Origin of the sequence: Nocardioides endophyticus, assembly GCF_039543845.1 — a bacterium.
Lineage (GTDB): Bacteria > Actinomycetota > Actinomycetes > Propionibacteriales > Nocardioidaceae > Nocardioides > Nocardioides endophyticus.
This window is the reverse complement of sequence record NZ_BAABKN010000023.1, coordinates 227,649-284,354: the sequence shown is the minus strand read 5'-3', so window position 1 is coordinate 284,354 and position 56,706 is coordinate 227,649. Positions and strand designations below refer to the sequence as shown.

The 56,706-nt window shown below is 69.4% G+C and carries 57 protein-coding genes and 1 pseudogene (2 of these 58 running past the window's edge); 21 read left to right on the top strand and 37 right to left on the bottom strand.

Features of this window, described 5'->3' with window-relative positions:
• The 3 genes in view from ABEA33_RS18520 to ABEA33_RS18510 are tightly spaced (each overlapping or abutting the next) and all read left to right on the top strand, a layout consistent with a single transcriptional unit that may run on beyond the window.
• Positions 1–358, top strand: the 3' portion of a protein-coding gene (locus ABEA33_RS18520; protein ID WP_345528404.1) for an aspartate aminotransferase family protein. Its footprint begins 947 nt before the window's first position; the window shows 358 of its 1,305 coding nt (coding positions 948–1,305); its start codon lies off the left edge, out of view; it ends in the stop codon at positions 356–358.
• Complete coding sequence (locus ABEA33_RS18515) at positions 348–1,772, top strand: NAD(P)/FAD-dependent oxidoreductase (protein WP_345528403.1); 1,425 nt, start codon at positions 348–350, stop codon at positions 1,770–1,772. Before ABEA33_RS18520 ends, ABEA33_RS18515 begins: the two co-directional genes overlap by 11 nt.
• Positions 1,769–1,915: a hypothetical protein gene (locus ABEA33_RS18510; RefSeq protein ID WP_345528402.1), complete on the top strand. Its 147-nt coding sequence runs from the start codon at positions 1,769–1,771 to the stop codon at positions 1,913–1,915. Before ABEA33_RS18515 ends, ABEA33_RS18510 begins: the two co-directional genes overlap by 4 nt.
• 58 nt (positions 1,916–1,973) lie before the next feature.
• Here ABEA33_RS18510 and ABEA33_RS18505 read toward each other — a convergent pair whose 3' ends face one another.
• Complete coding sequence (locus ABEA33_RS18505; protein WP_345528401.1) at positions 1,974–2,783, bottom strand: class I SAM-dependent methyltransferase; 810 nt, start codon at positions 2,781–2,783, stop codon at positions 1,974–1,976.
• A gap of 76 nt (positions 2,784–2,859) precedes the next feature.
• Between ABEA33_RS18505 and ABEA33_RS18500 the strand changes: the two genes are divergently transcribed.
• Entirely contained in the window at positions 2,860–3,606 is a 747-nt protein-coding gene (locus ABEA33_RS18500) for a winged helix-turn-helix transcriptional regulator (protein ID WP_345528400.1), read from the top strand.
• A gap of 167 nt (positions 3,607–3,773) precedes the next feature.
• Here the strand turns inward: ABEA33_RS18500 and ABEA33_RS18495 are convergent, their stop codons facing one another.
• The gene (locus ABEA33_RS18495) at positions 3,774–4,040 is read right to left on the bottom strand and encodes a TIGR00366 family protein (protein ID WP_425577452.1); all 267 of its coding nucleotides are present in this window, start codon (positions 4,038–4,040) and stop codon (positions 3,774–3,776) included.
• Positions 4,041–4,348: 308 nt separating this feature from the next.
• Here ABEA33_RS18495 and ABEA33_RS18490 point away from each other — a divergent pair, with 308 nt between their 5' ends.
• Both ABEA33_RS18490 and ABEA33_RS18485 read left to right on the top strand, forming a co-directional pair.
• The gene (locus tag ABEA33_RS18490) at positions 4,349–4,747 is read left to right on the top strand and encodes a low affinity iron permease family protein (RefSeq protein WP_345528398.1); all 399 of its coding nucleotides are present in this window, start codon (positions 4,349–4,351) and stop codon (positions 4,745–4,747) included.
• A 4-nt stretch (positions 4,748–4,751) separates the two neighbouring features.
• Positions 4,752–5,363, top strand: a complete 612-nt coding sequence (locus ABEA33_RS18485; protein WP_345528397.1) for a GNAT family N-acetyltransferase — start codon at positions 4,752–4,754, stop codon at positions 5,361–5,363.
• 134 nt (positions 5,364–5,497) lie between these two features.
• Here ABEA33_RS18485 and ABEA33_RS18480 read toward each other — a convergent pair whose 3' ends face one another.
• From ABEA33_RS18480 to ABEA33_RS18440, 9 genes are all read right to left on the bottom strand, one after another.
• Positions 5,498–6,556, bottom strand: coding sequence for a S1C family serine protease (locus tag ABEA33_RS18480; RefSeq protein WP_345528395.1), 1,059 nt, complete (start codon positions 6,554–6,556; stop codon positions 5,498–5,500).
• Complete coding sequence (locus ABEA33_RS18475; RefSeq protein WP_345528394.1) at positions 6,549–7,199, bottom strand: GNAT family N-acetyltransferase; 651 nt, start codon at positions 7,197–7,199, stop codon at positions 6,549–6,551. Before ABEA33_RS18475 ends, ABEA33_RS18480 begins: the two co-directional genes overlap by 8 nt.
• 152 nt (positions 7,200–7,351) lie before the next feature.
• Positions 7,352–8,428 (bottom strand): hypothetical protein, encoded by a 1,077-nt coding sequence (locus ABEA33_RS18470; RefSeq protein WP_345528393.1) that lies wholly within the window; start codon positions 8,426–8,428, stop codon positions 7,352–7,354.
• Positions 8,429–8,430: 2 nt separating this feature from the next.
• Entirely contained in the window at positions 8,431–8,754 is a 324-nt protein-coding gene (locus ABEA33_RS18465; protein WP_345528391.1) for a hypothetical protein, read from the bottom strand.
• A 6-nt stretch (positions 8,755–8,760) separates the two neighbouring features.
• On the bottom strand, positions 8,761–10,866 hold the full coding sequence (locus ABEA33_RS18460; protein ID WP_345528390.1) for a GH25 family lysozyme: 2,106 nt from the start codon (positions 10,864–10,866) through the stop codon (positions 8,761–8,763).
• Positions 10,867–10,921: 55 nt separating this feature from the next.
• Positions 10,922–11,137, bottom strand: coding sequence for a hypothetical protein (locus ABEA33_RS18455; protein ID WP_345528389.1), 216 nt, complete (start codon positions 11,135–11,137; stop codon positions 10,922–10,924).
• Between the two features lie 36 nt (positions 11,138–11,173).
• A complete protein-coding gene (locus tag ABEA33_RS18450) occupies positions 11,174–13,810 on the bottom strand; it encodes a 5'-nucleotidase C-terminal domain-containing protein (protein WP_345528388.1) in 2,637 nt (878 codons plus the stop codon).
• A gap of 169 nt (positions 13,811–13,979) precedes the next feature.
• Positions 13,980–14,402 carry a YkvA family protein gene (locus ABEA33_RS18445; RefSeq protein WP_345528387.1) on the bottom strand — a complete coding sequence of 141 codons (423 nt, stop codon included), beginning with the start codon at positions 14,400–14,402 and terminating at the stop codon, positions 13,980–13,982.
• Positions 14,399–14,551 (bottom strand): hypothetical protein, encoded by a 153-nt coding sequence (locus tag ABEA33_RS18440; protein WP_345528385.1) that lies wholly within the window; start codon positions 14,549–14,551, stop codon positions 14,399–14,401. The genes ABEA33_RS18445 and ABEA33_RS18440 overlap by 4 nt, the downstream gene beginning before the upstream one ends.
• Before the next feature lie 368 nt (positions 14,552–14,919).
• On the opposite strand from ABEA33_RS18440, the gene ABEA33_RS18435 reads away from it, so the two are divergent.
• Positions 14,920–15,198: a hypothetical protein gene (locus ABEA33_RS18435; RefSeq protein WP_345528383.1), complete on the top strand. Its 279-nt coding sequence runs from the start codon at positions 14,920–14,922 to the stop codon at positions 15,196–15,198.
• A 608-nt stretch (positions 15,199–15,806) separates the two neighbouring features.
• Here the strand turns inward: ABEA33_RS18435 and ABEA33_RS18430 are convergent.
• From ABEA33_RS18430 to ABEA33_RS18410, 5 genes are all read right to left on the bottom strand, one after another.
• Complete coding sequence (locus ABEA33_RS18430) at positions 15,807–16,199, bottom strand: hypothetical protein (RefSeq protein WP_345528382.1); 393 nt, start codon at positions 16,197–16,199, stop codon at positions 15,807–15,809.
• Complete coding sequence (locus ABEA33_RS18425) at positions 16,192–16,734, bottom strand: hypothetical protein (RefSeq protein WP_345528381.1); 543 nt, start codon at positions 16,732–16,734, stop codon at positions 16,192–16,194. The genes ABEA33_RS18430 and ABEA33_RS18425 overlap by 8 nt, the downstream gene beginning before the upstream one ends.
• 350 nt (positions 16,735–17,084) lie before the next feature.
• Entirely contained in the window at positions 17,085–17,441 is a 357-nt protein-coding gene (locus tag ABEA33_RS18420; protein ID WP_345528379.1) for a hypothetical protein, read from the bottom strand.
• A 193-nt stretch (positions 17,442–17,634) separates the two neighbouring features.
• Positions 17,635–18,429, bottom strand: a complete 795-nt coding sequence (locus tag ABEA33_RS18415) for a hypothetical protein (RefSeq protein ID WP_345528377.1) — start codon at positions 18,427–18,429, stop codon at positions 17,635–17,637.
• Between the two features lie 777 nt (positions 18,430–19,206).
• On the bottom strand, positions 19,207–19,413 hold the full coding sequence (locus tag ABEA33_RS18410) for a heavy-metal-associated domain-containing protein (protein ID WP_345528376.1): 207 nt from the start codon (positions 19,411–19,413) through the stop codon (positions 19,207–19,209).
• Between the two features lie 190 nt (positions 19,414–19,603).
• Between ABEA33_RS18410 and ABEA33_RS27520 the strand changes: the two genes are divergently transcribed.
• From ABEA33_RS27520 to ABEA33_RS18395, 4 genes are all read left to right on the top strand, one after another.
• Positions 19,604–20,158, top strand: a complete 555-nt coding sequence (locus ABEA33_RS27520; RefSeq protein ID WP_425577447.1) for a DUF6153 family protein — start codon at positions 19,604–19,606, stop codon at positions 20,156–20,158.
• A gap of 122 nt (positions 20,159–20,280) precedes the next feature.
• Positions 20,281–20,946: a DUF305 domain-containing protein gene (locus ABEA33_RS18405; protein WP_345528375.1), complete on the top strand. Its 666-nt coding sequence runs from the start codon at positions 20,281–20,283 to the stop codon at positions 20,944–20,946.
• A gap of 527 nt (positions 20,947–21,473) precedes the next feature.
• Positions 21,474–23,804, top strand: a complete 2,331-nt coding sequence (locus ABEA33_RS18400; protein ID WP_425577446.1) for a heavy metal translocating P-type ATPase — start codon at positions 21,474–21,476, stop codon at positions 23,802–23,804.
• 590 nt (positions 23,805–24,394) lie between these two features.
• Positions 24,395–24,721, top strand: a complete 327-nt coding sequence (locus ABEA33_RS18395) for a hypothetical protein (RefSeq protein WP_345528373.1) — start codon at positions 24,395–24,397, stop codon at positions 24,719–24,721.
• Positions 24,722–24,913: 192 nt separating this feature from the next.
• On the opposite strand, the gene ABEA33_RS18390 is transcribed toward ABEA33_RS18395, so the two are convergent.
• The 7 genes and pseudogenes from ABEA33_RS18390 to ABEA33_RS18365 form a co-directional block, all read right to left on the bottom strand.
• A complete protein-coding gene (locus ABEA33_RS18390; RefSeq protein ID WP_345528372.1) occupies positions 24,914–25,141 on the bottom strand; it encodes a hypothetical protein in 228 nt (75 codons plus the stop codon).
• Positions 25,134–25,922: a colicin D domain-containing protein gene (locus tag ABEA33_RS18385; protein ID WP_345528371.1), complete on the bottom strand. Its 789-nt coding sequence runs from the start codon at positions 25,920–25,922 to the stop codon at positions 25,134–25,136. The genes ABEA33_RS18390 and ABEA33_RS18385 overlap by 8 nt, the downstream gene beginning before the upstream one ends.
• A 44-nt stretch (positions 25,923–25,966) precedes the next feature.
• Positions 25,967–26,512, bottom strand: a pseudogene (locus ABEA33_RS27590) (hypothetical protein); the annotation flags it as partial.
• Between the two features lie 261 nt (positions 26,513–26,773).
• Positions 26,774–28,894 (bottom strand): N,N-dimethylformamidase beta subunit family domain-containing protein, encoded by a 2,121-nt coding sequence (locus ABEA33_RS18380; RefSeq protein WP_345528370.1) that lies wholly within the window; start codon positions 28,892–28,894, stop codon positions 26,774–26,776.
• An 11-nt stretch (positions 28,895–28,905) separates the two neighbouring features.
• Positions 28,906–29,907, bottom strand: a complete 1,002-nt coding sequence (locus tag ABEA33_RS18375; protein WP_345528369.1) for an ABC transporter permease — start codon at positions 29,905–29,907, stop codon at positions 28,906–28,908.
• Positions 29,908–29,934: 27 nt separating this feature from the next.
• Entirely contained in the window at positions 29,935–31,434 is a 1,500-nt protein-coding gene (locus ABEA33_RS18370; protein ID WP_345528368.1) for a sugar ABC transporter ATP-binding protein, read from the bottom strand.
• 43 nt (positions 31,435–31,477) lie between these two features.
• The gene (locus ABEA33_RS18365) at positions 31,478–32,476 is read right to left on the bottom strand and encodes a sugar ABC transporter substrate-binding protein (protein WP_345528367.1); all 999 of its coding nucleotides are present in this window, start codon (positions 32,474–32,476) and stop codon (positions 31,478–31,480) included.
• 281 nt (positions 32,477–32,757) lie between these two features.
• On the opposite strand from ABEA33_RS18365, the gene ABEA33_RS18360 reads away from it, so the two are divergent.
• The 3 genes from ABEA33_RS18360 (at position 32,758) to ABEA33_RS18350 (ending at position 35,504) form a co-directional block, all read left to right on the top strand.
• Positions 32,758–33,726 (top strand): MarR family transcriptional regulator, encoded by a 969-nt coding sequence (locus tag ABEA33_RS18360; RefSeq protein WP_345528366.1) that lies wholly within the window; start codon positions 32,758–32,760, stop codon positions 33,724–33,726.
• A gap of 129 nt (positions 33,727–33,855) precedes the next feature.
• Entirely contained in the window at positions 33,856–34,413 is a 558-nt protein-coding gene (locus tag ABEA33_RS18355; RefSeq protein ID WP_345528365.1) for a hypothetical protein, read from the top strand.
• Complete coding sequence (locus ABEA33_RS18350) at positions 34,410–35,504, top strand: helix-turn-helix domain-containing protein (protein ID WP_345528364.1); 1,095 nt, start codon at positions 34,410–34,412, stop codon at positions 35,502–35,504. The genes ABEA33_RS18355 and ABEA33_RS18350 overlap by 4 nt, the downstream gene beginning before the upstream one ends.
• 300 nt (positions 35,505–35,804) lie before the next feature.
• Here the strand turns inward: ABEA33_RS18350 and ABEA33_RS18345 are convergent, their stop codons facing one another.
• Positions 35,805–36,008, bottom strand: coding sequence for a hypothetical protein (locus ABEA33_RS18345; RefSeq protein WP_345528363.1), 204 nt, complete (start codon positions 36,006–36,008; stop codon positions 35,805–35,807).
• A gap of 805 nt (positions 36,009–36,813) precedes the next feature.
• On the opposite strand from ABEA33_RS18345, the gene ABEA33_RS18340 reads away from it, so the two are divergent.
• Positions 36,814–37,293, top strand: coding sequence for a hypothetical protein (locus ABEA33_RS18340; protein ID WP_345528362.1), 480 nt, complete (start codon positions 36,814–36,816; stop codon positions 37,291–37,293).
• Between the two features lie 210 nt (positions 37,294–37,503).
• On the opposite strand, the gene dnaB is transcribed toward ABEA33_RS18340, so the two are convergent.
• Positions 37,504–39,930 (bottom strand): replicative DNA helicase, encoded by a 2,427-nt coding sequence (dnaB, locus tag ABEA33_RS18335; protein WP_345528640.1) that lies wholly within the window; start codon positions 39,928–39,930, stop codon positions 37,504–37,506.
• Positions 39,931–40,552: 622 nt separating this feature from the next.
• On the opposite strand from dnaB, the gene ABEA33_RS18330 reads away from it, so the two are divergent.
• Positions 40,553–41,878, top strand: a complete 1,326-nt coding sequence (locus tag ABEA33_RS18330; protein WP_345528361.1) for an MATE family efflux transporter — start codon at positions 40,553–40,555, stop codon at positions 41,876–41,878.
• A gap of 140 nt (positions 41,879–42,018) precedes the next feature.
• On the opposite strand, the gene rplI is transcribed toward ABEA33_RS18330, so the two are convergent.
• The 4 genes from rplI to rpsF all read right to left on the bottom strand — a co-directional run bounded on the left by rplI (position 42,019) and on the right by rpsF (position 43,801).
• Entirely contained in the window at positions 42,019–42,465 is a 447-nt protein-coding gene (gene rplI / locus ABEA33_RS18325; RefSeq protein ID WP_345528360.1) for a 50S ribosomal protein L9, read from the bottom strand.
• Between the two features lie 14 nt (positions 42,466–42,479).
• Positions 42,480–42,716, bottom strand: a complete 237-nt coding sequence (gene rpsR / locus ABEA33_RS18320) for a 30S ribosomal protein S18 (protein ID WP_008355445.1) — start codon at positions 42,714–42,716, stop codon at positions 42,480–42,482.
• 136 nt (positions 42,717–42,852) lie between these two features.
• Complete coding sequence (locus tag ABEA33_RS18315; protein WP_345528359.1) at positions 42,853–43,410, bottom strand: single-stranded DNA-binding protein; 558 nt, start codon at positions 43,408–43,410, stop codon at positions 42,853–42,855.
• Positions 43,411–43,510: 100 nt separating this feature from the next.
• On the bottom strand, positions 43,511–43,801 hold the full coding sequence (gene rpsF / locus ABEA33_RS18310) for a 30S ribosomal protein S6 (RefSeq protein WP_028643766.1): 291 nt from the start codon (positions 43,799–43,801) through the stop codon (positions 43,511–43,513).
• Positions 43,802–43,968: 167 nt separating this feature from the next.
• Here rpsF and ABEA33_RS18305 point away from each other — a divergent pair, with 167 nt between their 5' ends.
• A complete protein-coding gene (locus ABEA33_RS18305) occupies positions 43,969–44,874 on the top strand; it encodes a serine/threonine-protein kinase (protein WP_345528358.1) in 906 nt (301 codons plus the stop codon).
• Here ABEA33_RS18305 and ABEA33_RS18300 read toward each other — a convergent pair.
• Positions 44,871–45,629, bottom strand: a complete 759-nt coding sequence (locus tag ABEA33_RS18300; protein ID WP_345528357.1) for a DeoR/GlpR family DNA-binding transcription regulator — start codon at positions 45,627–45,629, stop codon at positions 44,871–44,873. The genes ABEA33_RS18305 and ABEA33_RS18300 overlap by 4 nt on opposite strands.
• Positions 45,630–45,697: 68 nt before the next feature.
• Here ABEA33_RS18300 and ABEA33_RS18295 point away from each other — a divergent pair, with 68 nt between their 5' ends.
• A complete protein-coding gene (locus ABEA33_RS18295) occupies positions 45,698–46,072 on the top strand; it encodes a DUF4406 domain-containing protein (protein ID WP_345528356.1) in 375 nt (124 codons plus the stop codon).
• A 52-nt stretch (positions 46,073–46,124) separates the two neighbouring features.
• Positions 46,125–46,913: a deoxyribonuclease IV gene (locus tag ABEA33_RS18290; RefSeq protein ID WP_345528355.1), complete on the top strand. Its 789-nt coding sequence runs from the start codon at positions 46,125–46,127 to the stop codon at positions 46,911–46,913.
• Positions 46,914–46,982: 69 nt separating this feature from the next.
• On the opposite strand, the gene ABEA33_RS18285 is transcribed toward ABEA33_RS18290, so the two are convergent.
• The 5 genes from ABEA33_RS18285 to ABEA33_RS18265 form a co-directional block, all read right to left on the bottom strand.
• A complete protein-coding gene (locus ABEA33_RS18285; protein WP_345528354.1) occupies positions 46,983–47,294 on the bottom strand; it encodes a hypothetical protein in 312 nt (103 codons plus the stop codon).
• Positions 47,295–47,397: 103 nt separating this feature from the next.
• Positions 47,398–49,704 (bottom strand): CHAT domain-containing protein, encoded by a 2,307-nt coding sequence (locus ABEA33_RS18280; RefSeq protein WP_345528353.1) that lies wholly within the window; start codon positions 49,702–49,704, stop codon positions 47,398–47,400.
• A gap of 166 nt (positions 49,705–49,870) precedes the next feature.
• A complete protein-coding gene (locus tag ABEA33_RS18275; RefSeq protein ID WP_345528352.1) occupies positions 49,871–51,553 on the bottom strand; it encodes a S8 family serine peptidase in 1,683 nt (560 codons plus the stop codon).
• Positions 51,554–51,559: 6 nt separating this feature from the next.
• Positions 51,560–52,021, bottom strand: a complete 462-nt coding sequence (locus ABEA33_RS18270) for a hypothetical protein (protein WP_345528351.1) — start codon at positions 52,019–52,021, stop codon at positions 51,560–51,562.
• Between the two features lies 1 nt (position 52,022).
• Positions 52,023–52,634 (bottom strand): RNA polymerase sigma factor, encoded by a 612-nt coding sequence (locus tag ABEA33_RS18265; protein ID WP_345528350.1) that lies wholly within the window; start codon positions 52,632–52,634, stop codon positions 52,023–52,025.
• A gap of 176 nt (positions 52,635–52,810) precedes the next feature.
• On the opposite strand from ABEA33_RS18265, the gene ABEA33_RS18260 reads away from it, so the two are divergent.
• Both ABEA33_RS18260 and ABEA33_RS18255 read left to right on the top strand, forming a co-directional pair.
• Positions 52,811–53,959 (top strand): lipid II:glycine glycyltransferase FemX, encoded by a 1,149-nt coding sequence (locus ABEA33_RS18260; RefSeq protein ID WP_345528349.1) that lies wholly within the window; start codon positions 52,811–52,813, stop codon positions 53,957–53,959.
• 3 nt (positions 53,960–53,962) lie between these two features.
• A complete protein-coding gene (locus tag ABEA33_RS18255) occupies positions 53,963–55,018 on the top strand; it encodes an alanine racemase (protein ID WP_345528348.1) in 1,056 nt (351 codons plus the stop codon).
• Here ABEA33_RS18255 and ABEA33_RS18250 read toward each other — a convergent pair.
• Positions 54,979–56,409 carry a glycosyltransferase family 87 protein gene (locus ABEA33_RS18250; RefSeq protein WP_345528347.1) on the bottom strand — a complete coding sequence of 477 codons (1,431 nt, stop codon included), beginning with the start codon at positions 56,407–56,409 and terminating at the stop codon, positions 54,979–54,981. The genes ABEA33_RS18255 and ABEA33_RS18250 overlap by 40 nt on opposite strands.
• Before the next feature lie 11 nt (positions 56,410–56,420).
• A protein-coding gene (locus ABEA33_RS18245) for a transglycosylase domain-containing protein (protein WP_345528346.1) crosses the window boundary here: on the bottom strand, positions 56,421–56,706 show its 3' portion. It continues 2,006 nt past the right edge of the window; 286 of the gene's 2,292 nt are visible here — the last part of the coding sequence; its start codon lies beyond the right edge, outside the window; the stop codon is at positions 56,421–56,423.

The window sequence follows — 56,706 nt, the reverse complement described above, 5'->3', positions numbered from 1 at the left end:
GACGATCCACACGATGCGCGACGAGGGCATCGTCGAGAACGCCGACCGGCTCGGCCGCGAGATCTTCGGTCCCGGTCTCGCCGAGATCGCGGAGCGCCACGCGTGCGTCGGGGAGGTCCGCGGCCTCGGCGCCTTCTGGGCGCTCGACCTGGTCACCGACCCCGAGTCCCGCGCGCCGATGACAGCGGCCGGGCTGGGCGACATCGTCGGCGCCTGCAAGTCGGCCGGGTTGCTGCCCTTCTCCAACACCAACCGCATCCACGTGGTGCCGCCGTGCACGATGAGCGACGACGAGGCGCGCGAAGGTCTCGCGATCCTCGACGAGGCGCTCAAGGCCGGCGACGTGCATGTCGGCTAGGCAGACGGCGTACGAGCGCAACGCGCCGGCGCCGGGCGCGGTGGAGGCCGCGCTGGCGCCGTCGCGGCACGGCGTCTTCTGGCTGGAGGACGCCCCCGCCACGACGTACGACGCGCTCACCGGCTCGACGACGGCGGACCTCGCCGTCGTCGGCGGCGGCTACTGCGGTCTCTGGACGGCGGTCCTCGCCAAGCGCCGCAATCCCGGTGCGCGCGTGGTGCTGCTCGAGGCCAACACGATCGGGTGGGCGGCGTCCGGGCGCAACGGTGGCTTCTGCGAGGCGAGCCTGACGCACGGCGAGGACAACGGGCGGTCCCGCTGGCCCGACGAGTACGACGAGCTCGAGCGACTCGGCTCCTCGAACCTGGACGCCTTCGAGGCCGACGTCCGCGACCTCGGGCTGGACTGCCAGTTCGAGCGCACCGGCGCCCTCATGGTCGCCGTCGAGCAGCACCAGGTCGAGTGGATCCGAGGCTCTGCTGAACTTCCTGGCGAGGGCTTCCTCGATCAGGACGCCGTCCGGCGCGAGATCGACAGCCCGCTCTTCCTGGCCGGCGAGTGGAGCCGCGACGACTGCGCGCTCGTGCATCCGGCGCGCCTGGCCCGCGAGCTGGCGCGCGTCGCGACCGACCTCGGCGTCGAGATCCACGAGGGCACGCGGGTCACCGACCTCGATGCCCCGACGCGCGGACCGGTCATCGTGAGCACCACCGTTGGCTCGGTCACCGCCGACCGGGTGGCGCTCGCGACCAACGTCTTCCCGTCGTTGCTGCGGCGCACGCGACTCATGACCGTGCCGGTCTACGACTACGTGCTGATGACCGAGCCGCTGTCCGACGCGCAGCTCGCCTCGATCGGCTGGGCCGACCGCCAGGGCCTCGGCGACCTGGCCAACCAGTTCCACTACTCGCGGCTGACCGCCGACAACCGGATCCTGTGGGGCGGGTACGACGCGATCTACCCGACCGGCGGTCGCGTGCGTGGGTCGTACGAGGAGCGGCCGGCGACGTTCGCGACGCTGGCGTCGCACTTCCTCGCGGCGTTCCCGCAGCTGGAGGGCCTGGGGTTCAGCCACCGTTGGGCTGGCGCGATCGACACCTCCACGCAGTTCGTGGCGTTCCACGGTCTCGCGTCGCGCGGCCGGGTCGCGTACGCCGCCGGCTTCACCGGGCTCGGTGTCGGCGCGACCCGCTTCGCCGCCGAAGTGATGCTGGACCGGCTGTCCGGGCTCGCGACCGAGCGGACCCGGCTGGAGATGGTGCAGCGCAAGCCGCTGCCGTTCCCGCCGGAGCCGTTCGCGTCGATCGGCATCAACGCGACTCGCTGGTCGCTGGACCGCGCCGACCACCGCGAGGGCCGACGCAACCTCTTCCTGAAGACCCTCGACGCCGTAGGACTGGGTTTCGACTCATGAGCGACCGCCTGCTGACCCCCGACGTCCTCGCCGCCGACCTCGAGCCGTTCACCACCCTCGGTGGCGCCGAGGTGGGACTCTGGGGCATGGAGCCCGGCGTCGACCACGACACCGAGGTGGACGAGGTGTACGTCGCCGTGTGACGGGTTGTGTGCCTGACACCGGTGCATGGACCGTCCTCAGGCACACGACTCGACTCTGTCAGGCGCGGCGGCAGGTGAGCAGCAGGTACTCCCACTCCATCCGTCCGTCCACCAGCGCGGAGTCGCCGAGCGCGGCCAGAGCAGCGTCGAGCTCGGCCACCCGTGACGGGTCGTCGGCGATCGAGCGGTAGACCATGATCGTGGGGCCGTACGTCGCCTTGAAGAAGTCGCGGAACTCCGCTCCGCTGGCGAACCGGTCGATCGACACGGTCTCCCGCACGGCGACGACGTCGGTGACTCCGTCGCCGAGCAGCCCGCGCACGTGGGCCTCGTCGCCCCAGAGCGGCGGGGGCTGCGCGCCGGGAGGCGGCGCCGGCGCGTAGGGCTTCATGGTCGCGAACATCCGGCCGATGAAGCCCTCCGGCGTCCAGCTGATCAGGCCGATCCGGCCACCGGGGCGTACGACGCGCGCCAGCTCGTCGGCGGCGTCCTGGTGCCGGGGCGCGAACATCACCCCCACACAGGAGATCGCCGCGTCGAACTCGGCGTCGTCGTACGGCAGGGCCTGGGCGTCGTCGGCGCGCCAGTCCAGGTCCAGACCCTGGGCGTCCGCGGCACGCTGCCCGATGTCGAGCAGGGCCTGGGTGATGTCGGAGGCGACGACGTCGGCACCGGTGCGCGCGGCAGGCAGTGCGGCGTTGCCGGTGCCGGCCGCGACGTCGAGGACGTGTTGGCCCGGTCCGATGCCGGTGGCCTCGACCACGCGGGGCCCGAGAGGGGCGATGAGCTCCGTGGCGACGGCGTGGTAGTCGCCGAGAGCCCAGAGCGGGGTGGGGTTCTGAGTGCGTGGAGTCGTTGAAGTAGTCATGACGAAAGCCTCCGCCCGATCCGCCCTCGCCCTCCAGTGCCAGGTCTGAACCACCATCGGTTCAGGATCTGTACTGGTGCCCACCCTGCTGTCGGCGGTCTACTGGTCGTGGGAGCACGGGAGGTGTGCGATGTCGTCGTATGGTCAGTTCTGCCCGGTCGCGAAGGCCATGGAGGTGCTGGACGAGCGGTGGACGCTGCTCGTGGTGCGCGAGCTGATGGCGGGGAGCACCCGCTTCAACGAGCTGCGACGGGGCAACCCGAAGATGTCGCCCGCCCTGCTGTCCAAGCGGCTGCGCTCCCTCGAGCGAGCCGGCGTCATCCGCCGCGACGAGGTCGACGGACGCACCAGCTATCACCTGACGGACTGCGGGATGGAGCTCAAGCCGGTCGTCGAGGGCCTCGGTGCCTGGGGCATCCGCTGGATCGGCGAGCTCGGCGAGGACGACCTCGACCCGCACCTGCTGCTATGGGACATCCGCCGGTCGGTCCCCCTGGACCAGTGGCCGCGGAGCCGCACGGTGGTGCGGTTCGAGTTCACCGACCAGCCTGCCGGCACGGCGCAGTGGTGGCTCTGCGTCAACGGCGACGACGCCGATGTGTGCGACTACGACCCGGGCTTCGACGTCACCGCGACCGTCGTCACGACGCTGGCGACGATGGTGCGGCTCTGGCGCGTCGACCGCACCTGGGAGGACGCGCTCCGCGCCGGCGACGCCCGGATCGACGCCCCCTCCGACGTACGGCGTGAGCTGCCGGCCTGGCTCGGTCAGATGTCATTGGGCGTGGTGCCGCATCCGATCCGGGAGCCGTCGCTCGGCTGACGGTGGCTGCCGTTTCATCAAGGGATGAAGGTCAGGCCGCACTTCCCACGGCGAGCTCGTCGAGGGGAGCGCGGTTGCATCAAGGGATGAAGGCGAAACCACATCACACGCCGCGCACCACCACCCACCCACCACGACGTCGGCGGCAACCCCGGAACACGCTGACCCTACGGCGGCACAGGCGCCACGAAGTCGAAGGTCATCCCGAGCAGCCACAGCAGGAGCAGCACCACCGGCAGGTGGAAGAGGAACTGCAGGAACGTGAACCCCACGAGGTCCCGCGCTCGCAGACCGAGCACCGCGGGCAGCGGCAGCATGAAGAACGGGTTGACCAGGTTGGGCAGCGCCTCGGCAGCGTTGTGGATCGGCACGGTCCAGCCGAGGTTCATCTGGACGTCGGTCGCCGACTGCATGACGTACGGCGCCTCGACCAGCCACTTGCCGTCGATCCCCCGTTGCCGGTCGCCCGGGTCAGCACGGCCGCCATCGCGGCGTACAACGGGAACTGGACGAGCACGCCCGCCATCGCCGGCACCCGGGCGATCCGCTCGATGATCCGGGCACCGGGGCGGACGTCGCGACGACGTAGGCGTCGGGGACCACTTCTCCGTCGCGGCCGCCGTGCGTTGGGCGAAGCGAGCGAGACCGCTCTCCGGGTGTCTGCCGTTGTCGAGGACATATCGGGGTCCGCCTACCCACCCACCAGGTCTCCGAGCACCTGGACACGCTCTAGGGTGCGGAGATGGAGCGGCGGAGCAATGCGGCGGAGTCCCGGGGTCAGCAAGATGGACGTACGCCGTTCGAGCGGTTCGTCGAGGCGACGTACGACCGGGTCAGCCGGGCGCCGTTCTTCTTCGTCTGCGTGGCCATCGTGGTCGTGTGGTTCGTCAGCGTGCCGTTCTGGGCGGACCTGAAGTCGTGGCAGTACGCCATCCACACGGTCTCCAGTGTCCTGTCGCTGCTGCTGCTCGTGCTGCTGGAGAACGCCGGCAAGCGCTCCGAGGAGGCCGCGCAGGAGAAGCTGAACGTGCTGGCCGAGGCGCTCTCCGACCTGATGGAGTCGCAGGCGCAGCACGACCCGTCGCTCACGGCGTCGGTGCGAAAACTGCGCGACGCCGTCGGTCTCGAGGCACGACACTGAACGCATGACGCAGGACCCGCCGACCGATCCAGCACCGCCTCAGGACCTCAGCGCCGTCGCCTGGCCGGTGCGCACCGCCCGCCTGACGATCCGCCCGATGGTCGCCGACGACGTGGAGACGCTGTGGCAGTACCGGCGGATCCCGTCGATGTACGAGTGGCTGGGGCACGACTTCTCGACCCTCGAGCGGTTCGCTGAGAAGATGTCGCCACCCGACTCGATGGCCCGCACGCTCGTGGTCGAGCTCGACGGACGGGCCGTGGGCGACCTCTACCTCAACATCTCCGACGCATGGGCGCAGAGCGACGTCGCCGACCAGGCCAAGGGCGTGCAGGCCGAGATCGGCTGGGCGATCGACCCGGCGTACGCCGGTCGGGGCCTGGCGACCGAGGCGGCCGCCGAGCTGCTGCGCATCTGCTTCGACGACCTCGGCCTGCGCCGGATCAAGGCGCTCTGCTTCGCCGACAACGAGCCGTCGTGGCGGCTGATGGAGCGGATCGGGATGCGCCGCGAGGAGTACGCCGTGCAGGACTCGCTGCACCGCACCAAGGGCTGGCTCGACGCGATGACGTACGCCGTGCTCGCCGACGAGTGGCGCGCGCGCACCGCTGATTGAGGTGGGAGGGCCGCGGAGCTTGTACTGAGGTGCGAGCGAAGCGAGCCTCGAAGTGCTGAGCCTCGAACCCCCCGCACCCACCACCCTGCCTAGCCGCGGGGCCTCGCCAAGCTCGACCACCGGCTGCTCCCTGGTCAGCGCGGCGCCGCCAGCGTGAGCTCGGCGGTCCGGCTCTCGCCGTCGCGCGTGTAGCTGACGGGAACGGTGTCGCCGGCTTCGTGACGGAGGCTGACCAGCACCAGCTGCTCGGTGTCGTCGGCCGCCTGGCCGTCGATCTCGGTGATCACGTCGCCCACCCGGAGACCGGCGTCCTCGGCCGGACCTCCGGGCACGACCGCGGTCACCGCCAACCCGGTGGGCGGCCGGGTGGGGTCCTCGGTCACCGCGCGGGCCGCCAGACCGAGCACCGGGTGGTCGACGCGACCGCGCTCGATCAGCTGGTCGGCGATCGGGGTCGCGATGCTCATCGGGATCGCGAACCCGAGCCCGACACTTCCTCCACCACCCACGCCCTCGGAGTTGGGCACGGTCGAGATCGCCGAGTTCACGCCGACCTGGGCTCCGTCGCAGTCGACGAGCGGGCCGCCGCTGTTGCCCGGGTTGATCGCGGCGTCGGTCTGGAGGGCGTCGAGCAGGTGGGCGACCCGGCCGGTGTCGGCGGGGATCGGCACGTAGCGGCCGAGCGCGCTGACGATGCCGGCAGTCACCGTGTTGGAGAGCCCGAGTGGAGCCCCCAGCGCGACCACCGGCTGCCCGACTCGTACGCCGTCGGAGTCGCCCGTCGGCAGGAGGGGTCGGCCCTCGGCGCCATCCTCGGCCTTGATCACGGCGAGGTCGGTCGTGAAGTCGGCACCCACGACGGTCGCCGGCGACGTACGACCGTCGCTGTAGCGCACGGTGATCGCGGCGCGCCCGGAGACGGCTGCGTCGATGACGTGCTCGTTGGTGAGGATGTAGCCGTCCGCGCGCACCAGGGCACCGGTGCCGTTGCCGCCGGCTCCGGTCGGCTCGGTGACCGCGATCGTCACCACCGACGGCAGCACCTCGCGCGCGACCGTGGTCGCCATGCACGCGGTCGGCTCGTCGTCCTGGTCCTCGGATGCCATGACGATCAGCCCGCCGACCGCACAGCCGACCACCGCGGCGATCGCGACGCTGGTCGGCCACCACCAGCGCGGCGCGGGCCTAGGCATCCCACACCATCGTCTGCTGGTGCATCCGCTCGCCGGCGTACCGCATGCCGGGGACGATCGCGTTGTCGCCGTACTTCCGGAAGCCGACGCGCTCGAAGAACGCGACGGCGCGGGCGTTCTCGGCCGACGTCTGCAGGTAGCAGCCCGGCGAGCCCACCTCGCGCAACCGCGCGAACCACAGCTCCATCAGGCCGGCAGCGGCGCCCGAGCCGCGGGCCTCGGGCATCAGGTCGATGTGCAGGTGGCTCGGCCAGCGCGGGTCGGTGAGCTCACCGGCGGTCGGGACCCGGCGCAGCTTGAGGAGCGCGGTGTCGAGCGCGGCGCGGAGGAAGAACCGCCGCGGGCCGGGCAGCCGGAAGAGCCGGTACTTCTTGATCGCCGCCGACGTGCGCTCCTCCTCGCTGGGGAACGACGACTCGTCGACGCAGCCCGCCAGGTAGCCCGCGGGCCGGCCGTCGACGGTGACGACGAAGACCGACTCCGGCTCGAGATCGAGGTACGGCGTCAGGTACACCTCGGCGAGCGAGGCGTGGTGGCCCCACACCTCCGAGCTCGGAGCGCCCTCACCGGCCGCCTCGAAGACGACGCCGACCAGCTCGTCGCGGTCGGCGACGTCGTACGGGCGGACCTCGATCTGGGGCACGGGTCCACCCTCTCACCGGATGGGTCCCCGCTGCGCGGACGAGGGCGCGTACCGACCGATCCGCCCGCGGGACGTCATCCAAATCGTGGGCTAGGGGCCACCATCCGTATGACGTCCCGGCGCCGACCTCCGCGACCGCACGCTGCCGCCGGTCAGCTCCGCACCGATGAGGTCGGTGACGGCTCGGGGCGAGGCGGCGGTGGCGCGGGCGGGCGTGGGACGCTGGACGCCTTGCCGGGGGCGGCGCCGAGCAGGTCCTGCGCCTGCTTGTCGATCATGCCGACCAGCAGCTGCTGCGCGACGCCGAAGGCGAACGCGTACGCCAGGATCTGGTCCGAGGTGTCGAGGTTGCTCAGCCCGGGGATGAACTGCCCACGGATCACGAGCAGGCCGCCGACCGCGCTGAGCGCACCCAGGGGCAGCTTCAGCCAGGCGAGCGCCTGCGGGACGTCGTACGCGATGGAGGTGCCGAGCATGTTCTTGATCGACACGATCCCCGACAGCAGTCCCCCGAGCATCCCGAGCAGTGCGATGACCAGCACGTCGTCGCGCTGCGGCCCGTCCCCGTTGGTCGGGCACACCGGCGGCTCGCCGGGGTCGGGGGCGAAGCAGAACGACACGTCGGACGGGTTGGCGTAGACGAAGCCGACGAACGCGAGCAACAGGATGCTGAGCACGACCGTGCCCCCGACGACGGCGTTGCGGAAGTTGCGCAGCCGCGTGTGCTCCAGGTCCGCCGCGCTGAACCCGACCTCGATGGTCTTGCGCAGGCACTCCCGCCACCGCGTGAGGTGGGTCGCGTCGAGCCCGGGGTCGAGCAACGCCGCGCGCTCGGCGTACATCTCCCAGGCGCACGCCCACCGCGGGTCGTCGCGGCCCAGGGTGTTCTCCGCTCGGGCCGCGGCCTCCGGGACCTCCGCCCAGACGGCCACGGGCGGATAGATGGTCGCGAGCAGTGCCTCCGCGGCGTGGAGGTTCTGGAACGACGCCTCGACCAGCGTGCCGCGCCACCAGTTGCTCAGTCGGCCGGGCATCGGATAGCTCTTCGTCGTGGCCGCGCGCGCAGCCGCCAGCCGGTCCGCGACGGCCAGCGCCACCGTCTCCTCGGCCGGCGACAGGGCGCCCTCGGCCGTGATCGCGTCCAGCCGCGCCTCGAGCACCGCCGCGTCGGCCTGGACCGCCTGTGCCCAGATCCGCCTGACCGGACGCGGCGCTGCGTCGACGCTCATGTCTACGTCACCGCCGGCCCGTACACGTCGTCCATGTCGCCGACCGGCTCGAAGCCCGACATGTCCAGGTCGTAGTCCTGCACCAGCTCACCGAGTCCGGCCGACTCGATGACCGGCTTCTTGACGTTGGCGACCGCGACCGCGCCGACGAGGGGCGACAGGTAGGCGTACGCCTGGAGTGCCTGGGTCATCGTGACCGGGCCGAGGTCGCTTACGTCGAAGCTCTCGAGGATCGCCAGCACGAGGCCGACGATCGTGATGATCACGTAGAGGGCCTTGCGCAGCGGGGCCGGAAGGTCCTGCAGCAGGCTCTGGATGCCGGTCATGTCGGTTCACCTCTCCGGCAGCCGGGCGACGGCTGCCTCGATGCTCCTCGCCGCGGCGACGAGGGCTAGCCGGACCTCCTTCATGTCGGTCCGGTCCGGGTCGGCCGGGATCGACTCGACCTCTGGGGGCGGGATCACCGGCCCCGGTTGCGGCGTCTCCGGCCGCTCGGCGCGGCGTACCCGGAGTGCCGCCAGGGGCACGTCCGGGTGCACCGCGTTGACATCCACCGGCCCGAACCCCGGCACGTGCTTCACCGGTCCGTACTTGCCGTTGGAGTGCTGCCAGATCACCGCGCGCTGCCAGGGTCGCGGGACCACGGGGGCACGGAAGTCGTTGCTGTAGCGCGCGACCCAGCAGAAGCAGCCGAAGCCCTTCTCCAGGTTGAATGGCGTGTAGATGATCGGCCGGCCCCTCAGCCCCAGCCCGGCCAGGTGCCGGGTGACGGTCCGCACCCAGGTCCCCGTCCAAGTGGTCAGCTCGGACGGGCTGAGGCCCTCGCTCGACTCGAGGTCGAGCATCGGCAGCATGTCGCCGGCGCGGATGTCGGCCGTCGCGAGGAAGAACCTCGCCTCGTCGGCCGCATCACCACGGTCGGGCCGAGCGAAGTGGTAGGCACCCACGGGCACGCCGGCTTTGCGCGCCTGCCGCACGCGGCGGTCGTACGTCGGGTCCACGAACGTCGTGCCCTCGGTCGCCTTGACGTACCACCACTGCAGTCCTTCGGCGCGAGCGGCCTTGAGGTCGACCCGTCCGCCCTGGTAGTGGCTGGTGTCGACGCCGTCGAGCCGGCGCTTGGGCGGGTACGCCGCACCGGTCGGCCCTTCCGGCACCTCCGGCTTCTTGTCCGGTGTGGGCTCCGCGTCGGGGATCGCCTCCTCGACGGGCGGCGGGTAGTCGAAGACGGGGATCGGGCTCGGTCGCCAGAAGGTGTCGGCCCGGTTGCCCTTCAGCCCGTCGCGTCCGGCGCGGTACGACGCCACCTGCGCGGCCGCCGAGGCCGACAGCTTGCCGTGGTCGATCAGGACGGCATGGATGTGGGCGCCCCACAGGCCGGAGATCGCCGGGCGGTACCAGGCGGCGAAGCCGATCGAGCGGAGCACGCGGACCTTGCGCCGCCAGTCCCAGGCGAGCAGGTCGACGACGCCACCACCGTCGTGGGTGCCGCCCGACTGGCGCACCCCACCGGGGTTGTACGAGCCCTGGACGACGGTGAGCCGGTAGCCGAGTCGGCGCTCGGCCGCCTCGAGCGCCGCGCGCGTCTTCCAGTCGACGGGCTTGGGCCGGACGTCGCCGTACGTCGTGCGGTCGAACGCCTTGTGGGGGATGGCCTTGTGCATGGTGGGCTCCTCGGGTGTCTTCGCCGTGGCGCGCAGGTTGACGGTGGCGCACCGGGCTCCGTGGTCGCTGTTGCGCTGCGGGTTGCGGTGGTCCCGCCCCGCGAAGGTGGACTGGTCGCGGACGCGCCAGCCGCTGTCGGTGCCGTCGATGAACCACAGCAGGTCGATCGACTCCGGGTCGACGGCGTACGTCACGTCGCGGCCGGCGACCTCGGTGCCCAGCGGGCGGCAGCGCTTGAGCTGTCGGTTGTAGTCACCGCCGCCGACGACGGGCGCTCCGGTCTGCGCCAGACGCGCGACCAGCGCACGGTGACCGTCGATGCCCTCGTTCCACTCCCGGACCCGGTCGGCCTTGTCCGGCAGCGGCCGGTCGTTGAACGCGCCTGCGACCAGGTGCAGGTTGAGCACGTGCACCTCGCATCCGACCTCGCGGTGCCGGAGCTTGAGCTGGGTCGTGTAGCGCCGACGGTGGCGGTCGGCCACCGCCGGGTGCAGCAGCGTGACCGCGCCCTCGACCTTGGCGAAGAGCTCGCGCCGGAACGCGATCGGGGTGCTGTTGTCGGGACGGCCGTAGTAGACGGTCCACATGGGAGCGGGGAACGCCTGCTCCACGAGAGGCCGGTAACGGGAGGCGATCTCCTGCAGCAGGACGAGGTCGCCGATCTCGGCGTTGCTCCGCAGGTCGTCCAGCGCCTGCCCCGCGGTCAGGGCGTCCTCGGGGAACGACTGCACGTTCGCCGTGACGACTCGCACTGGTGCGACCTTCGTGGGCATCGGGCCCTCCCGCCCGTCGTGCCGAGCGGAAGACCGCCCGGTCCGTCTCCCAGGGTCACGCCACGACCCGGCGTACCTCCATAGCTACGGAGGGTGGTCCGACCGGCAGCTGGCCGGCGGGCGTCGGGAACGAGTAGGTGACGGTGGCGCCGTCCCGTTCGCGTACGGCGCCGGGCGCCTGCCGGGCCACCATCCGGATGACCGCCTCGTTGGTCGCGCTCGCGAAGACCTCGACCTGCTCCACTCTTCGCGCGGCCAGGTCCGTGATCAACGCGGCGGCGATCTCGGTGCCGACCGCCCCGCCGAGCTACTTCTTCTTCGCCTTCGACACCGTGATCTTCGCGGTGGTCGAGACCGGGTTGGTCAGTGCGTCACCGAGGTACGTCACGGTCGCCCGCACCGGGCCCGCCTTCGTGAACCGCGCGAGCTTGATCGTGACCCTGCCGCTCCGCAGCGTGCCGGTGTAGGTCTTCTTGCCGACCTTGACCCGTACCTTGCCGGTCGGCGTGTAGCCCTGTGCGCTGACGGCGATCGCCACCGTGGCCTTGGTCTTCTTGGCCTGGATCTTCCGCGGCTGGACCTTCACCGTCGCCTTCGCGGCGGCCTTCCCGACCACGACGGTCGCGACCGGACTGGTGCTCGGTCCGCTCGTGGCGCTGCCGAGGTAGCGCGCCGTGACGGACTTCGTGCCGACCGTGTCGAACGGGCCGACGCTCGCAGTGGCGGTCCCGTTGACCAGTGCGACCGTGGACACCCTGGCGCCGTCGACGTAGAGCTCGACCTCACCGCTCGGCGTCCCGCCGGCCGCGGCCACCGTCACCGATACGGAGGTGGAGCCCTGCCTGACCTTCAGCGCGGCCGGCGCGACGGCCACGGACGTCGTCGAGGTCGCGGCGACCGTGATCGGGACCTCGACGGTCGTGGCCGTGTTGTTGCCGACGATCTTGATCGTCGCCGGGCCGCCGGCCAGGGCGGCCGGGACGGTAGACCGGACGGCGGCCTTGCCGTACTCGTCGAACGCCTCGTTGCCGATGGTGTTGTCGACCGGGAACGCCCCGAGAGACCGGCCACCGAGCGTGACCAGCACGGCGGTGTCCTTCGGGTCCGTCGCCGCTGAGTACGCGAGGGACGTCAGGTCGATGCTGAGGGCTTCGCCGGCGCCGTACGACGCCCGCGATCCGCCCGGGAAGGCGACCCCGACCGAGTGCTGGGTGGACCCGGGCGCGAGCGGACCGTCACCGGCGGTCGCCTCGAGGTAGTCGACGATCGCGGCCGCGCCGAGCTTGCCGGTGTCCTGACGAGCCGTCCCGTCCGCGAAGGCCCGGAAGTTGTCGCCGCCTGCGGCCAGGAAGGAGTTGACGGTCACGGAGTAGCTGGTCGCCGGGGCGATGGCCGCGCCGTCGAGCCACATGCCGGTGATCCGTGAGCCCTCCGCCTTGCTCGGGTCATAGGTGTAGGTGAACCCGGCCGAGGTGCCGAGCCGCAGGAACGACTGGGCAGGCACGGTCCCGCCGGCGGTGCGCTGCCACTGCTGCTCGAGCGCGGTCTTGAGCTGCGCGCCGGTGAGTCGCAGGTTGACCAAGGTCGCGGCTGACGGCTGCACGGCGGCCGCCTGCGTGTAGGTGACCGCTGCCGGGTAGCCACCAGGGCCGCCCAGCAGGTCGGCCGCCACGCCCCCGGGCTGCACGAAGGCGATCTGCGCGCCGCCGGAGCCCGCTGCCCGCGTCGCCCACCGGTGGGTCTCGGCGACCAGGTTGCCCAAGGTCGACTCCCCGCCGGGGTTGTCGGTCGTGCCGTCGGCCAGCGTGGCCCGCCTGAACGGCGCCGCCAGCTCGCCGACCTCGACGTCGGGCCGGATCTGGATCTGCCTGAAGTCGACCTGGTCGAGGAAGTTGGGGTTCTCCAGGCCGATGAACCCGGTCGGCGACGCGGTCCCGGTGCGGTCCAGAGAGTTGACGAGAGCGCCGTTGAGGTAGACCTCGAGCCGCGACCTCGTGAGCTCGAGCCTGTAGGTGTTCCACTGGCCGACCGGTCGCAACGCACCGCTGAGCGCCGTTGCGCTGGGGGACTTCTTGGGGCCGCCCGTCGGCACGATCGCTCCGGTGTCGGCGCCGATCGGGATCCGGTACCCGCCGACAGGGTCGGCGCCCGCGCGGCTGCTCGACGCCAGGTAGACGCCCGAGTCGTCGTTGGCGTCGTTGCGGCGCCAGTCCACCTCGAGCGTGTACGGCTCGGACTGCTGCTCGGTGAACCAGGTGGCGCCTCGACCGCGGATGCTCCGGATGGTGCAGTCGCTCTGCCGGCCGAAGCCGCCGGCGCCGGCCTTGCGCCACCCGTCGAAGGACTCGAACGTCCCGTCGAACAGGCTCGTGTAGCCGGGCGCGGGCGTCGTCGCGAGACACGGGTCGGGTGCGGTCCCGCCGACCTGGATCGCGTCGAAGTTGAGGCGGCAGAAGTCGGTGCCGCGGTCGCACTGGATCGCCACCGTGTTCGCGCCCTCGTTGAGCGTCACGTCGTACTCGACGAACCGCCACGCCTCCCAGTTCTCGAAGCTGGTCATCGGCAGGCTCATCAGCTGACGCGAGCCGCCGTTGGTGAGCAGCCCCATCGAGCGGGTGACGTTCTCGTCGGCACCGAGCGGGCCGGCGGCGTACCGCACGTAGATCGGGTACGTGCCTGCCGTCGGTGCGGTCACGCTCATCGTCGACGTCATGCCGGTCTCGCGGAAGGTGTACGACCCGGTCCCGGAGAAGTTGCCGTGGTCGCCGGAGTTCAGCGCCGGGCCACCGCTGATCGCGCCGTCCTCGACCTCGACCCAGGCGATCACCTCGTCACCCACCGCTGCCGTGGCCGACGGTGCGGCCACGGCAGCGAGGACGGGGAGCGAGACCACCATGGCGGCGACCAGCGCGAGGAAACGGACGGGGTTGCGCGACACGAGCATGGCGCCGAACGTATGGCGCGTGTCACACAGAGTCAAGAACTGAGTCCTGATTCGTGAACTTCTATCGTTGTTCGTTCATGTATGTGATCCAATCTCTTCATCGACGGGGTGGCCACCGTGAGCAGTTCCGCGCTGCGTCGTCGGGTGTCCAGACGCACCGGACCCGGCGTCAGCGGGGTGCGTCGAGTCGCACGAGTCGACGTACTGCCGCGAGCCCTTCCGGTGTGCCGGGCCAATGCCGCTCCAGGGCGTCGACGCCCGCGGCACGCGCGACGGAGCGGAGGACGAGCGCGATGACGAGGGCATCGTCGGCGTACCCGACCACCGGCAGGAAGTCGGGAACGAGGTCGACCGGGAGCAGCAGGTAGCCGAGGAGAAGCCACAGTCGCCACCGGATCCCCCGTGGGAGATCCGGGTCGACAGCCAGCCGTCGGACCAGCCGGACGACGTCAGGGAGCAGTCGCAGTGCGCCTTGCAGCGTGACCTGGTCAGGACCGCGTCGAGCGGCGACCAGAAGAGTCACGATCAACAACGCCCAGGCGAGCACCAGGCCGCCCGCGATCGACAGGCCAAGCTGCCACCACGAGCTCACAGGCCCGACCATTGCGGGTTCGCCTGTGACCGGCTCGGACGCAGCTTGTCGCGCTGAGGATCGATCTCCGCCCGCGGGAACAGCAGTGCCGCGATGCCGCCGAGGGTCCCGAGGACGACGAGCGGGACCTGGTCCACGTCGTTCGTCATGGCACTCGACCCTACGTGCCCACCTCCTGGAGCCCTCGGTGCCGAGGAGTGGAGTTCGGCCTGCTGCGAAGCGGACCGCCGGCAGTCGCTCACCTCACCTCGGAAGCGACGGCAGCTGCCCGGGGTGCACGATCTGGGTGGTGTCATCGCCGGGCTCGCCGGCGCCCTCGCGGCCGCACGGTCCGGCCGCACGGTCCGGCCGCACGGTCCGGCCGCTGGGGCGACGCCGGGCACGCACACCGAGTCACCGGCATCGCGCTCGCGCTCCTGCTCGCCTCCTGGTTGGCGATAGGACAGCTCACCTGGTCGCTGCCGCCGCTGATCCTCGGAGTGATCCTGCTTTCGACTTCGCCGTCCAGGCCGTGCACGTGAGCAACCAGCACATCCTCACCTCCGCCTACCCCGGCCGCCCCAGCACCACCATCGGCGCCTACATGGTCTTCTACTCCCTCGGCTCCTCCCTCGGAGCGGCTGCCACCACCACCCTGTTCGATGCGGTCGGCTGGACCGGCCCCACCGTCTTGGGAGCAGCTTTCGCACTGTGCGCTCTCGCCACCTGGGCACTCAGCGGGTCGTGGCGCGCGCGGGAGCCGCAATCGCTTCCAGGGGGTTGTCGAGACGCGCTGAACATTCACGACGCTCCGTGAGCAAGGTGGCACAAATCAACGCATTGAAGGGCACCGTGCCTTCGGGTCGGGGAGCTGCATGATGGGCGCGGCGACGTGGTCCTGCCGTTGTCGGCGACCAGCATCTCCCGGCGACTCGGTCGCGCCACGACGGGACCGGACGGCGTAGGCACATCGGGCCTTCGGAGTCTGGACACGCCCCAGTGTGGGGGACGGGTGAGAAGGGCTTGCCATGCGTCAGCTGACCGGCGGATGCTGTCAAGCATGGGAGCCAAGCCCGGACGCCGATCCCGCGGGTCATCCTCAGCACCCCGGTGGGACCGGGCCGGTCGAGCCGTGCCGTTGAGGTGCCTCCTGGGCTTGCACAAGTGGGCGCCGCATCACACCCCGGACGGTGAGCAGTACATCGGATGCGTGCGTTGCCAGAAACACTCTGGTCCACCCGAGCCCGTCCAGTGATGGATCGAGCATCGGAGGAGCAGTTGTGCGACCCGACAAGACGGGTCGTGATCGGAATGGACCCGCACGATCGAGGCGATGACTGCCGACGAGTCGATCGTCGGCACGGTGCGGGGGAACCCGGCGGTCGGCGGCCCGCCGCGGCACCGACTGGGCACCGGCCGCCACCGCTATTGAACGGGTTTGGAGAGGTCCCGCCTTATTCCGACGAGCTTCCCGAGGTCGCGAGCACACGCAACTGAGAGGACGACCAGGGCGAGAAAGACCACGACGAAGCAGGCTGCGACCGGGTCGTACTTGTGGTGGTCTGCCTGCACCGCGTCCGCAGTGGTCGTCACCACATCCCAGGCGGGCGGTATCAGCACCACTGTGAGTGCGACCACCACTGCGGTGATCGGGAGCGCGCGTCCCCACAGGGCGGCATCGACCTGCTTCTTGAACGGGTCTCGGCCGTACGCGGGTATCTCGACGGCCAGAGCGGCTTTGATCTCGGGGTACCAGACGCTGTAAACGACACCGGCGACACCCACCAGCAGTGAAGCTGAGGCCAGCAGATCACCCACCGGCAACACCGAATCTCGTCTCAAGCCTCTTATAAGTGTCCTTGGGGATGACGTAGGCGGCAGTGGTGCTGGCCTGCCTAGTCACGGGCTGGAGCCGCCCATCAATGGCAGCAATTTCGCGATTGAGCGCTTCGACGAAGTTCTCAGCCTCCACGATCACGACCTTGTCCCCGTCCGCGGGACCAGTCGCAGCCGTCAACAACTGGGAGAGACTGTCGCGGATGATCGCTTGGAGTTCGTACTGGTACTTCGACATGACAGACCGTAGGAGCGATCGACTCTGAATGGCGCTGGTCTGGAAGAGTCCACTGATCTGTTGTTCGCTGGGTAGTTTCTTGAACGCGTGCTTGATCAGCAAAAGCAGGCGGTACTCGCGGATGTCGGAACCACGCGTGTACACACGCTGCCCGAGCATCATCCGGACGTACTCCTCTTGGGCAGCGTCGAAGAAGGATTGCAGCTCGGAGTCGAGATCTGCTTCCGTGCAGCCCAGGGTGCCCGCCAGTTGAGCCCGCTCGTCTTTGTCGAGGTCCATGACACCCTTCCAGTTTGCCGGCTGAAGTCGGCGTCGCGGGTTATTGATATGGCTCGACAGTAGCCGTGCAGCGTCGCGGGTGCTTGTCAGGTCAGAGGCAATTTTCCGCGCCTGTCGAGCGCAAAACCAACTGGCGGATACGGCTAGCGAAAGGTCCGTCAGGGAGTACAACCAAGGGAAGCATCTGGCTGCGGAGCGACCCAACAATCCGCACCACGACCACCGATCGCCCGCCTGCCTATGGGTGCGGAGGCCAGGTCAGACTCCGGTGCAGAGGAATGCCGAACCGGTAGGGCTTGGTGATCGGCACCGTCACGGCATGTCGGGTGTGAGCGACGGAGACTCGTAGATCAACTTTTCGTCGGCGGTGAAGCGACGGTGCCGGACGAACCGTCGTCGGAGATGTCGCCTACACCCAGGGTCGCCTTGAAGCTCATGCAGCGACGGCCCGGCGTGAACCGACTCTCCCAAGTACCAGTGTGGGAGTAGGACGCGGCTCCCCACCCGTTGTATGCGCGTCCGTTGATAGTGGTCGTACCAAAGATCGCGGCGCCTGGTTCGGCCTCGTAGTACGGGCGGTACTCGGACAGCGGGATCCAACGCCAGATCGTGACCCGAACAACCTCGGATGCGACGACCTTCTTGGTCTTCTTGGAGGCGACTGTTACCTGGTACCGCTCGTTGTTGTTCGACGTCCACCTCTTCACCGACCTCGACGTCGCCACGGTCGGCCCATCTTGTTGTCTCGTCGAAGCGGCCCGCTGATCGCCCGACATGTGCCGAGACGGCAACTTCGCAGCCAACTCGTGGCGATCGCGTTCCTGCACCCGGTCGCATCGGTCTGGCGACGACGCGACCGAGTCAGACGGTCCAGGGCTCGAGACCGCGTCGCGCGTTAGGTCACTTCTTCTTCGACTTCTTCTGTGTGCCAGCGTTTGCCTCATGGCTCGCGATCGCCTCGGCGATCGCCTTCGCGGTCTCCGGCGGCGCTGTGGCCATCGCGTCAACGAGCTTGTTGAAGACCGTGTCAGTGATGGCCGCCGGGGAGATCTCCATGAAAGACGTCGCGCTCTGCTTGTTCCACTGGAACGCCGTCTCGACATCGGCGAGCTTGACCTCGTCCGGGTTCAGGTACATGTACAGCCGGCCAAACCTCAGTGCGTGACGCCGCTCCCACAGGCTCACAGCCTCATGGAAGAAGGAGCTCGCCAGAGCAACGAACCACTTCACGCTGACGTAGATGATCGCGGCAAGAGCCAGGGACTGGAACAGCATGAGCACAACCTGCTGAGTGCTCGGGTCCACCTCGCTGCTCGAGTGTTCCATTCGCCAGCCGGTGAATCCGATCGCACCTACGAGCATGAGGGCTGCCGCGACGGCGTACGTCGTTCCTCTCGTGAACATGCGCTGTGCGCGCCTAGACAAGACCCGTTGCGCCTTCTCGACAAACAGGTCGACGGCAGCGAGCTTGCGTGACTGTTCCTCGTCGTAGCCCATGGCACGCAGAGACTCCTGCGCGTCGCTCAAGACCCCGGCGCGTGAGGTCAGGATTTGGCCGACTGCGTCCAGGTCGCTGAGGTCGTCAAGTAGCAGCCGGCGGTGGGTGCGGTTGTTCAGCCAGCGGATGGGTCCGCCACCCTTGCGAGCATCGACATGAGTCTGTGCCATCGCCTGGTCGATCGTTGCCTCGCTCACCGTGGTCCCTCTCGTCGGCACCGCAGAATCTAGGGCTTAGACGTGGCTCGCGCGGACGATTCGCACAAGTCGGATGTGCAGCCCGTGAACGTGCCGCGGCAGTGGGCAGTAGGTATGCGGTTGAGCCCACCGTTCGTCCTTCCCCCGGCGAGGTGACACCTGTTGCCACGCCCTGCAACAGCAACGCATGACCTGGCGGTCGGCTGACCCTGACGCTCGCCGACTGTGTGACTCTCGGAACGCCATTCGCGCGGATGGGGTGACGTCCCTCCACCGTTGGCGCGCGCGGCGGAGCCCGGAGCACCCGGATCTCACACGCCGCTCTCGGGCATTGTCGTCGACCGCAAGTCGCTCACGACGTGGACGATGTCGTAGTCGCGCTGACGCACGTACACGGTGACGATGTCGGGTTGGCCGCCCACTACGGTGGTGGAGGCAGTAGGTAACCCGAGGGGTCCAACCGGCGGCGTCGCCGCGCCCAGTCTTGAGAACAGTCACCGGGCTACCAACGACGGTCAGCGCGGCGCTCGCTTGCACCGCGTCAGTTGTGCGGTCGTGGGCGATGCCGAGCCACGCCCGGTGACGAGCTTCGTCTCAGCTCTCCCAGCAGTTGCGTGAGAAGGCTGCTCCAGCCTGGCTGATCTGCGTCAACTTTTCGAACTGGTGGCGCGTGTCAGCGGTTCCGTCGAAGCGTGCCATCTTCGGCTTGGCTCGGCTCATCGCGGTAGCTCCGTGCGTCTCAGACCGTGGCAAGCGGCCTGGTGGAACGCGGCAGCGTTAGGCGATGTTGTAGCCGGCCTCTTCAACAGCGGCCGTGATGGCCTCCTGGTCGAGCGGCTCGGCACTGATGATGGCTACGGCGCCTTTGTCGAGGTTGACATGTACGTCAGTGACGCCGTCGAGTTGCTGGAGCTCGGTTGTGACGGAAGCGGCGCAATGGCCGCAGGTCATGCCGGCAACACTGATGGTGGTGATGTGGGACACGAGGCACTCCTTCTCGGGGTGGAACACTTCCCGGCTTCGATACCCCTTGGGGGTATCGACTCGTGTGGCAACATACCCCCCACTGGTATCCGGGACAAGGTCTCGGAGTTCATCAGTGGAATGAGCCGGTGGCGGCTGGTTCTGCTGCGGGGGCAGGCGGCCGGGGCAGGTCGGGTCCTACGATGGGCGGATGGGTGCAGTCGTCGGCGCGGGGAGGTCGCTCAACCTGCGTGGGACGTCCGGAGTCGGCTGCCAGTCACGTGATGTGGTCGGTCGGTGGATGCTGCTGCTCGTGGCGCTCGGGGGCCTGTTCGCTATGCACGGCCTGTCCGACCACGGGGTTGGAGGTCCGGCTGCGGTTGCGTCGCCCACTGCAAGCGCCGCGACTGCCATGGCCCATGCCGACGCCCACGGCGAAACCTCCAATGACGCGCGCCCTGCGATCCACGCCGGTGACCCCGCAGCCTCTGACGGCGAGGACAGGGCTGGGCTTACTACGGGACTTCCTGCTGGCCAGGGGGGTGGTGCTCACGGCGATCACCACGGTGGCGTGTTGGTGGGGATGTGCCTGGCGGTCCTGGCCGCTGTCATGGCGTTCAGCATCTGTGCGTGGCGTGCTCGTGTTCTGGTTCGGCTGCGAGGCGTGGGCCATGACCCAGCAGTTGCGGCCGCGACTGCGTTCTGGGCGCGGGCTCGAGGGCCGGCGCCGCCTGACTTGAGGATGCTCTCGATCCTGCGGTGCTGAGGGGCCTGGCGCCGCCGTCTTGGTGCGCGTCCTGATGTCGTGTCTTGACCGGTCAGGATGTGCCACGAGGCGGCGGTGGCGTCTGCGACCCCTTCCGCACGTCATTTCAGGAGAGAACCACTATGTCCGGTTACACCCGTCCCAAGCTTCTTACTCACCGGCGGCGCGCCGCGGCTGCGGTCGCGTTGGCTACCGCACTCGGCGTCACGCTTGCCGCGTGCGGTGACGGCTCCGACGCCGGCTCGCCGTCGTCGACTCAGACCGCATCGAACGGAGACGTGTTCAACGGCGCGGACGTCTCGTTCGCGTCCGACATGATCCAGCACCATGCCCAGGCCCTGACGATGGTCGACCTGACCGAAGGTCGCGTGCTGGACCCGGACGTGCAGCAGCTCGCTGAGGACATTCGGGCCGCCCAGGGCCCCGAGATCGAGGTGATGTCGGACTGGTTGACCGCGTGGGACGAGGAGGTCCCCGAGACGATTCGGGACCACTCCAACGCCGGTCACGACATGGGTGGTGACATGTCGGAGCAGATGGAAGGCATGGAGGACTCCGACATGCCGGGAATGATGTCGGGCGAGGAGATGGACGAGCTGCAGGACGCCTCGGACGGCGAGTTCCAGGACATGTGGCTCGAGATGATGGTCGAGCACCATGAAGGTGCGGTGGCGATGGCGAAGTCCGAGCAAGAGGACGGGAAGTTCTCTGACGCCGTCGAGCTCGCGACGACCATCGAGTCGGCCCAGATGCAGGAGATCGAGCAGATGAAGGGGCTGCTCGGCTGACCCGGCCCGGTCGCCGGCGCCCCCGTCGCTCCTCCTCGGACCCGGTGGACGTGGAATGCAGCGACGGGCGCCTGATCGAGATGGATGCAAACAACCAGCGCGAGGCCGAAATCGAAGACGCGCCCAAACTGGCGTACGTCGACTGGCCGACCCCCGCCCTCCTGGTCGGCATCGGCGCCGACGGACTCGCGTGGCGCTCGCAAGCCGGCGGACACGAGTGGGACGAGCTGGCGCGCGTGTCCGGCCAGCCGGCAACGATCAGCGTCGTCGGGAAGTGGTGGTTCGCCGCCACCAGCGACGGCCCTGTTCCGCGGTTCGGTCGCCTCGAGCACGCCCAACGAGCACGTGAAGCAGATCCTCACCTTCACCCAGTGAGCCGAGTCAACGATCCCTTGAACTCGATACCCCCTGGGGGTATATTGGCAAGCATGAACGAGAAGGATGAAGGCCACGGTCTTCACCCGCACGACCACGCTGACCAGGCCGGCCGATCGCACGGACACGGGCACGTTGCCCAGGCGGCGGTCGTGACGGACCCCGTCTGCGGTATGGCGATCGACCCGACGTCGGGTGGTCCCACGGCCGACCACGACGGGCAGGCGTTCCACTTCTGCTCGCCTGGATGCCAGGACAGGTTCGTCGCCGACCCCGACTCCTACGCCGCTGCCTCTCACAACCACGCGGATGGTCATGGCCACGGGCCTGCCGCTGCGACGTCGGAGGACGGGGTCGGTGCGGAGTACACCTGCCCGATGCACCCGCAAATTCGACAGATTGGCCCGGGGACGTGCCCCATTTGCGGGATGGCGCTCGAGCCGGTGACGGTTGCGGCCGAGGATGGTCCCAGCGCGGAGATGGTCGACATGACCCGTCGGTTCTGGTTCGCCGTCGCGTTGTCCATCCCGGTCATCATCCTCGGGATGGGCACCGAGCTGTTCGAGTTGATCGAGGACGCCATCCCGGGACGACTGAACGAGTGGCTGCAGCTGGTGTTCGCAACGCCGGTCGTGCTGTGGGCTGGCTGGCCGTTCTTCACCCGCGGGTGGACCTCGGTGCGGACGATGAAGCTGAACATGTTCACCCTCATCGCGATGGGCACCGGTGTCGCGTGGCTGTTCAGCGTTGTCGCGACGGTCGCGCCCGGCATCTTCCCGGACTCGTTCCGCACGATGGACGGCGTCGTCCCGGTGTACTTCGAGGCAGCCGCGGTCATCACCACCCTGGTGCTGCTCGGCCAGGTCTTGGAGCTTCGGGCCCGCGAGCGGACCTCTGGGGCTATCAAGGCGCTGCTCGACCTGACGCCGAAGACCGCACACCGCGTCGACGAGAACGGCGGGGAGACCGATGTGACGCTGGACCAGGTGCAGACCTGCGACCGGCTCCGGGTTCGCCCCGGCGAGCAGGTCCCGGTCGACGGCGTCGTCGTGGACGGCCGATCCTCGGTGGATGAGTCGATGGTGACCGGCGAGTCGATGCCGGTGACGAAGAAGGCCGGCGACACCGTCATTGGCGGCACCCTGGTCGCCGGCGGCACGCTGCTCGTTGAGGCTCGCGCGGTGGGCCGGGACACGATGCTCGCGCGCATCGTGCAGATGGTCGCGGATGCCCAGCGGTCCCAGGCGCCCATCCAGCGGCTGGTCGACAAGGTCTCCGCCGTGTTCGCGCCGGCCGTCATCGTCGCTGCCGTCGTCGCGTTCACCACGTGGGCGCTGGTTGGCCCGGACCCGAAGCTCGCGCACGCCCTTGTGGTCGCGGTCAGCGTCCTCATCATCGCTTGCCCGTGTGCGCTCGGCCTTGCGACGCCCATGTCCATCATGGTGGGTGTCGGCCGCGGCGCCCGGCTGGGTGTCCTCATCAAGAACGCGGCCGCGCTCGAGCGGCTCGAGAAGGTCGACACCCTCGCGGTGGACAAGACCGGCACCCTCACCGAGGGGAAGCCCGCCGTGACTCGCGTCGTTCCCATCGGCAACTTCAGCGACCGCGACATCCTACGCCTAGCGGGCGCGGTCGAGGCGCCGTCGGAGCACCCGCTGGCGCGGGCCATCGTGAACGCCGCAACTGAAGACGCGCAGGCTGGCGCAGGCGTGGTGCCGGAGGTCGCCGAGTTCGACGCTCCGGCCGGTAAGGGCGTCACCGGGCTCGTCGAAGGTCGCCGCGTCGCCGTTGGCAGCGCCAGGTTCCTGTCGTCGCTCGGCGTCGATGCCGCCTCGCTGAGTGATCGTGCCGACGACCTGCGCAGCGAGGGCGCGACCGCCGTGTTCGTCGCTGTCGACGACGGACTGGCCGGGGTGATCGCCATCGCGGACACCGTGAAGCCGACGACCGCCGAGGCGCTCAAGCAGTTGCGGGCGGCCGGCGTCGAGGTCGTGATGGTGACCGGCGACAACCTGGTGACAGCGGAGGCTGTGGCCGCGCAGCTCGGGATTCCGAGGGTGGAGGCGGAGGTGATGCCGGACAAGAAGGCCGACGTCGTCAACGCCCTCCGAGCGGAGGGCAAGGTCGTCGCATACGCTGGCGATGGCACCAACGACGGCCCCGCGCTGGCCGCCGCCGACGTTGGCCTGGCGATGTCGACAGGCACGGATGTGGCCATCGAGTCCGCCGCCGTCACCCTGCTGCGAGGCGACCTGACCGGCATCGCGACCGCGCGTCGTCTGTCCCAGGCGACGATGCGGAACATCCGCTCCAACCTCTGGTTGGCCTTCGGCTACAACGCCGCCGGCATCCCTATCGCCGCCGGTGTGCTCTACCCCGCGTTCGGCTGGCTCCTCTCCCCGATGCTCGCGGCTGCTGCGATGGCGCTCTCATCGGTCAGCGTCATCACCAACGCGCTCCGTCTGCGCACGGTGAGGATGTAGGCGACTCATGCCGGACTTCAACCCACCTGTTCTCGGGTCAGCCGGGGCGCCCTCTTGTCCGGTTGCGGCGTGCTTGACCTTGACAGACGTGCCCAACGGGTCGTCGCAAGGTCGACAGATCTAGCCATGAGTTCATTCGCTACACGAAATGAAGTGTTCGCCGCATCTCGACACCTGTCGAGACGCGCCGAACATCTTGGTGTCAACGCGGTCAGGGTGCCGACGTTGGCAGTCGAGATCGCGCGGGCCGGTCACCCGCTCCTAGTGATCAACCCCGTCACCCGCGAGGTCGGCACGCTCGCCGCGGATTCGGTGTTCAGCAGTCCGTTCCGCGGAGGAGCGAGGTTGCGTGGCTGAATGTCGATCCGCTAGACGAGTGCGACTTCGAGCCACGCCGTGGGCTCGTCACTCCCACGATGCGTCATTTCGACGAGAAGCAGGCATCGTGGGAGAGGGCCGCTTTGAAGAACCCGCTGCCTGGGCAGCGGCCAACCGAACCGCAGGGACTGAGGCAAGGCGGACCCGAGACGTGGGAGTCCTCACCTCTGCGATCGGTCTTCTGGCGCCGTTGGGGCGGCATCCCCGTCGAGTTGGCCCGCACCAGCGCCGGAGCCGACGCGATCCTTGCGACGCCGGTCCACTGGCACGGCGCGCTCTACGAAGGACTCCTGCACGGGAAAGGGCCAACTGACGACTTCAAGTGGCGCAACGTCTTCGCTGTCCTCGACGAGCACCGGATCGGGCGTCGTGCCGACCAGAAGGCCGTCTTTGCGGCGCTTGGCGCCTACATGGAAGATCTCCACCGACTCGGCCTGGTGAAGATCTACCGGGACAGACAGAAGCGGGTGCTCCTGTTCTCACCAACGGCACTGAACATCGGGGACGTGGCCGATCCGGCTGCCCAACAGGGCCGCTAGACGGCCTGAATCTGCAAGAGTTGCAGATTGGATCGTCCCATTGCAGGTTCGCTCATTTCGCACGAATCTGCACCTCCTGGAAACGCCAGTCTGCAGGACCTTAACCAACGGTCGAGTTCGAACGTCGTCACAAGTTCGCCAACCCGGCGGCATCGTCGCTATACCGAAACCGTCCGGTGAACCGGTGATAGGTCAAGAGTCTCGGACGCGGCTGCGGGCCGCTTCCAACTTGGGCTGGTAGTCGTCGTCGAGCGGCTCGGTGAGAGCCGCCTCCAACACAGACTCAAGATCCCACAAGACACGTTGTTCCGCCTGGTCCTCGAAAGGGGCTGGTTCACCAGCATTGCCGGTTCGCGCCAGCCACTCAAACAGCACCAACGCCTGATCCTGGGACACGACAAGTGAGATTTCGTCAGCCACCGCCAAGCCCTCCGTGCTTGAGCACGTTGGCGAGCTGTCCAGGACTCAGTTGCCAACCACTGACGAATTCGCCGTTGCGAGCGATGACGTTCAGACCAGTAGCCGGGTTGAGATGGTGCGTGACAGACTCCCCCCGATACGTGCCCTGGATCGCCCGTGTCCCGGCCGCGTTTATGTGCTGATGCATCGCCGAACTGTAGTTCGCAGCGTTCGCCTTGCTGTAGTTGCCGGTCACACCGAAGTCGCCAGCGTGCTTGAACTTCGACTGCAACTGCCCGGGCGACCGCATCAGGATCTGACTTACATCTGGTGCACCTTCTGCGGCTCGACCGAGCCGCGAGGCTAGTCCACCGACGCCTGCTGCGGAGCCGAGGACGCCCATGGCGACGACGTCGGCACCGCAGGAACCCTTGGCTGGACCTTCGCAGGCCCGGAAGGCTTGGAGCGCGGGGCCGGCGGGGGTGAGACCGATGACGTTCTGGGCTGCGTACTTGACGTTGTCCCAGACAGATCCACCGCTGGTGGGCCACAGCCCGAGGGGGTCGGCGTTGACCATCGGGTTCGCGGCGCCGTAGGTGTACGTCGCGGATCCGTACTGGGCGGCTGCTGGATCGGGTGTGACGAAGGATCCGAGCTCGGGTGCGTATTGGCGGGCTCGTGGGTGGTAGCCGCCCGAGGGATCTTGGAGTTGACCGGCCCAGCGAAGGCCAGGTTCGGGTCCGCCCGCGGTGCCTGGTGTGTTGGCTTTGAGGTTTCCGTAGGGCTCGTACGTGTAGTGCACTCGGCTGTCGCCGGTGGGGTGGTGGCCTCGATGACCGAGTTCTGGAGGTCGGCGTGGAGGTACGAGGTTGCGGTCGCGTTGGTCTCAGCGATGGGGCCGAGGCCGTAGGTGAGGTCACTGAGGATGGCGCCGGCCTGGTCGGTCGTCGCCGCCAGCTGGTAGGTCGCGGGGTCCCAGAGGTAGTTGGTGGTCGTGGTGCCGGTGACGGCTTTGATCCGTTGTCCGTCGCCGTCGTAGGTGTAGGTGGTGACGGGCTGGCCGGTCGCTTGTTCGGTGAGGAGGCGTCCGGCGCTGTCGTAGGCGTAGGCGTTGGTGCCGTCGGAGGTGAGGCGTCCCTGCGGGTCGTAGGTGTAGGTGGTAGTGGCGCCGCCGGGTGCCGTGGTGGTGTCGAGTCGGCCGGTGGCGGGGTCACGGTTATAGGTGGTGGTGCCGGCGGGGCGTTGCTCTGAGGTTCGGTTGCCGACGGGGTCGTAGGTCCACCGGACGTAGTCGGTTGCGGTGGCGCAGTCCGTCGTTGCGTAGCAGACGGCCGTGAGCTGGTCGAGGTTGTTGTACGTGTAGGTGTCGGTGGTGTTGTCGGCGTGCTCGATCAGCGTGGGGTTGTCGTTGTCGACGGCAGGTGTCGTCGCAGTTCAGCCGCAGTAACGGGGACGTAAAAACACCCCAGCCCTCACGCACCTGGGCTGGCGTCTCGTGCACCGACCGCGGAGCGGTCCACCAGAGCTGGGTCGAGGCTCAGGGTCTGAGCAATCGGCGGGCAACCACCACCCACCACTCGGTTGGACGACCTGGCGGACATCACACCTGGGCCGCGCACTCCGAACTGCTGCGGCCGGTGCTGCTTTCCGTTCTCACCGGCCCCGAGCCGTGAAGTTGCGCACGACGTTCTCGACGACTCTGGCGACGTTGTTGTCGCCGCCGTTCACTGGAAGTGCACCAGTGAAGATGATCGACCCGACCGAGAACACCGCGCCGCCGCCCTCGCGCTCGACCAGCACCATGTCGGAGCGGACATCGGGGTTAAACGTCGCGTTGAGCTGGTTCGACGTCGACGGAATGTCCTCGGGGACAGGAACGTACCACTCCGAGTGCTGCTCGGAGCTGGCCAAGACGACGGTGTTGAGCGGAGTGCCGTAGCGAAAGTCGACGCGGTCGATCTCGTCGCCGCTGGTGCCGTTCATGATCAGCCCGAAGTCCCCAATGACCTCCTCCTCGACGCCGTCGAACACCCAGCTGACGGCGGCATCGAAGGACTCGGCGGTCCGGCGGTAGCCGGGTGCCTTGTCGTCCCACCCGAAGCCGCCCATGCCCACCCCGAACAGCTGGTGCGAGGACCGACCGCGCGTGCGCCAGATGCCACCGGGTTCGCCGGTGGTGGAGTGGTGGCGCTCGCCGGGCGCGGCGTCCCAGTGCCGCAGCCCCTCGGACTTGCGGACCTCGATCACCAGCGGATGGTCCGGCACACTCGTGGTCACCCAATAGAAGCCGTCCCCGCCGAGGTAGAGCAGCCCACCGCCGTCGTCGACGTGCCGGTCGAGGGCGTCCAGCATGTCGCCGCTGTAGTACTCGGGGTGCGAGCCGGTGATCACGGTCTGGTACGGCGCCAGGAGGTCGCGCTCCCGGTGCAGGTCGTGCTCGGTGATCACGTCGAAGTCCTCGCCGAGGAGGGTCAGGAAATGCACGACATAGAGGTCCGCGGGGAAGCGGCGCGGCGCGTGGAAGCCCCAGAACCGGTACGTCGGCCGCAGATTGGGAATTGGCCGAAGCGCGCTCGAGTACGCGACGCCTGAGCCGTCGCTGTGCAGGTCGTAGACGCTCTTGCCCCACTCGGGGTGCTCGGCGACCAGGTCCTCCCAGCTGCCGCGCTGGACTGGGATAACGCTGGGCTGCTCGAAGTCGCCCTCGGTGAGGTGCTCGTTCGCGTAGGCGACATAGGTCCAGGTGCCGAGCATCAAGGCGATGCGCGCGTGCGGCGCCCCGATCGCCGGCCGGACCGCGAGGGGGACGTAGTCTGTGACCTGCCCCTCGGCCCGCAGGCGGACGCCGTACACCCCGCTCGGCAGCTCGGCCGGTACGTCGAGCACGTAGCTCACCGGCCACTGGGCGTCGGCCAAGTCGTCGTCGTGGAAGTGAATGGCGTTCCACTGCACCGGGTCCTGTTCCCAGGCGTGCAATCGGCCGGTCCAGCCGGGTCCGGTCATCGCCCGGGTCGGCACGTTGACGAGCTCCAGGTCGTGACCGGCGCCCGCTATGTCGTGCACGGTCTGCCCGGGCATCCCCTGCTCCAGGGCCCAGGCAGCGACCACGTCGCCGTCGACGTGCACCGCGGGCGCCGCGATCTTGCCGTTGAGCAGCCCATGGGGGAACCTCCGCCCGCCTCGGTCCTCGACGCCCGTTGCCGCGAGATACGGCACACCACCCGACAGCCGGATGCCGGGACCGGCGACCACCTCGACGGCTCGGAAGCGGACCGGCGTGCGCACCGGCTCCGACTCCCCGCTGAGGGCGAGGGTGCTGGAGCCGGGCCCGACACGGGCCTCCGCGCGGTACCACCGGCGCTCGGTCAGCGGTTCAGCGGAGCGGGCCAGGATTTGGTCTCCGGCCCGGAGCACCATGTGCCCTGCGACCAGCGTGAGGGCCAGGTCGCCGACGACGAGCACACCCTGCTCGCGCTCGAGGTCGGGCGTGGTGGGCCACAGGTCGACTCGGACGGTGACCTCCGTGCCGAGGTCGAGCGGCCGGGCGCCAACGGCGTACGACCCGATGGCGGTGTCCTGCACGGAGCAGGTCACGCGGGCCGCTGGCACCAGGTCGACCTCCTCCTGGAGGAATCCGGGTCCGTCCGGGTTCTCGTCGCCGTGGATGAGCCGGACCATGTCGACGACGACGTCGGGGACGGAGCTGCTGATATGGACGTCGACGGACGTTCCCGCGCGACAGCTCAGGTCGGAGAGGTAGCCGATGAGAAGCACGTGCGCCGCCTTCAGCGAGTCTTAGTGAGGGTGTGCCGGATGGCCTCGAGCCCTGCGGCGAGCACAAGCACGCCGCCGGTGATGATTCCGCTCAGCTCGGTGCTGATGTTGAGGAGCGTGAGGCCGTTCTTCAGGACGCCGATCAGCCAGACGCCGACCAGGACCCGCCAGACGCTCCCGCGCCCGCCGTCGAAGGGGACCCCGCCGAGTAGGACTGCGGTGAGGATGGTGACCTCAAACCCGTCGCCGAGCGTCCCGGAGGGCGCACTGTCGAGTCGGGCGATCTGGAGCAGCGCCGCGACCGCTACGGCGAGGCCGGTCATGGTGTAGAGACCGAAGACGATCGGCTTGACCCGGATCCCGACCAGGTACGCCGCCCGGGCGTTGACGCCGATGGCGATGATCTTCCGGCCGATCGGGAAACGGCCCATGACCACCATCGCGACTAGGCACACCATCGCCGCCACCAGGATCAGGTTGGGGACGCCTGCCGTCTCGCCGGCGCCGAAGTCCACGAAGCCGTCGGGGAACCCGAAGATCGAGCCCTGCCCGATGTACTGCGCGATCCCCCGCCCCGCGGCGAGTCCACCGAGCGTGACCACGATCGGTGAGAAGCTCAGCACCCCGATGAGCAGGCCGTTCAGGGCCCCGCACAGCAACCCGATCAGCAGTCCGACCAGGATCCCCGGGACGGTCCCCCAGGCGTTGATGGCCGTGCCGGAGGCCACCCCAACCAGGGCCAGCTGGGAGCCGACCGACAGGTCGACGTATCCGGCCATGAGCAGCGCGGCGAAAACGGCCGCGACGATGAACGTCGGGGCGTTCTGGGTGGCGATTGCCAGCAGGTTCTGACTGGTCAGGAAGACCGGCGTCCGGGCGGCGAAGTAGACCATCAGGGCGACGGTCGCGATTGGCAGGACCCAGGAGATCGCGGTGAGGGTGAGGCGGGCGCTGGTGGCGGGCGTCGACACCGGCGAGCCGAGGCCCGGGGCTGGGGTCTGCGTGGTGGTCATAGGTGGTTCCGTTCTAGGAGGGCGGGGTCAGCCGTGGGCAAGGGTGAGGAGGGCTTCCTCGCCGACGTCGGGCGAGACGATGTCGGCGACGGTCCCGTCCACGAGGACAACGACCCGGTCAGCGAGGGCCACGATCTCCTCGGGATCGCTGGAGGTGAAGAGGACCGCGCGGCGCTCGCCCGCGGCGTAGCCGCGGAACAGCTCGTATAGCTCGTGGCGGGCCCCCACGTCGACTCCTTGGGTCGGCTCGTCGAGCAGCAGCAGCCGGCTGTCGTCGAGACCGGTCATCCATCGTCCGACGACCAGCTTCTGGGCGTTGCCGCCCGAGAAGGCGCTGCCCTCCTGCGCTGCCAGTGGAGGGTGCAGTCCGATCGCCTCGGCCGTGCGGGCGAACAAGGCCGCTTCACGGCGGGGCGAGCGCCACAGTCTGCGCAGGCGACGGTAATGCGGCATGAGCATGTTCTCGGCCGCGGTCATCGTCCCGAACAGCGACTGCGCCTTGCGGTCCGAGGCGACGAGCACGACCCCGCGACGCTGGGCGGTGAGCGGCGAGTGAACCCGCAGCGGGCGCCCGTCGAGGACGCAGTCCCCCGAGGTACGGCGGACGCCCGCGAGGCCCTCGACCAGGTCGGTGCGACCGGACCCAAGCAGTCCGAACACCCCGACGATCTCGCCGGCCCGGACCTGGAGGTCCACCGGGCCGGTACGCGTCGACCGGAGCCCCGCCAGCTCGAGCAGGACGGCACCGTCGCGCACCGCTCGCTCGCCGCGCTCCAGGGTCGCGTCGGGGGAGATGGCCTGGACCAGGTCGGACAAGACCAGCTCGCCGATCCGCCGGGTCCAGGCCACCCGGCCGTCGCGTAGAACGGTGACGACGTCGGCCACCTCCATGACCTCGCGCAACAGGTGCGTCACGTAGATGACGGTCAGCCCGTGCTCGATGGCGAGCCGCCGAACCAGGTCCAGCAGCGCGCTCACCTCCGACTCGCTGAGGGCCGCGGTCGGCTCGTCGAGGATCAGCACGGTCGGGTTGCTGCGCAGGGCGCGGGCGATCTCGACGATCTGCTGCTCTCCGACGCTGAGGTCCTCCACCAGACGGTTCGGGTCCAGGTCGACGCCGAGCGACTCCAAGATCTCGGTCGTGCGGACGGCCTGCTCCCGGAACCGAGTACCGCCCACGGCGGTCAGCTCGGCCCCGAGGAAAATGTTGTCCGCGACCGAGAGAGAGCCAATCAGCTGGAAGTGCTGGTAGATCGTCGCGGTACCGGCGGCCAGCGCGCTCGACGGGGTGAACCCATCGACCGACCGACCGCCGACCACGATCTGCCCGCTGTCGGGCGTCGTGGCACCCGACAGGCACCCGAGCAGGGTTGACTTGCCGGCACCGTTGGGGCCGAGCAGGGCGTGGACCTGCCCCCGGTCAAAGGTGAGGTCGATGCCCTCGAGTACCACGTTGGCGTCGTACGCCTTGCGGAGTGCCCTCACCTCCAGTCCGGCGGCGGGCTCGGTCACGGAGAGTGCTGTCATGACGGGTTCCTCGATCAGAGCAGGGACAACGACGGTCCGGCGGTCAGCTGCCGTACTGAGCGATCAGCTCGTCCAGACGAGCGGGGTTCTCGAGCGTCCCCAGCTCGACGGCCGTCTCGTAGTCGGTCTCGCCCTCGCCCGTGATCGCGGCCAGCGAGTTGTCGATGATCGACGCCGCCAAATCGGGAATCAGGATGGCGGCAGACGACCGGTAGGCGCCGCCCTCCTTGACCGCCTCCAGACCCTCACGGGTGCCGTCCTGGCCTGCGATGTAGACCTCAGCCGGGTCGATGCCGGCGTTCTCGAAAGCCCGCAGGGCACCGATTGCCGCGTCGTCGTTGATGCCGATGACCACGCGCAGGTCCGGGTGCTGGCGAAGAGTGTCCTCGGTGATCTGCAGACCACACTCCTGGTCGGCGCAGTCCTGCTCGGAGACGACCTCGAGCCCGGCCGCCTCGAACTGCGCGAGGGGCTCCTCCCACCGGCCGGCGAAGCCGACCAGCGGTTTCAAGGTAGTGACCTCCGCGGTCACGCCGCCATCGGGGTGGGCCTCCTTGAGCCAGGCCAAGGCGTCCTTCGCGACAAGGTCGCCGCTCTGATTGTTGTCGAAGCCGACTGAGCCGTCGGAGGTGTCGGTCGCCCCGGCGTAGGTCAGCCACTTGGTGCCCTGCTTTTGCGCCCGCTCACGCAGTCCGTCGAGAGCGGTGGCGTCGACGGCGAGCACGACGATCGCGTCGACGTCCTGGGTCACCCAGCTCTCGATCGTGGCCCGCTGCGACTCCAGGTTGCTCGCCTGGGTGTTGTCGAGCAGCACAGTGACGCAGCCGTTCTCGTCACCCGCCTTGCTCACCTGGTCCTTGAGAGCGGCGGCGAACTCGGACTCGCCGACGGGGTGGCTGAACCCGATCGTGTACGTCTTCTCGCAGTCGGCGGAGGTGCTTGCCTCTCCGGACCCGCAGGCGGTCAGGGCGGCCCCGACCGTCGCGAGGACTGCGATGGCTGCGATGACTCGGACAGCTGGCCGGGCGCTGAGGTGGGACATGAAGGTTGCTCCGTTGCTGTGGTGCCACACGAGGACGACGTCCGAGACCCGCGCCGGTGCGGGTTTGCGCCGTTCCCTCGACGTCTGGGTCGGTGGCTGGCTAATGTAAGTCGTGTGCCAGTAGATCGTGTGCCAGTCGTGAAGGAAAGGTCGTGCGCCAGGTATTTACCGCGCCGACTCATAGCGTCACTTTCTTTGCTCGGTCGCAATAGAGCCGAAACGACAGAGTTGCCGACACGGCGATGCGGGGCCTCCGCCCTGGGACCTGGAAGTTGGTTGAGATGGAAGACGTCCGCGCGGTCGTCGAGGCGAGGGGTCGAGCGGTGGAGGGCAGCGCCAGCGGAGCTCCGACCCACTCGCTCGACCTGGTCCGGCACGGTGGCGGCTTCGCCCTGACGGCGGCCGACCATGTCGCCTCCGCCCTGTGGCGTCACACGGTCGGCGACGACCTGACGCAGCCCCAGTTCCTGGCCCTCACCACGCTGCGGGCTCATCCCGGGATCGGTAACCACGAGCTCGCGGACCGCGCCGCTGTCGACCGCGCGACCGCGGCCCCGCTGCTGCGCAAGCTCACGGAGCGCGGCCTCGTATCCCGGCACAAAGACCCGCGCGACTCACGACGGGCGGTGCTGACCACAACCGACCGGGCCGACCGCCTGCTCCTGACCGTCACCGAACAAGCGGATGCTGTAGACCGCGCACTGATGGCGCCGCTCATCGCCACCGAAACCGCCGCCGTCGTCCAGAGCTGGTCCGCCCTGGGGCGCTCCGAGCTCGACCGCGACGAGCCGCCGCACGGCGACTCACCTGACTCGAGCGCCCTCCTCCCTCTGGCGGCGCGACCGTGGTTCCACCTGCGTCGGGCGCGTCGAACCCACCGCCGTCTCTGGCGCGAACACGCCTCGGTCGACGTCCGCGCGTCGCAGTTCGCGCTCCTAGCCGCGATCGCAGACTCCCCTGGCGTTGACATCCGCCACGCGGCCGCCGCTGCGATGGTCGAGGACACTACAGCGGTCCGGATTGTGATGCGGCTCGCCCGAACCCGTCTCGTCCATGACCGGCGGGACCCCGAGGACCGGCGGCGCACACTGCTCCAGCTGACCGACGCCGGCCACACCCTGCATCAGGAACTGAGCGAGCGCGTCCCACAGATCGAGCACGCGCTCGCGCGGCGGCTTCCACCTCAGGCCATCGCGGAGTTCACTCGCCTGACCCGGGCGGTCGCACGGATAGACGGCGCCATTTCCTGACGGGCCGAGGCTCTCGCCACACGTCGGCGGACTATTGAAATCAAAGACGGGCTGGGCGTAGGCCAGGGTCCTGTGGAAAGCGCCCTCGCCGTGGTGACGTGCGGGTGACCCGATACCCCGCTGCGAGTCGTGAACAGCGGCGCGGGCGGGTACGCGTCCACGACACACTTCCATTCGAGCTCGGCGCCAGGGACCTACCTGTACCACGAGACCACCGCGGCGCTTCGCCGGTTGCTGGTACCCGAGGGCTGGGAGAGCGACGAGCTCGACGGACAGCCGCGCGTGTGGAATCCGAACTCCAACATCGCGGTTGTCGTTCAAACCGGCGATGAGAACACCGGCATCGCCGGCACCCATCAGCCACGAACCCGCAATCCGAAGGGGTTCGCTACCCAGCGCAAGATCGAGGAGAACCGCCAACACCCGGCACTGTTCATGATGCCCGTACCGCAGCGCACCTCGCTTCAGGAGGATGCCGTGCTGACTTGGGTGCTGTTGGTCGCCATCGTCGAAGGCATGGTGCGCGCCGAGCTGTCCTTGCCACGTGAGTTCATCGACGGGCGTCCCGCCGACTGGGTCGAGCGAATCCTGTTGGCCGAGCAGGACTTCGGCGGATCACCCGACGCGGTGCTGCCCGCACCGGAGACCGGGCCCGACACCGACTTTGATGTCGTCTGGCAGCAGTGAATGACGTCTTCAACCCATCTCGGCTCGCGTTCGCCCGACGCCGGCTTGGGTGCACGGCGACCTTCTTAGCGGCAGCCGCTGAGGTTTCACCGCGCGCCCTCGCCTATTACGAAAGCGGTGAGCGGGTGCCGGACGACGGCGCGACCCGCCGGCTCGCCGCGGCGCTCGATGTACCGCTCACGTTCTTCTTCGCGCCTCAACTCGACGAGTTGGAGCCTGACGCGGCAAGTTTCCGCGCGCTGAGCAAGATGAGCGCGCGAATGCGCGATGCCGCACTGGCCAGCGGCTCGATAGGGATCGGGTTGAACGCCTGGCTCGAGGAACGGATGCGGCTGCCTGAGGTCGCTGTCCCCACGTACGAACGCGGTTCCGTCGACCCGGGGTCGGCCGCCCAGCGCCTTCGGTTCGAATGGAACCTCGGCTACGCACGCGTCGCCAACACCGTGCATCTACTTGAGGCGCGCGGCGTTCGTGTCTTCTCGCTGCCCCCACGGCTTTCCGATGTCGACGCGTTCAGTTTCTGGTGGCGAGGTCGCCCGTTCGTTTTCCTGAACACGACCAAGAGCTACGAGCGCGGCCGCTTCGACGCGATCTACGAACTGGCTCACCTCGTGCTCCACGCTGACTACGACCTGCCGCGAGGCCGCGACCGCGAGCTCGAAGCGAACCGGTTCGCCGCCGCGTTTCTGATGCCGGAGGACGAGATGCTCGCCGCGCGCCTGCGCAACGCGAACGTGAATAGGATCCTCGAGGCCAAAGAGCGTTGGGGCGTCTCGGCAATGGCGCTCACCCACCGCTTGCACGGGCTCGGCATCACCTCTGACTGGATGTATGCGACAACTTGTCGACGCCTAAGTGAACTCGGCTATCGACGCGGCGAACCCGACGGTGTCGTCGCACGGGAGTCCTCGCAGTTGCTGTCAAAAGCGGTTCGCCTGCTTCGCGAACGCGGGCTCCAGCCTCAGCGGATCGCTCGTGACCTACATGTACACCCGGAGGCACTGAACGAGCTCCTATTCGGGCTGACCATGACGACGGTGTCCAGTGTTGACCTCGTCGACGCGGAGGAACTCAGACAGCGAAGCGGATAGCCAGATTGCGACGCGAAGCAGAAGTAGGTCGCCTCGCTTGCGGGTGAACGCAGCAGGGCCCGCGAGGTCCTTGGGCGCTCACAAAGGTCCGCTCGAGACGAACAGAGTGCCGGGTTCCCGAGAACGGCCGTATGCAGTTATGGAAGGAATAGTGCGCGAAGGTGTTCTGCAACAACGGCCGCCCTATTTGATCGTCGCTCGATTCCGCAGGCCCCCAACTAACAACCGAGACCCTTCGCGTGGGCTGCTGACCTGCGTGGATGCATCACGTCCCAGCCGTGTCGGTGCGGCTCGTCGAGGCTAGGTCCCGTCCGAGAAATCGACGGCCTCGTCGCCAAAGTCGAGGGGAACCTCGGCTAGAACCCGCAAGTTCCGCCCTTCTCTGGTGATCCACATCCTCGCGATGCCGAGTTCATGAAGAGCTTGTTCGGTCGCGGTCAGAACGTGGTCGAGCAGTCGCACCGGCATGTTCGCGCCCAGCGTCAGGATGTGACGTTCTGGCACCTGTCGCTCCGTCCTGCGCGGCCATTGCCGGTATATGGGCTGCCAGCTCCGTCGAATGCGTTTGGCAGCGGGACCGGCAGTTGCCCGGATCGGAATCCAAGCAGGCAAGGATCCGTGCCGCCGGCTGCCAGACCAACGGACACACGGCACCGACTACTCGAGGAGGGAGGGGAATCGTGTCGGTCGGTGCGTTTGCCGCCGCTGGCGGCCTTGGTTCGGACCTGGCCGCCAGCAGTGAGGGGAGTCTAGGTACCTACGACGCGGTGACCGATGAGTAGGAGATGTACCTCATAGCGCCACTTGATGTCCGGTAGAACAAGTTCATCCGAGGCTCTGAGGGTGCCGCCCGCAGATGTTGGCGCCTTCTGCTGTATGCAGGTTAATGTGCCGTCCTCCTAACGCACTTCGCCACAATTGGGTCGCACGTCGTTAATCGGGCGAACGTGGGCGCCGAGTTCACAAACCGCACGCGGTCACCGCGGGACTACCAGGATTGCTGCCAACTCCTCGACTCTAAGAGGAACGATGGCGCGAACCGATTCGAGTGGTAATCATGTCCCCGGCGCGGACGACGCAGCGCGTGGAGAGCAGCTGTCGTCGACCCCTGGGTCCTCTACCTGGACATGAACCTATGGGTGGATATGGCGCGCGGCTGCTCCGTGACAGCATCGGCGTGGCTTCGGCTTCGCGATCGACTAATCCGAGCCACCCGCACCAACCGGGTCGTCGTTCCCTTGTCGCCCGCCACTACCTCGAACTTTGGCATCGGCGAGACAGCGCCTCGCGCCGCCAAGTGGCGGAGCCAATGCGGGACGTCACGGATTACGCGACGATTCCGTCACCGCACGTGGTCCGGCAGCTTGAGGCCCGCGGTCTGGGGGACAGTGAGCGAGATGTTCTTGGCGTGCCCGTCGGGGGCGCCGGCATGGCTGTCGGCGCGATCCTCGCCGGGCTGGCCTGGGCTCGACTCCGACAAGACCCGGCGTGGCCAACCGCGCTGGGTCGGCTGTTGCTGGCCTCGGGGCTGGCCCAGACCGGAGCGGCGGTCGCCGCCCTACGCCTTGTGCTTGTAGGGGTCGTACTCATCGCTGTGGGCGGGGCGGCGGCGCCGGTCATCGTCGTAGCCTTCACAGGCGCCGACAGCCTCGTTGCCCCGGAAGAGCGCACCGAAGCCTCGACCTGGGTCAGCGCCGCACTGAACGGAGGCAACGCACTGGGAACCGCTCTGGCGGGACTCGTGTTCATGCTCGCCTCGCCGCCCCCTTTGCGTTCGCCGCATGTCTGACTGCACTCGCGGCCGGTACAGCCCTGGCTATGGGCACCCGAGCGCATGCACAGGTTCGGTCACCAGACTGACGTCACGGCGTCGTCGGCCCGCACGGATCTGTCGCTGATGGTGCGCGAAGCCACCGCAATCAGCTGACAGTTTGATGATGCAACTGACGGTTTAACTCTTGTTACTGACAGAGTCTCTCGACTCCGGCAGCGGCGAAAGTCAGTGCGCCATGTCGACGAAGCGGGAGTAGTGGCCCTGGAAGGCCACGGTGATGTCGCGGGTAGGGCCGTTGCGGTGCTTGGCGACGATCAGGTCGGCCTCGCCGGGGCGGGTCGACTCCTTCTCGTAGACGTCGTCGCGGTGCAGCAGGATCACCATGTCGGCGTCCTGCTCGAGGGAGCCGGACTCACGCAGGTCGCTCATCATCGGGCGCTTGTCGCCGCGCTGCTCGGGACCACGGTTGAGCTGGGAGAGCGCGATGATCGGGAGCTCGAGCTCCTTGGCCAGCAGCTTGATCTGCCGGGAGAACTCGGAGACCTCGAGCTGGCGGGACTCGACCTTCTTGCCGGAAGACATCAGCTGCATGTAGTCGATCACGATGAGCTTGAGGTCGTGACGCTGCTTGAGCCGCCGGGCCTTGGCCCGGATCTCCATCATCGTCATGTTGGGCGAGTCGTCGATGAACATCGGTGCCGACGACACCTCGCCCATCTTGCGGGCCAGCTTGGCCCAGTCGTCGTCGTTCATGTTGCCGTTGCGGATGTGGTTGAGCGGCACCTTCGCTTCGGCCGAGAGCAGCCGCATGGTGATCTCGGAGCGCGTCATTTCCAGGCTGAAGAAGACGCTGGTCAGGTTGTTGTGGATCGAGGCCGCGCGGCACAGGTCGAGAGCAAGCGTCGAGTTGTGGGTCGGGATCATCGCCTCGCCGGCGAGGTAGAGGTGGTCGTCGTTGTCGACCTGGACGCACCGCACCGGGACGCTCTCGATTCGACGCACAGCGGTGACGTAGCGCCGACCGATCCGGCTGGTCGTCCCGGGGCGCTCTTCCTTGTGCAGCTGGTGCTTGCGGTGGAGCCGGAACACGTCCTCGGTGGTCGAGAAGTTGAGGATGTAGCAGGTGGACGTCTCCTCGGACCGACCCTGAACCCGCTTCGTCGCGCGGCCGCACTTGTATCCGAGACTGACGATCAGCTCGTAGACGTCGTCCGCGAGCCGCTGGCTGGTGACAGCGAACTGGCAGGAGCCGACGCCCTTGACGACGGTTCCGTCGGTGTCCATCAGGCCGGCGAGCAAGTCCCGCCGCTGCCGCTCGGAGCCCCGGAGGTAGTTGCCTGGGATGTGCTTGTTGTTGAGCACGCCGATCTTGCGCAACAGCGCCTGGAACGAGCCGTGATCCGCGTAGCAGCCACCGCACAGGACGCGCTTGCCGGCTCTGTCCCCGCACTCGACGCAGACGCCGGTGAGTACGTTCCACTCGTCCGGGGGCAGCTTGATGCTGTAGAGCATCCCCCCGTGGTGCTCGACGACGAGGTCACAGTCACCCTCGAGACGCATCGGGATCTCGGGGGTCTCGCACGTGATCCGCGCACTCGCGCTGTGGCCGTCGCCCAGCCACGCCCCCAGGGCGTACGGCGGGACGTCCAGGTCGAGGTCCGGCCCCGTCAGTGCCCCGGTGTTGAGGACCGCATGGCTCGCGCGACCCTCGGCGCCGATGCGGACTGTCGCGGCCATCTCCTCCGTCGTGACGACGGCCGGAAAGATCCGCTGGTTGCGCATCCTGTAGTAGTCATGGCCAGCGGCCCACGTGGACTTGCGCACCGCTCGGGTCTCCGTGAGCCACTGGTGTTGCGCGTCGGCGACGATCCGGCTGCCGTCCGAGAACTCGACCTCGTAGCAGGGGCGGTCGACGAGCACCTCGGTCGCGGCAACCACTGTGGTCGGGTGACCTTGGGCGTCGTACAGCTGATCGCCGACGCGGACCTCGCCCATGGTCGTCCAGCCGCTCGGGGTGGGCAGCGGGGTGTCGAGTGCGAGCGCCTTGCCCATGGCGGGGCGCGCCGCGACGATGATCATCTGGCCGGAGTGAAGTCCGTTGGTCAGGTCGTCGAGGTCGGCGAAGCCGGTGGGGACGCCGTACAGACCGGCCTCGCGGTTGGAGATCGCCTCGATCTCGTCGAGGACGCCGTCCATGATGTCGCTGAGTGGTGCGAAGTCCTCGGTCGCGCGCTTGTCGGTGATCTTGTAGACCTCGGCCTGGGCCTGGTCGACGATGTCGTCGACCTGCCCCTCGCCGGCGTACCCGATCTGCACGATCTTGGTGCCCGCGTCGACCAGTCGGCGCAGCATCGCCTTCTCGCGGACGATCTCGGCGTAGTAGCCGGCGTTGGCCGCGATCGGGACATTGGCCGAGACCGTGTGGAGGTACGGCGCGCCACCGATCCGCTGCAGCTCGCCGCGGCGCTGGAGCTCCGCGGCGACGGTGACCATGTCGACCGGCTCGCCGCGACCGTAGAGGTCGATGATCGCGTCGTGGATGGTCTCGTGGGAGGGCCGGTAGAAGTCGACTCCGCGGATCACCTCGGTGACGTCGGCGATCGCGTCCTTGGAGATCAGCATCGCCCCGAGCACGGACTGCTCGGCAGCCATGTCCTGGGGCGGGGTGCGGTCGCCTGGGGTGGTGGGCCGCTCCCCCGGTGCATACGCCGCGGGGCCGTCGCCCCAGTCCTCGATCGGGGGTTCGGGCATCCCCCGGGAGTCCTGCTCGGCGACGCTCACCCATGCTCCTTCGATCGTCTCGTCCGGATCTCACCTGGCCTGATTTCGGACTCTAGGACCGACCACCGACACCGCTGGAGACGGCAGGGAACTATCCTCCGGACCAGCGACGCGAGCCCGACCGTACGGGTCGGACGGCCCACGTGGAAGTTGGCTATCCACAGGGCCTGGGGATAACCGAGGTGCCCTCGTGGACGACACGCTCGTGGATGTGTAGCAACCTGGGGAGTGACCTGTGGAGGAATCGTCGATGTGGACGCAGACATGCGGTCTGACCTGGGCAAACGCTCGTACACAGCTGTGTATGAAAAATAGTGTGGCCGTCGTCTTGGTTCATGGACCAGACATCTTCTCTTCATCTGCCCATAAGTCGACTTAGCGTCCGAAGGCGGGTTTTCCAGTGTTCATCCACAGGTGTCGTGAACTAGTCAGGTAAGGAACAGGATCCGGACTTGCCCCCTACGATGGCTGGTGCCCGGTCGGTGGTGCCCAGGTGACCGCGTCGCGCGACCGCGAGATCCTGCGGCTGGCCGTCCCGGCGTTCCTGGCGCTGGTCGCCGAGCCACTCTTCCTGCTGTCGGACGCCGCCATCGTCGGGCACCTCGGTGCGGCCGAGCTCGCCGGCCTCGGCATCGCGGCCGTCGTGCTGCAGACCGCCGTCGGGATCTGTGTCTTCCTCGCCTATGGGACCACCGCGAGCGTCGCCCGCCGGCTCGGTGCCGGCGACCTGCGCGGCGCCCTCATCCAGGGCGTGGACGGGCTCTGGCTGGCCGTCGGCATCGGCCTGGTCGTGACGGTCGTCGGCGTCGCGACGACCGGTCCGCTCGTCGCCGCGTTCGGTGCCGGTCCGCGCGTCACCGAGCCAGCGGAGACCTACCTCCGGATCGCGTTCCTCGGCACCATCCCGCTGCTCGTGATGCTCGCCGCGACCGGTGTGCTGCGCGGTCTCCAGGACACCCGGACGCCGCTCGTGGTCGCCGTGGGCGGCAACGCGGTCAACATCCTCCTCAACCTGGTGCTCGTCTATCCCCTGGGCCTCGGCATCGCGGGCTCCGCCCTCGGCTCGGTGCTCGCGCAGGTCGCCAGCGCCGCCGTGTTCGTCGTCGTCGTGATCCGCGCGGCCCGTCGGCACGGCGCACCTCTGCGCCCCGATCTCCCGGGCATCCGCCGCGCCGCCCACGCCGGATCCGCACTCGTCGTCCGCACGCTCACGCTCCGGGCGGCGCTTCTGGTCACGACGTACGCCGTCACCGTCGGCGCCGTCGCGGGCGAGGAGGAGGTCGACCTGGCCACCCACCAGCTCGCACTGACCATCTGGACGTTCCTGGCTTTCGCCCTCGACGCCATCGCCATTGCGGCGCAAGCACTCACCGGTCGGCTGCTCGGCGCAGGCGACGTCGTCGGCGCCCGGGAGACGACCCGGCGCATGGTCCGCTGGGGCATCGTGAGCGGCGTCGTCACCGGGCTCCTGCTGGCGGGGGTCAGCCCGTGGGTCGGCCACCTCTTCACCAGCGACGATGCCGTGTCCGACCTGCTGGTCCCCGTGCTGTTCGTGGCCGCGCTCGGACAGCCGGTCGCCGGCGTCGTGTTCGTGCTCGACGGCGTGCTCATCGGCGCCGGGGACGGTCGCTACCTGGCGTGGGCCGGGCTGGTCACCCTGGTCGCCTATGCACCCGTGGCGCTGCTGCTCGCGGCGTACTCCGCCGGCCTGGTCGCCATCTGGGTCGCGTTCTGCACGGTCTTCATGGGCGCCCGCCTCGTGGTGCTCGTACGCCGGGCTCGCAGCGACGCGTGGCTGGTCACCGGCGCCGCGGTCTGAGCTCCCGGGACGTCATACGGACAGTGTGTCCCCTCGCTCTGTGTCCCCTTGCTCCATCCGTATGACGTCCGGCGGGCGGGCAAGCAGACGCAACAGGGGCCGCCCTCCGAAGAGGAGCGGCCCCTGGGCGACTGACTGGATTACGCAGGGATGACGTTCAGCGCGACGGTGGCGGAGACGCCATCGTGCAGCTTCACGGCCACCTCGTGGTTGCCCAGCGCCTTGATCGGGTTGGTCACCACGATCGTGCGCTTGTCGACCTTCTCGCCGGACGTCTCGGACAGCGCGTCGGCGATCTCACCGACGGTCACCGCACCGAACAGACGACCACCGGCACCGGCGCGCACCTTGACGGCGACCGACTGGGCCTCGAGCTTGGTCTTGATCTCCTCGGCGTGGCCGAGGTCGCGGACGGCGCGCGAGGAGCGAGCAGCCTTGATCGACTCGATCTGCTTCTCGCCACCACGGGTCCACCGCAGCGCGAGGCCGCGGGGGACGAGGTAGTTGCGGCCGTAGCCGTCCTTCACCTCGACGACGTCGCCGGGGGCACCGAGGCCGGTGACTTCCTGGGTCAGGATGAGCTTCATGTCCTCAGCTCCCTTCAGCGACCGGTGGACGTGTAGGGCAGCAGCGCGACCTCGCGGGCGTTCTTGACCGCGATCGCGACGTCCCGCTGGTGCTGGACGCAGTTGCCGGTGACCCGACGCGCGCGGATCTTGCCGCGGTCGGAGATGAACTTGCGGAGGAGCGTGGCGTCCTTGTAGTCGACGCCGGTCGCCTTCTCCTTGCAGAACTGGCAAACCTTCTTCTTGGGCTTGCGAATCACTGCCTTGGCCATTGTGGTGCTCCCTTTCTAGAAGCCCGGCCGAAGCCGGAATGGTTGAGGGTGAACGGAAAAGTGATGTTGCTGGGACCAGAACCTCTGGTGGATTTCGAGACGCGCGTCACGGCTTCGCAGGCTCGACGGTGGGGCGTTAGAACGGCGGCTCGTCCGAGCCCACGCCCGGTGCGCCCCACGGGTCGCCGGCCGGTGCGGCCGGAGCCCCACCGCCCTGGCCACCCTGAGGTGCCGGGGTGGCCCACGGGTCGTTGCCGCCGCCGGACTGCTGGGGACGGGACTGACCGCCCCCCTGTCCGCCGCCGGAGTAGCCGCCCCCGCCGCCCGAACGGGAGGCGCGGGTGACCTTCGCGGTGGCGAACGCCAGCGACGGGCCGACCTCGTCGACCTCGAGCTCCACGACGGTGCGCTTCTCACCTTCGCGGGTCTCGTAGGAGCGCTGCTTCAGGCGACCCTGCACGACGACACGCATGCCGCGCTGCAAGGACTCGGCGACATTCTCCGCGGCCTGGCGCCACACCGAGCAGGAGAGGAACAGCGCGTCGCCGTCCTTCCACTCGTTGGTCTGGCGGTCGAAGGTGCGCGGCGTCGACGCGATCCGGAAGTTCGCCACGGCCGCACCCGAGGGGGTGAAGCGCAGCTCCGGGTCGTCGACGAGGTTGCCGACCACCGTGATGACGGTCTCGCCTGCCATGGATGCTCCCTAAGCGTTGGTTCTGATCAGAGTCGTCCGACCACGTCCGCACATCGTCGCCGCTGGCGCCGACACTGGGAAGTGGTCGTCCACAGGTGGGTCAGTGAGCGTCGGGACGCATGACCTTGGTGCGGAGGATGGACTCGTTGAGGGTGAGCTGACGGTCGAACTCCTTGACCGTGGCCGGCTCGGCGTTGAGCGTGATGACGGCGTAGATGCCCTCGGCGTTCTTCTTGACCTCGTAGGCCAGCCGGCGACGTCCCCACACGTCGACGGACTCGACAGAGCCGCCGTCCTTGCGGATCACGTTCAGGTACTTGTCGAGCGAACCTTCGACGGTCCGCTCTTCGATGCTCGGGTCAAGGATGACCATCACTTCGTAGGCACGCATGTCGTTGTCCACCTCCTGTGGGCTAGGGCGGCCACGGACTCTCCGTGGCAGGAGGGATATGCGTTGTGTCCCGGCGCGACCCGGATGGTCGACGCAGAGAACGCCCAAGGCTAACAGCGCCGGACGCTCGGCCATAAACGCTGGACCAACGGGTAGGAACCCGAACGATGCCCACCCCTACGACCACCCCGCTCGCCGGCCGTTACCTCCTCCTCGACCAGGTCGGTACCGGCGGCATGGGCTCGGTCTGGCGGGCGCAAGACCTGCGCACGGGAGATCAGGTCGCCGCCAAGGTCCTCGGTGCCCACGACAGCGCCACGCTCCTCCGGTTCGTCCGCGAGCAGTCGCTGCGGATCCGGCACCCGCACGTGCTGACACCGACCGGCTGGGCCGCCGACGACCACCGCGTCGTCTTCGGCATGGATCTCGTCCACGGCGGGTCCGTCGCCGAGCTGCTGGCCGAGACCGGCCCGCTGCCCACGTCGTACGCCGGCGCGCTGCTCGACCAGCTCCTGCAGGCCCTCGCCGCTGTGCACGCCGCGGGCGTGGTCCACCGCGACGTCAAGCCGGCCAACTTGCTGCTCGACCCGAGCGACCGCATGCCCTTCCTACGGCTCGGCGACTTCGGGGTGGCGGTGCCGGTCGAGGACGTGCGACTCACCCGCGGGCCCGCGGCCGTCGGCACCGACGGCTACATGGCGCCCGAACAGACGGCCGGGGCTGCGCCGGACCCACGCCAGGACCTGTACGCCGCCGGGGTCGTGGCCATCCAGCTGCTGACCGGACGTCCGCCCAAGCCCGGCCGCGCGCCGATGGTGCCCGAGGGTCCGCTGCGGCCGCTCCTCACGGCGCTGGTCGACCCCGATCCGGAGCTCCGTCCACCGTCCGCAGCGGCCGCCCTCGAGCGGCTCCGGCGCATCGAGCTGCCGGTCGACGGCCCGTGGCCCGTCGTACCTGACCGACTCGGCGACCCTCCGCGCGTCGACGCCGCCCGGTGGCCGACCCCGGTCATCGTCGTCTCTCTGGTCGTGATCGCCGCCTGCACGCTCGCCTGCGTCCTCATGCTGCGCTAGTCGATGCCGAGCACCCGTACGCCGGCCGCCCGCAACTCGGCGACCTCACGCCCAGGCGCCGCACTGTCCGTGATGACGGCGGTGACCGACGCCAGCGGCACGACCTCGAACGCCGAGGCCGCGCCGATCTTCTCGCCGCTGCCGAGGACGTAGGTCTCCGCGGCGCGCTCGGTCCACGCCCGCTTGATCGCGGCCTCATCGGCGTCCCCGGTGGTGAGTCCGGCGACGGGGTGGACGCCGGTCACCCCCAGGAAGAACGCGTCCACGCTCACCCGGCCGATCGCCTCGTGGGCGAGGGCTCCGGAGGCGACGACCGAGTGCTTGAAGAGCCGACCGCCGACGATGATCACCTCGACCGTCGGGTGCGTCGCAAGCTCGACCGCGATCGTCGGGCTGTGGGTGATGACCGTGGCACGCAGGTCCTGCGGCAGGACCCGCGCCAGCTCGCGAGCCGTCGTACCTCCGTCGACCGCCACCGTCTGGCCGGGGCGCACCAGCGTCGCCGCCGTACGCGCGACCTCGGCCTTGGCACCGGTGCCGATCGCCGTACGCGCGGCGAAGTCGGCCACGGCGGGCGAGGCCGGCAGCGCGCCGCCGTGCACCCGGTGCAGGAGGCCGTCGGCTGCGAGCTCGCGCAGGTCGCGTCGGATCGTGTCCTCCGAGAGGTCGAGCTCGGCGGCGAGCTCCTTCGCGATGACCCGGCCCTGCTCGCGCAGCGTGGCGAGGATCAGGTCCTTGCGTTGGGCGGCCAGCACAGGCGTACTCTAGCCGTTCTTCACGTTTGTGCTTGTTTTTGCACGTCCCTGCACGTTATAACGATGTCATGACCTGTTCACTGATGATCCTGATCGCCGGCCCCTACCGCTCCGGGACGGGCGACGACCCCGACCTGCTCGCCGCCAACCTCGCCGCGCTCGAGTGCGCGGCCTGGCCGCTCTTCCGTGCTGGCCACGTGCCGATGATCGGCGAGTGGGTGGCGCTGCCGGTGCTGAGCAGCGCCGGCGCCACCGGCGTCTCCGACCCGCTCGCGGAGCAGGTGATGTACCCGACCGCCGAGCGCCTGCTCCAGCACTGCGACGGGGTGCTGAGGCTGCCGGGCGACTCCACCGGCGCCGACCAGGACGTGCGGATCGCGCGCGAGCGCGGGCTGCCGGTCTGGTTCAGCCTCGAGGACGTGCCCGGGTACGTCGCCGCCTGAGCCGACCGCCCGCCGTCCTCGACCGTCGGCGGGCGGTCCTAGGGTGGTCGGCATGGACATCGGAGCCCATGTCGACCAGGCCGACCCCATCGCCGAGGCACAGGCGCGCCGGGCGCCGCACGTGCAGTTCTTCCTCGGCGACCCGCAGGGCTACAAGGGCCCGGAGGTGCAGTACGCCGGCGGCGCGGACGGCCTCAAGGCGGATGCCGAGGCGGCGGGCGTCGCGCTCTACGTACACGCGCCCTACATCGTCAACGTCGCGACCACCAACAACCGGATCCGGATCCCCAGCCGCAAGCTGCTCCAGCAGCACGTCGACGCCGCGGCCGCGATCGGCGCCAAGGGCCTGGTCGTGCACGGCGGCCACGTCAACAAGGACGACGACCCCGAGAAGGGGTTCGACAACTGGCGCAAGGCCATCGAGGCCACCGACCTCAAGCTGCCGCTGCTGATCGAGAACACTGCGGGCGGCGACAACGCGATGACCCGCTACCTCGAGCGGATCAGCCGGGTCTGGGACGCGATCGCGGTGACCGAGCAGGCCGACCTGGTCGGCTTCTGCCTCGACACCTGCCACGCCCACGCCGGCGGCAACAGCCTGGAGACCGTGGTCGACGACGTCCTCGAGATCACCGGCCGGATCGACCTCGTGCACTGCAACGACAGCCGCGACGAGTTCGACTCCGGCGCCGACCGGCACGCCAACCTCGGCGCCGGCAAGGTCGACCCCGACCTGCTCGCGGCGGTGGTCCGCGACGCGGGCGCCCCGGTCGTCCTGGAGACGCCGGGCGGTGCGACCGAGCACGTGGCCGACGCTGCCTGGCTCTCCGAGCGCCTGTAGAACAGCCGCACTCAGCGCGGGTCTGAGCTGCCGGCGTCGGGCGTCCCCCGCGCGCCCGACGCCGGCGGCTCAGCTGACCCGGACGGTCAGGTCGCGCACCTCGCCCGGGCCCGACCGGTCGACCCGCCGGCGGACCAGGCGCAGCGGCCGGCCCTCGGCCTCGTCGGCGTCGAACACCAGGAAGAGGAACCCGTGCGGGCCCTCCTCGAGTGGCAGCAGGTTGCCGGGACGGTCGACGACCTGCCACCGGCTCAGGCCGAGTCCCCGGCGGCGGAACCGCACGGCGAGCCGGCTGCCCGCCGGCACGACCAGGTGCTGGCCGGGCTGGGGGTCCTGGATCACGTGGACGGGGATGGTGCGGGTGGTTGTCATGAGTGACATGACGGGCTCCTCGCAGGTCGAGCGGTCTCCCTGATGTCCCTGAGGAGACGTCCCACCGTCCCCTGATACGCCGTACGGCGCTATGGGGAACTCGGCCTACCGGTCAGCCGAAGCAGACCAGCGGCACCGGAGGGCTCTCGGCCGAGACCGCGGGCACCGACTCGGCGAGAGCGGCGGCGGGATCGAGCCCGGCAGCGAGCCGTTCGTGGACGGCGACGAGGACGCCGTACGCCGCCTGGTCGTTGATCGCCGCGGGCGAGGCGATGACGCAGCGGGCGCCGGCGTGCAGCCAGGCGGTGGTCATCCCGATGAGCTCCTCGCCCCACCGGACCGTCGACCGGCCGACCTCGCAGGCCGAGAGCAGCACGACGTCGGGCACCCGTCGGAGGCGGTCGATGTCGTAGCCGAACCACGGCCCGTCGACGAGCTGGAGGCCGGCGAACATGGCGTTCTCCGCACTGTGCCGGCCGTGGGCCGCGACGTGCAGCACGTCGACCGACTCGGCGAGCTCGGAGACGGCGGCGGCCGTCGCGTCGGAGCTGAGCAGGACCCGGGCGGACTTCCACTCCTTGGCCGCGGCGACCACCTCGTCCTCGGCGCGGGCGACACGCGGGCCGGCGACGAAGCCGGCCGTAGCGGTCCGCAGCGGCGTCGTACGACGTGCCAACCACGCCGTCGCCGACTGGGCGAGCGTGACCGGGCGGCCGACGTACCCGGGCAGCAGCGTCCACGGCACACCGGACAACACTCCGGACGGGGTGAGGACGACGCGTCGCTCGCCGACCGCCTCCAGCAGCGGGGCGACCAGCAGGTCGGCGATCGTGTCGAGCCGCTGCGCCAGCTCCGCACGGACGAAGGTGCCCATCGCGTCCGGCAGGTCGGTCGCCGCGATGTCGAGGTCGGGCAGGAGTCCTCCGAGCAGCGCGTCGAGCTCGTCTCGGTGGCCGAGGTCGACCCAGGTGGTCCCGTGCGAGGTGACCACGAGCGCGACCACGGCGTCGGCGGTCACGACGTACGCAACCAGCGCCGCGTCCCGGTCGACGGCAGCACGCAGCTCGTCGAGCGTCACCGGGTCCGAGACTTCGCCGGAACCCTGGTGCTGCCAGGCCCGCTCCCGCACCTGCTGCCGCAGCTCGGCCTCGCGCTCCGGCGAGGTACGGCGCCCGGCCTCGCGCGCTGCGGCCATCTCTCGCAGCTCGGTGAGGTCGGCGATCAGCTCCGGGTCCGCGGGCGCCCGCACCGGCTGCACCCGGCTGGCCAGCATCCGGGCGCGCTCGGACCACTCGAAGAGCACGGCCGGCCGTCGCGACTCGACAGCAAGGGCGAGGCCACGGACTCCGAGCCGGGTGCCGTGCCCGGCCACGCCCGTCTGGAGGTCGAGGGAGCCGAACGAGCTCTGCCAGGTGTGCAGGTCGGACAATCCGGCTCGCAGGTGCTTGAGCGCATCTGACCGGCGGCCGGACGCCGCAGCGAGCTCGGCCCGGGCGTCGCGATCCAGGAGCCGCACCCCGATCGGCGCCCGGCGTACGGAGCCGACGGCGCGCAGGTCCGCTCCCGCCTGCTGGAGGTCGCCCCGCCGGATCCGCACCCGGGCCACGTCGATCCGGGCGAGCGCTGCCTCCCACCGGAGACCCTGCAGCGCCAGCTCTCCGGCCAGAACCTCGCCGCGACGGGCCAGACGTGGCGCGGTGCCCCCTGCCTCGATCTCGGCGCTGAGCAGCGTGGCGTCGGCACGGACTTGCCATGCGGCGGCACCAGTACGCCGGAACCGCCGCATGGCGTCCCGGGCTGCAGCCCGGGACCGTTCGGCATCGCGCAGCACCAGGCTGCGGGCCAGCGCCAGCTCCGCCTCGCCCCGGCGCTGGTAGAGACGCCGGCGCCCGTATGCCTCGGCGGCCGCCGCGAGCGCGACCGCTCCCTGCTCGTGCAGACCCGCCGCCATCAGGACCTCGGCCCGGTCCTGCTCGACCATGGCGGTCATCACTGGTCCCTCGGCGGCGATCGTCGGATAGGCGGCCGCGAGGTCCCGCAGCGCCGCCACGAGGTCTCCGGCCAGGAACCGGGTGTATCCCGCGTTGTGCAGCGCCTTGGCCGCGCCGTACTCGTCGCGCGCTTCGCCGAACGCCTCGTAGGAGAGCTCGAAGTCCGCACTCGCGGCCGCGAGCCGCCGGCGCTGGAGGTGCACATTGCCTCGGTTGAGGTGCACCCGGGCGATCCGGTCGGGCTCATCGAGGCGGGTGAGTGCCTCGCCGAACATGTCCATGGCGAGCGACGTGTCACCGCGCAGCATGCGGATGAGCCCCAGCTGGGCGAAGAGGATCCCCCGGGTGCGTTCGGCGACGGAGTCGGCGGACAACACCTCCTCGCACAGCTGCATCGCGGCCGTGTGCTCACCAGTCTCCGACAGCACGTAGGCAAGGCTCGCCGCGATCATGGCCCCGAGGTCCGAGCCGGCCGAACCTTCACGCGCCGCGCCCTCGCGGGCCAGCTCGAGCAGTCGCCGCGCCTCTCCCGGACGACCCCGATACGCGGCATGAACGCCGCGAGAATGCAGGTCCTGGGGTGACGTCACCCGCTCATGATCGCGCCAAACCCGTCGTGTTGGACACTGCGTTCCACGCCGTGTCCACGGCTGTGGCGGCACCGGCGGGATCGTCGGAGGGTTCCAGGGTCCCCACCAGCGCCGCGGCGACGTCACCGGCGACAATTGGAGCGCTGAATGAGGTCCCCGTCCACACCCCGAAACCACCGGTGAAGTCGTCGGGGTCGATCGACTCGCGGATCCGGCCGAAGACCTCGGTGCGGGCCACCGGCTCGTAGCCGCCCCGGAAGCCCGGCATCGTGCTGACCACGGATGCGCCTGCTGCCCGGGTCTGCACCCAGGGGCCCGCGTTGCTGAAGATCGCCTCGGTCCGGTTGGGGTTGAGCGCACCGACCGAGACGATCGGCGCGATCGACGGATCGAAGGGGATCGGCCCGGCATCATCGGACCACCGGCAGAACGCTGCCGGGAACGACGGGCGACTGGTCGCGTCGTTGCCGGCTGACGTCACGACGACGACGCCGTTGCGGCCGAGCTCCTCGATGATGGCGTACATCGTGGGATCGAACAGCGCGTCCTCAGGCGTCTCGTGGTAATACCCCATCGACAGGCTGAGCACGTCGATCGGCTGTCCACCCGGCTCTCCGGCGCGGTGGCGCCGGGCCAACTCTGCGATCTGGGCGAGCGTCGCCACCAGATCGGACTCGATGATCGGGCCGTCCGACGGCATGACCCGCCAGGACACGATTTCGGCGTCGGGGCAGCGCTGCCGGATCAGACCAGCGATGAAGGTCCCGTGGCCCGAGATCGGGTCGATCGAACCGTCCATCGCGCCCGACTGGTCTCCGTCGTCCTCCGGCGAGACCGAGGTCGTGTCGGAGTAGCCGACGGACTGACCGTCCAGGCTCACGTCCTCTCGGACGAAGCCGTCCAGCCACGGGTGGTCGCCACACCCAGTGTCCAGGATCGCCACCACGGGGCGGCGACCGGAGATCTCTGTGTCCGAGCGGCGACGCGGCGGTGCGCCGACGAACGCGACCGGCTGTCGCCCGCCTGAGCCCATCCGGAAGTAGGACGCGACCGCCTGGGAGCTGCGCACCTCGCTCTGCGGGTCCCCGTGGTGCAGCGGGTCCCCGTGGTGCAGCGGGTCCCCGTGGTGCAGCGGGTCCCCGTGGTGCAGCGGATCCCCGTGATGCAGCGGATCCCCGTGATGCAGCGGATCCCCGTGATGGAGGGGGGCAGCCTCGATCGCCGGCACCACCAGGTGATCGAGACCGACACCCTTGACGGCCTCGACACCGAACTGGGCGCGGGTCTGCTGGAGTAGGGTCCAAGCGTCCGGAGCGATCGTGGCCCGGCTGGAGGACACGACGAGGCGCAAGGGTCGCAGGCCGAACTTCAGGTTGGCCGTACGCGGGTCCTCGTCCTCGAGCACCACGTCCCAGCCCAGCGGCTCGGCGACCGCGCGGAGAACCCGCACCGCTCCCTCGACGTCGACCGCCTTCGAGACGAGCAGCCGCGGGCCGACGTACACCGTCGGACGCGGGACGACGCCCTCGACGATCAAGGCAGTGGCGGGGTCGAGCAGCCGGCCTTGGGCACCGGCGATCACTCCCGGGTGTGGTGGTCGGGGATCCCGGTCCAGCGGCTTGCGGGCGGGGCGCGCCGGGCGCGGCTGCTTCGCGGGGTTATCGGGTGTCTCGGGAGAGTCGGTCACGGTTCCTCAGATCTCGAAGGTGGGAGTGGCGAACGCAGGCCTGGCGCCGTCGTGCGGCTCGAGCCGCAGGCGCATCAGCCCGACAGGCAGGTCGGTGAGCGCGAAGCGTCCCGAGTCGCTCACCACCGCCTCGTGCGTCGTCGGGTCCTCGCCCGGGAGGGCGCGGATCGTCATGGGTTCCGCCGGCACGATCCAGCCGTCCACGCGGGAGCGGCCGTTGTCGACGGCGATGCGCAGCAGCAGGTCGGTGTCGCCGTGCACGAAGCGGAGCGTGTACGACGTGGAGCCACGCGCGCCGACCAACTCGGTCGAGTGCTCGACCAGCTCCATCAGCTCCAGGTCGAGGTCGGAGGCCGCGAGCGCGGCTGCCGCCTGCATGGCCGCGACCAGGTGGCCGGGCACGGGGTCATGGCGTTCGTAGACGTCTCGGACGATGTCGAGGAGGGCGTCTCGGCTCAGCTCACTCATCTCAGATCCCTCCGGCCTGCATCAGGGCCACACGTAGCTTGGCGAGACAGCGGCCGCGGGTCGGGCCGATGCTGCCGACGGGCATCCCGAGCTCGGTCGCCAGCTCGCGGTAGTCAGGTCGGTTCTCGAAGGCGACGATCCGCAGCAGCCGGCGGCAACGCTCCGGCAGCCCGTCGACGGCGGCCCACAGGCGGTCACCCTCGTCGTGCTGCACCACACTGTCCTCCGCCGAGCGCTGGCGCGGAAGCACCTGGGCGAGGTCTTCGTCGTCAACCGGGGTAGGGGTGGTCTTGGCGCCGGCGGCCCGCCACGCCTCGCGGCGCGCGGTCGTGGTCAGCCAGCCGCCCACGGCCACCGGGTCGAGGATGGCCGCGCGGCGGCGTACCAGCGCGAGCCAGGTGTTCTGGATGACGTCCTCGGCGACCTGGTCGGAGAGCCGGTAGGCGCGGACGACGTGCCAGAGCACGGGCGTCATCACCGCCACCAGGTCATCGAGCCCCTCGGCCTCACCGGCGACCCAGCGGTTGAACCCGCCGGTCGCCTCGGCCCACACGTCGCCGGGGCGCGCGTCGGACCGGTCGTCGCCGGCCCGCGGGCCACCGCTCCTGGTCATGGGACTCGTCGCTCCCGGTTGTCTGTCGATAAGGATCACGCCCATGAGGAGTGCGGGGCACGGGTCCTGATACCTCCCTGGTCACATATTCGGGGAGATCTGTACCTGATCCTCGCCCGGACCGGGTGAGGCCGTGTTGATTCTGCCCGATTCGCGCCGTTCGCTAGGTTCAACCTGTGACTTCTCCGACCGCCTCGACCCTCCTCGTCGTGCGCGAGATCGGCGCCGACGAGCACCGTGCGTTCGTACGACGACAGCGCTCGGTGAGCTTCCTGCAGACCCCGGCCTGGGGCGCGGTCAAGGCGGAGTGGCGGCACGAGTCGCTGGGCTGGTTCCGCGGCGACGAGCTGGTGGGTGCCGGGCTGGTGCTCTACCGCCAGCTGCCGAAAGTGAAGCGCTACCTCGCCTACCTGCCCGAAGGCCCGGCGGTCGACTGGGAGGCCGAGGACCTGACGGCCTGGCTGAAGCCGCTGGCCGCACACCTCCGCAACCGCGGCGCGTTCGGCGTCCGCATGGGGCCCCCGGTGGTCACCCGCCGCTGGGACGCAGCCACCGTGAAGGCCGGCATCGCGGACTCTGCGGTCAACCGGCTCGGCGACCTGGCCCCCACGGAGCGCAGCCACGGCGGCGCCCGCGTGGTCGCGCAGCTCCGCGACCTCGGCTGGCGTCCGATGGCGGTCGAGGGTGGCTTCGCCGCCGGTCAGCCGCAGTTCGTCTTCCAGGTCCCGCTCGCCGGACGCACCGAGGAGCAGGTCCTCGCCGGCATGAACCAGCTGTGGCGGCGCAACATCAAGAAGGCCGCCAAGGAGGGCGTCGAGGTCACGTCGTACGACGGCGAGGCGATGCTCCCCGAGCTGCAGACGTTCCACGACCTCTACGTCCACACCGCCGAGCGCGACCACTTCACGCCCCGCCCGTCGGCGTACTTCCACACCATGGTCGAGGCCCTCGGCGCGGAGGAGCCCGATCGGATCCGGCTCTACACCGCCCGGCACGAGGGCACCCTCGTCGCCGCGACCATCGCGATCCGGGTCGGTGCGCACGCGTGGTACGCCTACGGCGCCTCCTCCACCGAGAAGCGCGAGGTCCGGGGCTCCAACGCGGTGCAGTGGCAGATGATCCGCGACGCGATCGCCGCCAGCGCCGACGTCTACGACCTGCGTGGCATCACCGACACCCTGGCCGACGACGACCCGCACCTGGGCCTGATCCAGTTCAAGGTCGGCACCGGCGGCGAGGCGGTCGAGTACGTCGGTGAGTGGGACCTGCCGCTCAACAGGGCGCTCTACGCCGCCTTCGACCTCTACATGAAGAAGCGGGGCTGAAGGATGAGCCTCACGCTGACGATTGACGGCGACCGCTGGCGCGACCACCTCCGGTCGGTCGCGGTCGCCGAGCCCGACCTGGTCCCGGTGGCGAAGGGCAACGGCTACGGCTTCACGCTCGGCCGCCTGGCCCGCAAGGCGGCGTGGCTGGGCGTCGACACCCTCGCGGTCGGCACCTACGAGGAGCTGCCCGAGGTCGCCGGCCGGTACGACGGCAGCCTGCTGGTCCTCACCCCGTGGCGTCCGTTCGGCGCGGCAGTCGAGCTCGAGCCGGCGCTCGCCCGCCGCGTCATCCACACCGTCAGCCGGGTCGAGGACCTGACCGACCTGTTGGGTCGCCAGCCCGACGCCCGGGTGGTGCTCGAGAGGTCCACGAGCATGCTGCGCCACGGCATGACCGCGCGCGAACTGTGGTCGACCGCCGAGATCGTCCGCGCGCACCGGCGAGCGAGGGTCGCCGGGGTCGCGCTGCACCTGCCCCTCGCCAACGGCGCCCACCTCTCCGAGGTGCACCGACTGATGACGGAGGTCGTCGCGACCGAGCTGCCGCTCGACACCGTCTGGGTCAGCCACCTCAGCGCCGCCGAGCTGAACGCGCTGCGCACGGCGTACCCCGACTTCAGCTTCCGGCCTCGGATCGGCACCGACCTCTGGCTCGGGGACCGGTCCGCGCTCCACGTCACGGCCACGGTCCTCGACGTGCACGAGGTCGAGCGCGGCGACGGCTTCGGTTACCGGCACCGCACCGCGCCGAAGGCCGGGCACGTGCTCATCGTCAGCGGCGGTACGGCGCACGGCATCGGCCTCGAGGCACCGCTCGGCGACGCGAGCCTGAAGGGCCGCGCCGCGACCCTCGCCCGCGGCGGCCTGGACGCAGCGGGCTTCGTACGTTCGCCGTTCTCCATCGACGGCAAGCAGCGGCTCTTCGCCGAGCCGCCGCACATGCAAGCCTCGATGCTCTTCCTGCCGCACGGCGCGCGAGTGCCGGCAGTCGGGGACGCGATCGACGTCCGGGTCCGCTACACCGCCACGGCTTTCGACCGCGTCGTCGTGGCGTAGGACATCTCCCGCACCGGATCACGCCGCGGGTCCCAGATGTCTCGCGCCACCATGATCACGAGGTAGAGCTCGGCGGCGATCCGGATCAGCGTCGCGGCCCAGTAGAAGCCGGCGTCACCGCCCGCAGCAGGGGCGAGGTAGCCGCCGAGGTACCACCACACCGAGGCGAAGTAGAGGATCTCTCCCGCCTGCCAGATCAGCAGGTCACGCCAGCGCGGGCGCGCCAGGACGGCCAACGGCAGCAGCCACAGCACGTACTGCGGTGAGTAGACCTTGTTGATCAGCAGGAAGCCGGCGACGATCAGGAAGCCGAGCTGCGCGAGCCGTGGGTTGGCGGGCGACGTGAGGCCGAGCGCTGCGACCCCGAGGCACCAGAGCCCGAAGAACAGCCAGGACACGACGTTGATCGTGTGCGGGTCGAAGAAGAACGGGTCCGGCGTGGTGTCGAGGGCCTGCTGGACGACGAGCCAGATGGAGCCGAGGTCCGCGCCGCGGTCGGAGTTGAAGGTCCAGAACACCTTCCACTCGGACGGTCCGCTCAGCAGGGCCGGCAGGTTGGCCACCAGCCACGCACCGGCGGCTCCGAGAGCGGCCAGCCCGAACGGCCGGTACCTGCGCTGGCGCAGGCAGATCACCAGCACGCCGCCGAGCAGGAAGAGTGGATAGAGCTTGGTCGCCGTACCGAGGCCGATCAGGATCCCGGTCAGCAGTGGTCGGTCCCGGGACCACGCCCAGAGGGCGCCGGCCACGAAGACGACCGCGAGCAGGTCCCAGTTGACGAGGCCGGTGAGCAGCAGGGCAGGAGACAGGGCGAAGGCGGCCGCGTCCCACGGGCGCCGCGGGTTCACGCCCGCAAGCAGCCAGGTGCAGAGCAGCGCCAGTACGGCGAAGCCGAGGGCGTTGACGATGACGAAGATGCGCATCTCCCGATGCACGTCCGGCCGCGCGCCGACGTCGTCCGTCGATGCGCCGTACCTGGACTCGAGGTCGGGTGAGCCGTTGAGCCAGTGCGTCACCCAGGCCGTGCCCCAGGCCCAGTACGAGATGCCGACCGGGTACTCCATGACCTCGAAGCGGTCCCGCACCTGGGCGTCGTCGCTGTACGGCCAGTTGAGCTCGGCGAAGCCACGCCCGGTGTAGAGGTAGGGCAGGTCCGAGTAGCACATGTGGGTGTAGCGGGCCTGGCCGTTCTGCCACGTGTCCTCGTAGCAGTTGCCCTTCTGCACCATCCCGAGCGCCATGCACACGGCGGTCAGGGCCAGCAGCACCCGGATCGGTGTCCACCACGGGTGGCCTGCGGCTCTGCTGCCGACCGGTCCGCCGACACCTTCGCTGAGAGAGGCGACCAACGGGTCATCGACGGTGGGGTCCACCCAGTCGCGATCACCCACCGGCCCGGCCATCAGGGCTGCCGGGTCCGTCGCCGACCGTGGCGCACCCGCCCGACGGCGCCTTCAGCGGGAGGCGTCGACGCGGGGTCCACCGGCGGGGTGATGATCGTGGCGGGGTCGGTCGGGGTGGGAGGCGGGGTGGGGGTCGGCGTCGGGGTCGGCGTCGGGGTGGGCGTGTCGGACGGGGTCTTCGACGGCTTGTCGGAGGGCGTCTTCGACGGCTTCGGCTTCTTGGTCTTGGGCGGCGGCGGCGGGACGTACGGCTCGTGGCCGTCGTCGGGTGCGTCGCCGTCCAGG

Coding starts and splice junctions, on each gene's coding strand:
- ABEA33_RS18515 (WP_345528403.1), top strand. CDS start 348: ATGTCGGCTAGGCAGACGGCGTACGAGCGCAACGCGCCGGCGCCGGGC.
- ABEA33_RS18510 (WP_345528402.1), top strand. CDS start 1,769: ATGAGCGACCGCCTGCTGACCCCCGACGTCCTCGCCGCCGACCTCGAG.
- ABEA33_RS18505 (WP_345528401.1), bottom strand. CDS start 2,783: ATGACTACTTCAACGACTCCACGCACTCAGAACCCCACCCCGCTCTGG.
- ABEA33_RS18490 (WP_345528398.1), top strand. CDS start 4,349: ATGGAGCGGCGGAGCAATGCGGCGGAGTCCCGGGGTCAGCAAGATGGA.
- ABEA33_RS18485 (WP_345528397.1), top strand. CDS start 4,752: ATGACGCAGGACCCGCCGACCGATCCAGCACCGCCTCAGGACCTCAGC.
- ABEA33_RS18480 (WP_345528395.1), bottom strand. CDS start 6,556: ATGCCTAGGCCCGCGCCGCGCTGGTGGTGGCCGACCAGCGTCGCGATC.
- ABEA33_RS18470 (WP_345528393.1), bottom strand. CDS start 8,428: ATGAGCGTCGACGCAGCGCCGCGTCCGGTCAGGCGGATCTGGGCACAG.
- ABEA33_RS18465 (WP_345528391.1), bottom strand. CDS start 8,754: ATGACCGGCATCCAGAGCCTGCTGCAGGACCTTCCGGCCCCGCTGCGC.
- ABEA33_RS18460 (WP_345528390.1), bottom strand. CDS start 10,866: ATGCCCACGAAGGTCGCACCAGTGCGAGTCGTCACGGCGAACGTGCAG.
- ABEA33_RS18450 (WP_345528388.1), bottom strand. CDS start 13,810: ATGCTCGTGTCGCGCAACCCCGTCCGTTTCCTCGCGCTGGTCGCCGCC.
- ABEA33_RS18440 (WP_345528385.1), bottom strand. CDS start 14,551: ATGACGAACGACGTGGACCAGGTCCCGCTCGTCGTCCTCGGGACCCTC.
- ABEA33_RS18425 (WP_345528381.1), bottom strand. CDS start 16,734: ATGGACCTCGACAAAGACGAGCGGGCTCAACTGGCGGGCACCCTGGGC.
- ABEA33_RS27520 (WP_425577447.1), top strand. CDS start 19,604: ATGGGTGCAGTCGTCGGCGCGGGGAGGTCGCTCAACCTGCGTGGGACG.
- ABEA33_RS18405 (WP_345528375.1), top strand. CDS start 20,281: ATGTCCGGTTACACCCGTCCCAAGCTTCTTACTCACCGGCGGCGCGCC.
- ABEA33_RS18375 (WP_345528369.1), bottom strand. CDS start 29,907: ATGACCACCACGCAGACCCCAGCCCCGGGCCTCGGCTCGCCGGTGTCG.
- ABEA33_RS18370 (WP_345528368.1), bottom strand. CDS start 31,434: ATGACAGCACTCTCCGTGACCGAGCCCGCCGCCGGACTGGAGGTGAGG.
- ABEA33_RS18365 (WP_345528367.1), bottom strand. CDS start 32,476: ATGTCCCACCTCAGCGCCCGGCCAGCTGTCCGAGTCATCGCAGCCATC.
- ABEA33_RS18360 (WP_345528366.1), top strand. CDS start 32,758: ATGGAAGACGTCCGCGCGGTCGTCGAGGCGAGGGGTCGAGCGGTGGAG.
- ABEA33_RS18340 (WP_345528362.1), top strand. CDS start 36,814: ATGCGGGACGTCACGGATTACGCGACGATTCCGTCACCGCACGTGGTC.
- dnaB (WP_345528640.1), bottom strand. CDS start 39,930: ATGGCTGCCGAGCAGTCCGTGCTCGGGGCGATGCTGATCTCCAAGGAC.
- rplI (WP_345528360.1), bottom strand. CDS start 42,465: ATGAAGCTCATCCTGACCCAGGAAGTCACCGGCCTCGGTGCCCCCGGC.
- rpsR (WP_008355445.1), bottom strand. CDS start 42,716: ATGGCCAAGGCAGTGATTCGCAAGCCCAAGAAGAAGGTTTGCCAGTTC.
- ABEA33_RS18315 (WP_345528359.1), bottom strand. CDS start 43,410: ATGGCAGGCGAGACCGTCATCACGGTGGTCGGCAACCTCGTCGACGAC.
- rpsF (WP_028643766.1), bottom strand. CDS start 43,801: ATGCGTGCCTACGAAGTGATGGTCATCCTTGACCCGAGCATCGAAGAG.
- ABEA33_RS18305 (WP_345528358.1), top strand. CDS start 43,969: ATGCCCACCCCTACGACCACCCCGCTCGCCGGCCGTTACCTCCTCCTC.
- ABEA33_RS18295 (WP_345528356.1), top strand. CDS start 45,698: ATGACCTGTTCACTGATGATCCTGATCGCCGGCCCCTACCGCTCCGGG.
- ABEA33_RS18290 (WP_345528355.1), top strand. CDS start 46,125: ATGGACATCGGAGCCCATGTCGACCAGGCCGACCCCATCGCCGAGGCA.
- ABEA33_RS18285 (WP_345528354.1), bottom strand. CDS start 47,294: ATGTCACTCATGACAACCACCCGCACCATCCCCGTCCACGTGATCCAG.
- ABEA33_RS18270 (WP_345528351.1), bottom strand. CDS start 52,021: ATGAGTGAGCTGAGCCGAGACGCCCTCCTCGACATCGTCCGAGACGTC.
- ABEA33_RS18265 (WP_345528350.1), bottom strand. CDS start 52,634: ATGACCAGGAGCGGTGGCCCGCGGGCCGGCGACGACCGGTCCGACGCG.
- ABEA33_RS18255 (WP_345528348.1), top strand. CDS start 53,963: ATGAGCCTCACGCTGACGATTGACGGCGACCGCTGGCGCGACCACCTC.